Genomic DNA, 57671 nt, shown 5'->3' on the forward strand with positions numbered 1-57671 from the left:
TTATTACGTGATGAATTCCTGCTGACAAGCCCTGCCATACGCATCTGTCTTTTATATCTGGCAGTCGTATTTCTGTATCTGTTCATTCTTCCGATACTTATGCATGGCAGAACGCTGGGTAAGGCAGCTGTGAAAATCAAGCTTGTGACCCTGGATGGGCACCCACCGCACTGGTATCAGTATCTGCTTCTTTTTATGATTCTTTACGGTCTCATCCTGCCTGCACCGTTTTATATTTTTCATTGTGTGCTGGCCTTTCTAACGCAAAGCGCTGCAGCGTACTGGATGTACGGAGGAGCTGTACTCATTCTGGCTGTCTTATATATGGTGACCATGTATCAGTGTATCCTGTCTTTGTTCGATAAGGATGCCATTCCCTGGTATGACCGATTCCTGCCGATAAAAAATCAATCTGGCATACAAGGGCTTAAAAAGGAGGTGACAGGTTCAGATACTGCCTCAAACACAGAGGATGATACCAGCACAGCAACCAGCTGACTTGCTTCCTTGAGAATTGACCATAGGATCTAGAGGGAGGAATTCGCATTGGCACATATCAGAATGAATTCGTACGGAATTTGTGCACTTTCGCCAATACAGGGAGATTACCTTAGAATGCATACAAAAAATCCTGCATAGAGACCATACAGATTCTGGTAAAAACATAACACGTAAAAGCAAACAGCGCTGTTTTGACAGATGCTGTTTTTTTCACTGGCTGCCATATGTCTTCGACTTTGCGGCATCCCTATTCTCATGAACAAATTGAAAAATGTCCTCAGCTGTGCATAGGCATTGCAGGATTCTTTGCTTCCATATAAAAACAGGCAGACTACATCCGCTATGCTTCCTTTCATCATAAAAGCACAGCAGCCTTCTACACAACTGTCTGCTTTTGCGCCTCGCGAACAGTTTGTCAGCTTACCGTTGAAAAGATGCAGTCTGCTTCATACATCGACTGCATCCATATAGTGTGTCAGCTTCTGAATAAAGGAATCATAATCCTGACAGGTTACCAGCTCATTGAGAAAGGAGGGCTCACTTAAAATCTCAATCAAATGATCGAATATCTGCGCAAACAGCTTTCTGGAATCATCATGTACCCCCAGCAGTGTGACAATATGAACCTCATGCGTTCCCCATTCCATACCCTGCGGACACAAAACCACACTGATAAAGCTTTTCTTTGCATTGCTTGCCAGTGAATGCGGTACGGCGGCATCCTCAAAAGCTGTCGAAGACATATGCTCACGCGCAAAGACATCCGTTGTAAAAGAAGCATCGGCATAGTCTAGACGGATGGCATCATTGCACAGCGTCTGAATCAGCTGGGTGCGATCCATGTTCATATTTGTATAAAACAGTCTGGGATCAAACAGATCAAATAAAAACTCCTTCAGCTTATTCTTATTTTTTTCAGCCAGCATTTTGGTAATTGTGTTTTCAAGCTGATTCATGTCCTTTTCAATTAAAAAGGGATGAATGATGATGGATGGCTGAGGGAATGGTGTTTCTACAGTCGATATAATCAAATCCGCATGCAGAAGACTTGGCTGATATGAATGGATGGACATCGCATACTTGATCGTCACCTTGTCCTCAAAGCGGCGACTGATCTTTTCCAGCGTGTTTTGATGAAGACTATAGTAATCCGCATAGAGAAACAATACGGTCAGCTTATTTTTTGATTGTACATTATTTTCAAAATAGCTGCCGATATGGAAGGAGATAAAAGCAATTTCATCCTCATTCAAAATGATGTCATACATATCCTTAAACTGCTGTGCGATATAAACGGCAATATCATAGATCAGGGGATAGGTCGATTTTATCTTTGCCGTCAGCAGATTTTTAGCATAGTAATTATGCTCTACGCGATTAAACAGATTCTTGACATGAATCGTAAACTTTGCGATAAATTCCTCATCAAAGGGGTCCAGAAGATAGCATTCCTCCACATTGTGTATAACGGTATGGGCGATATCTATATACCTCTGTTCAATGAAGGAGGAAATGTTGGAGCCGTTAATGAAGGAATAATCGATCATCGTGGTGTTATTCATAATAATCAGGGTAAGATTATATAATTCCGCATCATTGATCTGTATCGCATATGCCTCTTCAATATATTCCCGGATTTCTCTTGCCACCGTATACTGCGGCGTTTCGAAAAACGGTGTGAGGTCCACCTGCTCATGCAGGATACAGCTGCTGCGGATGCGATCGATCATCACAATCAAATGCAGGGCTGTATTGTTCAGCGTATAGTCATTCGCAAACAGATTGTTGCGTGAAAAAATATCGGAAAGATTCTTCCGGAAATCCCAGAAGTGATAATGATAGGTCAGCAGCCGCACTTCATCCTTTAAAACAAAATTATCATAGGAATCACTGGTAATCAGCCGGCTCATCAGCTGGCGCTTTTCTTTTTCACTGCCATCGATAAATAGCACATCCTTTTCCTTGCGAATACCGATCTGATAGGCGGATATCATTTTGCGAATACTGCGGATATCGTTATCCACTGTAGATTCACTGACATAAAGCTCCTGTGCCAGATCAAAGATATCAATGCCGTTCTTGGAGGAAATCAGCTTCTGTATTATCAGATTCTGCCGTGTCTGCGGGGTTTCCAGATTATGCTTTCCGCTCTCCCGATAACGCAGATACTGCTCCGTGCTGCTTAGCTTATAGCCCTTGTTTGTGGAAATGACCAGTGGTTCTTCGACATGCTCTTCATTCAGGATACTGATGTATTTGCGAATCTGGCGGGTGGAAACGTGAAGCAGTTGGGAAAGCTCAGCTGCGGAAATCCAGCTTTCATAGTGATGCCATAAATAATCCAGCAATGTCGATATATTATCTTTCATATTCAATCACTCTCCTGCCTTATCCCCCTGTAAACAATGATAGTATTACATGATAAGTATACGTGAATTCGAAAATCCGCTCAACTTAAAAAAGTTCCGTGCGCTAGGAACTTTTAAAATTTGTCTGTTTCGGCTGCATTCGTTATACTGAGGGTGTCGATAAGAAAGGAGGGCAGTCACACTGATTGGTATAAGAAAAAGAGACATATCACACGCTGAATCACTTCAGCCAAGTACGGGAATACTTTGATACATCTCTTCTATATTCTAACACCAATCCAGAAAAATTTCATTCATTATTAAAAAAAGTCCGTGGAATGTTAAAAAGCTTACGGACACAAAGGAGATCATTATGAAAAACATTTTATTAGTTTGCGGTACAGGAGCCAGCAGCGGCTTTATGGCGAAGAACATCCGACAGGCCGCAAAAGCACGCAACATCGAAATCGGGGTAAAGGCACGAAGTGATTCTGTTGTAGAGGACTACATCGAGGATATCGACCTGCTGCTGGTAGGTCCGCATCTGAGCTATATGCTGCAGGATCTGGAGGACATCGCAGAGCCCCATGGCGTAGCTGTACAAATCATACCGAAGGATGCCTACGGCGAGTTAGACGGGGATGCCGTTCTTGATTTCGCATTACCCTTCCTTGAAGACTAATGCATCAAAAGCTTTCGCTTTTAAAGTAACTTAAACAAAATGAAAAAATGAGGAGAAACATATGAAAAAATTCATGGATTGGATGACGAACAAATTTGCTCCGAAAATGAACAAGCTTGCGCGTAATCCCTGGATTGCGTCTGTACAGGAAGCGATCCTAACTGCAATGCCAATGATCTTTATCGGATCATTTACAACAATACTAACAGCCTTTGGAGGTCTGATTGACGGGTTCCCGGATTTCAGTCCATTGTCAACCTTCTCTTTGGGTCTGCTGTCCCTGTACCTTGCCTATCTGGTGCCTTACCTGCTTATGGAAAAGAAACGGCACAATAAGACAAAGAAGGAAGCAGGTCTGGCAGGTATCGGTTTTTTCCTGATGCTGGTAGGCCCCACCTTTGATGAAGCGGGTAACATTCTGTTTCAAAGCTCCACGCTTGGTAACGGCGGTATGATTGCGGCCTTAATGGCAGGCTTGTTTGTAGGCTTTTTGATGAACGCATTCTCTACACATTCCTTCTTTAAAGAAGACAGCGCTATTCCGGATTTCATCACAGTCTAGTTTGATACACTGATTCCGATTCTCATTATCCTGTTCGTCGGATGGCTGTTTATCTTCCAGCTGCACATCAATATCTTTGACTGTATCTATACCTTATTCTCTCCGATCTTGAGTGCGGGTGACAGCTTTCTCGGCTTTGTGGTACTGTATTTCTTCGGCTATACCTTTCTGTACACCTTCGGTATTTCCACATGGGTCATCTATCCAATTGAATCAGCTTTGATTTTACAGGGGATTGCCGCAAATCAGGCGGCTGTCGCTGCCGGAAACGCAGCATCTGTCATAAATGCAGACGGAGTTTCCTATTATTTCACCCTCGGCGGAGGCGGCTGTACCTTGGCGCTTGGACTCATGATGCTGTTTATGGCAAAATCAAAGAAATGCAAGGTCATTGGCAAGGCTTCCCTGGTACCGAATTTATGCAATATCAATGAACCCCTTGTATTTGGTGCACCAATCGCATTTAATCCGATTCTAATGGTTCCTATGTGGATAGTCGGATTGCTTGCCCCTGCATTGACCTGGCTTGCCTTATACTTTGATATCCTGCCGAAAATAACGACCTTATTCTCCTTCTGGTATCTGCCTGGACCAATCTGCTCCTATGCAGTTGGCGGCATGATCGGTCTGTTGTTTACCTTCTTCATATTCGTCTTATCCTGGATTATTTATTATCCGTTCTTCAAGGTATATGACAGACAGTGTATGCAAAAGGAAGAAGAGGATGAAAAGAAAAAGGATCAGCTGGCAAAGCGCAAAGCAATGCGTGAGCGTACAGAAGAAGCATAGAAAGGAAGGGTGTTATGAAAAAAACTACGATCGAACAGCTTAACAGTGCCGCTATGCAAATCATCTTACATGCAGGTGATTGTCGCAATCTGTTGAATGAGGCAGTCAATGCCCTCCTGGAAGATAAAAGTGAGGAGGATATAAAGGCTAAAATAACCGCTGCAAAAAAAGAAATAACGAAGGCTCATGTGATTCAGACCGAAATGATACAAAGCTCCATCAATGAGGATGAACTGCAAACAACATTGCTTTTCACACATGCACAGGATACACTGATGACCATCAACAGCGAGGTCAACTTAACACAGAATATGATACGTCTGTATAGAAAGCTGAAGAAATAATATGTGGAAAACAGCAACCGGATTTCCGAAGGGCTTTTTATGGGGTGGTGCTATTGCCGCAAATCAGGCGGAGGGCGCATGGAATATCGATGGAAAAGGGCCGTCCATGGCTGATATTGAAATTCTTCCGGAACACTATGACCGCAAGCATGTCGTTGGATTTACACATACCGCTCAGCAAATCGAAGAAGCACTGCAGGATAAGGATGGCTATTATCCAAGAAGGCACGGCATTGATTTCTATCATACCTATAAGGAAGATCTTGCACTGATGAAGGAAATGGGATTCAGCTGCTTTCGTACATCCTTCAACTGGACCCGCATTTTCCCAAACGGGGATGAGGATCTGCCGAATGAAGAAGGACTGAGATATTACGATGCACTCCTTGATGAAATGTTGAAAAACGGGATTGAGCCTGTCATGACCGTTTCTCATTATGAAATGCCGGTTCATCTTATTACAAAATACAAGGGCTGGTATGCGCCTGAAATGATTGATTTCTTTGTCCGCTTCTGTGAGATACTGTTTAAACGGTATCATAAAAAAGTAAAATACTGGATACTATTGAATCAGATCAATTCCCTTGGCGGCTGGGGAGAATTCGCCAGTCTGGGTATGGTGGAAGACGGATATGAGGATTGGGAGAGCGCAAAATATCAGGCTACGCATCATCAGTTTGTCGCATGTGCAAAAGCCACAAAGCTGGCGCATGAAATCGATGCGGGAATGCAGATTGGTATGATGCTGGGAGATGATGCATTATATCCTGCCACCTGTCGCCCGGAGGATGTTTTTGCTAATACGCAACGGATGCAGATGAGCATCTATTTCTACAGTGATGTTTTACTGCGCAGGGAATATCCCGGTTATGCTCTTCGTTATTTCAAGGATCATCAGATACAGATCCATGCAAAGGAGGAAGAACTGAAGCTGTTAAAGGAACACCCTGCAGATTTTCTCTCCTTCTCTTATTACTTCACCCGAATCGTAGATGCGTCGCAGCCTCAGCCTAAAGAAAATCCGTATTTGGAAACCTCTATCTGGGGCTGGGCTACCGATCCTCTCGGATTCCGAAACTCTTTGAATCAGTACTGGGACCGTTATCATGTTCCTATCTTCATTGCGGAGAACGGACTTGGTGCGATTGATACGGTCATTGACGGACACATTCATGATGAGTACCGTATTGCTTATCTGCGTGAGCATATCAAGGCCATGAGGGAAGCCATCCTCGACGGGGTTCAGGTATTTGGGTATGCATCCTGGGGACCAATCGATATCGTCAGCTGCTCACAGGGAGAAATGAGCAAGCGCTATGGCTATATTTACGTGGATCGTGATGATCGCGGTAACGGCAGCAATGCACGAATTCGAAAGGATTCCTTTACCTGGTATCAGCATGTAATTCAAACAAACGGTGAAGAACTGTAAAGCAAAAAGGGATGCCGTATGCATCCCTTTATTATAAATGGAAAGGAGAAATTCTGCAAGAAACGCAGAATCAGACAGATATATGAAGCAATTAAAAAAAGGATTTCCAGCAGATTTTTTATGGGGAGGTGCCATTGCAGCGAATCAGGCAGAGGGTGCTTTTCTGGAAGGCGGGAGAGGATGGAGTGTTGCGGATATTCTCAAGGTGCAGGATAAGGGTGATCTTAAAAAGAAATCAAACAAGGAGACATCCATGAAGGATATCGAAGCTGCTCTGCAGGATACAAAAGGTTATTATCCTAAGCGCTATGGAATTGATTTTTATCACACTTACAAGGAAGATCTAAAGCTGCTGGCAGGCACCGGAATGAACTCCTTCCGCACCTCGATCAGCTGGTCAAGAATCTTTCCCAACGGAGATGAGACTACTCCAAACGAAGAAGGTCTACGCTTTTATGATAATCTGATCGATGAAATTATTAAAAACGGCATGGAGCCATTGATTACCTTATCACATTATGAAATGCCGCTGCATCTGGCAACTGCTTATAATGGATGGAATCATCGCAAAACCATCGATTTCTTTGTAAAATATGCTGATACGGTTATGCGAAGATATAAAGATAAGGTAAAGTACTGGATTGTCGTCAATCAGATCAACCTGATTCATCACGAATCCTTCAATCATCTGGGAATCCCCAGTGATCGCGTTTCTAACCTTATGGAAGCGAAATATCAGGGAATACACAATGAATGCACAGCAAGTGCTATCGTAACAAAAATAGGACATGAAATAAATCCGGATTTTCAGATTGGGATGATGGTATACGATGGTCTAAGCGAACCGCTGACATGTAAACCGGAGGATGTATTTGCGAATATGCAGCGTAATCAGCGTGAATATTTCTTCTCTGATCTTCTGCTGCGCGGAGAGTATCCGGGATATATGCTTCGCTATTTTCAGGAGCACGATATACGGCTGGATATCCGGGAGGAGGATGAGCGCATGTTAAAGGAAAACCCTGCAGATTTTCTGGCGATTTCCTATTATTACACGTGTGCATCTTCCAGCGAAAGCAATTCCTGTGCTGATGTAAATGATGATGGGGCGGTATCCAATCCTTATATAGAGGCTAGTGAATGGGGCTGGGGAATCGATCCGCTTGGTCTGCGAACGGTGTTGAATTATTATTATGATCGTTATCAAAAGCCGATTATCATTGCAGAAAATGGATTTGGGACCTTTGATGAAATCAGTTCGGACGGATGCATTCATGATGAGCGTAGAATTGCTTACCTTCGGGAACATATCCGAAACATGAAGGAAGCGATCATGGATGGAGTAGAGGTCATCGGCTATTATCCATGGGGTCCCATAGATATTATCAGCTGTTCCTCCTCCGAGATGAGTAAGCGTTACGGATTCATTTATGTCGATCAGGATGATTATGGAAATGGGACAAAGCGTCGGCTAAAAAAAGACAGCTACGACTGGTATCGAAGTGTGATTGATTCAAATGGTGAAAATCTGTGATAGGTGAATATCCGGAAGCATTCGTTCAATACGAGCAGCTGAGCTTAAAATATCGTCCGTTTTTACATGTATAAGGCGTTACGTTCATAGCTTCAGTGTATAGAAGAGACCTCCTGGTATAATATAAGCAAAAAAGAGAATTTAAACTACGAATAACGCGTAGGATTTCATTCTCTTTTCTTATTTTTCTTGCCAAACTCGGCTTAATTGAGGTTATTTAAAATCCGGAAATATCCATGTTAGGATATCTATGATTTTACCTATAACCCTACCTTGCTCATCACATTTCTTCTTTTCATTGGCCACATATGCAATTTGTTCTCGGGTAAAGCCTTCCTTCAGCAGATCTTCTACCTCTTTATCAGTCATCATTTCTTTAATAAGATTCTCCAGCTCTTCTTTCTCAACTAATGGCTTATTTCTATCAGGCACTTGTTTTTTGATTTTATTTCTCACTTACAAGTTAAGCGGAATACATACAATTAAAGTATTTACCACTTGGGGCTAAAACACATTGGTTGCCATTAGAAAGTTTTACAGACTGTAAATTCTGCTGTTCATCTGCATAAGCATCAGTCATGTTGCTGTATTTGTTCCATGCAAACTTAACTTTATTTATTAACTCTGCTTTTATTATTTTGTTTGTAGCCTGTTTTACCACACCACCTGCTGCCATCCATCCTATTAAAATTGGAATACCTTTAGATAAAATCCAAATTTTAATGGTCCAAATGATTCTTCCATTTACATATAATTCACCTTTAATTACTTCAACTTTTTGACCCTCAAAAGGAGTGTCTTTCAATTCCTTCTCTGAGAATACATAATTTGCGTTTTCAAGCTGCTCTTTTTGATTTTGGCTGTATGAGCCTGTTTCTACAATGTACTTTTCCGGTATTTCTTTTGAACTAACAGTATACTTTACATCTCCTAACACTCCAACACAAAGACATAATGATACGATGATAGCTGCTATTTTTTTCATATGATTCGCCTCCTTTAAATAGTACTTCTTTCACCTATATCATATCAAAATAATTTTTAAAATATAGAATTACATTATTCAACTTTTTATGGTATACTATTCTTAATAGCTACAGTATCTAACGGAATAAAGCTAAAATCGGTACTTATTTAAAGAAAGTCTAATCATTCACCTCTTTGATGTCAAATTGTTTGAAAAAAAGCAGGGATAATTTCCTACGAAAAGGGTAACTCATTATCTGTATATGCATAAACCGGCAGCTGTACTGACATATGTGACAGCTCATCATCTTCCTCATTTTCATACCCGTTTTTATAATCTACCTGAACTCTGGATATCCTTGACTCCCATTCAAACACACGGATATCCAAATCATTTACGCAGTCGCCCAGTTCCCTTCATCCGGTATAAATACAGGCGTGATCTTTTTCCAATGCAATCGTGTTACAGTGTCCCGGATCACTCTGAAAATATACACTTAGTGAAATGCTAATTCTGCGCCAAGGCCCGCTGTCAACGGTCTATAGAATTCCTTGCCATTATTGTTGATAGGGGTATATAAATTACTTTGTACAGGAAACCACTCAAGGGGAAACCCTCGCTCCTACTGCATTCGCCTTTCCTCTTTCCCGACAGACCTGGATAATCCAAACGGCAATGCTCTTCTGTGGTTTCTGATGTATCATAACATCTTTCAAATTTTTGATGAATGTGTCATATTCCATCTCGCAGTGATTCAGTCTTCTCGTCCTGCATAATGATACTTTATATCTGCTTCCTTATTGCGTATTAAGCTGCATCCAAGAGAATCATGATGAAAAGCTTCATTGTATCTAACGTACGCTCCTGTAGAAATACATGTGAATTTCTATGGAACACCTCGTGGCTTAGTCGCGAGGTGTTTCCTTTGGTTCCATCACCCTCTGCTATGCACACCGCCTTTCATCAACAGCTCCTCAATGTCACGATCATTTTCCAGATCATAGTCGCCAATCAACTGCCCTGTATGATGATACCGTATCCCCGCCTCTTCATTGCGTTTTAAACAACGCATGATTTCTGCCGGTCCGCTTTTTTGCAGGCATTGATTAAAAACACGCATTCTTCTTTTCTTCAGCATATCCTCATCGCAGGGAAACTCGTCACACACATAACAGCCGTCCATTCCTTTTCTCAGGCAGCAGGCCAAAATACCGCACATATCCTTATGCTCACAGCCCCTCGCATGACAGCCTGGGCAATCTGATTCCGAGCACACACAGCAGGCAAGACCGCAGTATGCCATTCCTCTATCCTCTCTCATAAAGCACCTCATTTCCTGCTTTATCATACCAAAAAAACTACGACAGCACTATGTCATAGTTTCCTGTTTATTTCTCATACTGCTTCAGCATTGCCCTGCAGTCTGCTTTTATGCGTTCCACCAGCTCCTCCGGCTCCAGCACCCGTACAGTATTTCCCATGCCGAGTAAGCTTGCATACCAGAAATGCTCCTGCTTTGGTACCTGCATGCAATACAGAAAGGATGTGTCCGCATATACCTCCATGATTGTTCCCTGAAAATATTCCAGCACTCTGCCTCTGGCCTCCGGTTGACAGTGCAGCTTGATCGTCCAGATAACCTGCGTATCCGTCTCATCCAGCTGCTTCAGAATTTCACGCAGACAGGGATGCTTACGATTTGTATGTTCAGCTTCCTGTAGCTGTTCCATCCGTACCAGCTTATACATCCGATAGGCCTGCTTATCCACATCCCAGCCGACCAGATACCAGGCATACCAGCGAAAAATCAGTGCCACCGCCTCGCAGAAGCGTTTTGTCTGCTTCCCCTGAGCGTCCGTATATTGAAAAGTAACGCTGTGCCTTGCGGCAATCACAGACTGTAATAGCCTGCGCTGTTCGATAGCCGTTTCATTCGCAACGGAAAAATCAAGCTGCACCCCCAAGGTGTCTTCCTCATGCTTTGGAAAAAGCAGCTTCGCGGTTTGTACCTCCTTATGCAGACCGGCACTCTCCATACTGTCCAGGGATGCCGCAATGATAGCGTGATCCTGTTCCTTTACCAGAGCCACAGGCAGCTTGTATCCCTCCTGCAGCTCATAGCCTCCATTCACGCCGCTATACGCAATGATGGGGACACCTGCCATGGACAGGGTATCCATATCCCGCTGAATACAGCGCAGGGACACCTCAAAGGTATCCGCAAGACAGCGTCCGCTTGCCCGTTTGTGATTCAAGAGATACAGGGTTATCGCGTACAGACGATCTGCCTTCATCCTAAGCTATCCTGCACACATCCACCCACGCTGCCTGCGGAAGCAGTGTCTCCAGCTCCGCAATGGTCAGCCTGATTGCGGAATTCGGTGTACCGCAGGCAGGATATACAAAATCAAACCGCTTTAACGAAACATCCAGATATATGCGGGTATCCGCAGGTACACCAAACGGGCATACACCGCCGATGGCATGATTCGTATAGGCTTCCACCTCATCCCCCTTCAGCATTTTCGCCTTACAGCCGAAGGTTTCCTTATATGCATGATTGTCCACCCTGCAATCACCGGCAGCAACCACGATAACGGCATGCTCCCTCACCATAAAGGAAAGCGATTTTGCAATGCGCTCCGGCTGTGTTCCAAGGGCCTGTGCCGCCTGTTCCACGGTCGCACTGGATGCGTTCAGCACCAGTATGTCCTGTTCCTTATGATACTGCTTCAGGTATGCTCTTGCCTGTTCCATTGCCATTTTCTTATCCTCCTGATTTTCTAATACTCCACACCCTTGCGTGCAGCTATGCCTTTTTGATAAGGATGCCTGTGTTCCACCATCTCCGTATGGTAGTCACATATATCCAGCAGCTCCTGCGAGGGATTGCGGCCGGTGAGGATGATTTCCAAATCCCGGTGCTCCTGTAAAAAATGCAGGAGTTCTTCCTCCTTCAGCAGCCCCAGCTGTACAGCATCCAGAACCTCATCAAGAAAGATGCATGTGCATTCCTTTGCCCTGTCCTTTACCCATGCGAACAGCTCCTGTATCCCCTGTCTGGTTTCCAGCTGCTCCTGCTCCTGCATTTGAAAATAAAACCCATGCGGCATTCGTGTCGCACGCACCTTTACGCAGGATAAAGCCTGCAAAGCACGCAGCTCTCCGCTTGTGCCATCCTTTAAAAACTGCGCTACCGCAACACGCCTTTCATATCCCGTCTGACGCAGAACCAGGCCGAAGCCGGCAGTCGTCTTTCCCTTTCCGTTTCCACTGTATATGTGCAGCATACCGTACATCCTCCTTATGCCATCTCATCCGCTATTATACCATAGCTGTGCATATTGTGTAACGGTTTCAGCTATAAATGCAAATTTGTGAAACTTCATGGTAAAAATGTGAAAGTTTTTCATGAAAATATTGATTTTATGTACAAAACAAGGTATCATCATAATATCATATAGAAAAGAGAGGTTAGTCTTATGAAGAAAAAATTATTGGGAGGACTTGCACTGGCACTGCTTCTTGCAGGATGTGGAAACAGTGGCGACAGCGGCAAAGAAAAAACGGATGATGGAAAGAAGACATATAAAATCGGCATCATCCAGCAGATGGAGCATCCTGCGCTCGATAGTGCCAGAGAGGGACTGGAGAAATATCTGAACGGCAAGAGTGATGCGAAGTTTGAGATTACGGTAAAAAATGCACAGGGGGATAACGGAACGGCAGATACGATTGCCAAGCAGTTCGTCTCCGATGATGTGGATCTGATTTATTCCATTGCGACCAACGCATCACAGGCTGCCGTAAATGCGACCGGTGGAACAGATATTCCGGTTGTATTCAATGCAGTAACGGATGGTGTGGAAGCAAAGCTGGTCACCAGCAATGAGAAGCCGGGCGGCAATGTTACCGGCGTCAGCGATGCCGCACCGCTGGAAAAGCAGCTGGAGATGATTCGTGAATTCCTGCCCGAAGCAAAGAAGATCGGTATGATCTACAATATCGGAGAAGTAAACGGTAAGCTTCAGGTGAAACAGGTGGAAAAGCTGGCTTCAAAATATAACTTTAAAATCGTCAAGAAAGGCGTCAGTGCTACTACAGAAATCGCAACCGCTGCAGAACAGCTGGCAGGCGATGTTGATTGTATTTATAATATTACCGACAATATGGTCGTTTCCGCTACTGCCTCCATTACAGATAAGGCAAATGCAAAGAATATTCCGGTATTTGCGGCTGAGGACGGGCAGATGAAGGCCGGGCTGCTGGCAAGTGATTCCATCAGCTATGAAAAGCTTGGAGAGCAGGCAGGCAGTGTTGCCTACGATATTCTTGTCAATGGTAAAAAAGCAGGCGATATCCCTGTGGAAACCGCAAAGGATACCACTCTGTATATCAACAAAAAGGTCGCAGAGCAGCTGGGTATTAAAATCCCGGATTCACTGGCAGAACGTGCAACGTTTGTAGAAGAATAAAGTAAGGTGTGAATACGTATGGATTTTATATTAGACGTTACGGCGCAGGGTCTGGCTTACAGTATCCTCGCCATCGGAGTCCTGCTGACCTATCAGGTTCTGGACTATGCAGATCTGACCGTTGAGGGCAGCTTTCCTCTCGGTGCTGCTGCGGGTGCCATGTGTGTAATGCATGGCATCAATCCGTTTCTTTCACTAATTGTGGCATTTATTGCAGGACTTGCGGCCGGTTATGCGACTGGCTTCCTGCATGTTAAATTCGGTATCTCCAGCCTTTTAAGCGGTATTCTCGTCATGACGGGGCTGTATTCAATCAATCTGATTGTAGCCGGAGATATGAGCAACATTCCATTGTTTACCTATGACACGATTTTCTCCTACGGGGCGCTGCTTGGCAATTCCGCAGGAGGATCACTGGGCACCTGGATCGTGAAGCTGTGGCCGATTTTCATCCTGCTGGTTCTCGTTTTATTCCTGAAGCTGCTGATGGACTGGTTTCTGGATACGAAATACGGCTTTCTTATGCGTATTGCAGGAGACAATCCGCAGTTGATTGCGACACTGGGAAAGGATATCGGACATATCAAAATGAACGGTCTTGCCATCTCCAACGGCTATGCCGCTGTGTCCGGTGCAGTGGTTTCTCAGTTTCTGAAATATTTTGATATCACGCTGGGTACCGGAATGATCGTTATGGGACTGGCTTCTGTCATCATGGGGCTGACGCTGTTCAAACGCTTTACATTCATCGGCTTCACAACAAGTGTAATTCTCGGTGCCATCACCTATCGGCTGACGATTGCGGCTGCCTTAAAGGTGGGTCTGCCGCCAAGCTTTCTGAAGCTGATTATGGCTGTCATCTTTATCGCGGTGCTTGTTCTCGGCAATGGTGTAATGGGGAAATTCTTCCATCGCAAGGTTCAGGAATCGTGAGGTGAGAGTATGCTGAAACTAGAACATGTAAAAAAGACCTTCAACAAGGGCAGTGCCAATGAGGTCATCCTGTACAGGGATTTGAATGTGGAAATCCACGACGGTGAATTTGTCACGATTATCGGTTCCAACGGCAGTGGAAAATCAACGTTTTTCAATGTTATCAGCGGAAATATCCGACAGGATGCAGGAAGTGTCTCCTTTAACGGAAAGGATGTTTCCCGTCTTCCTGAGCATAAACGCTCCCAGTTTATAGGACGTGTATTTCAGGACCCGCAGAAGGGAACCTCCCCTTCTCTGACAATATTGCAGAATATGGCAATGGCCTATCATAAGGGAAAAAGCTTTGGTCTTACTAAGGGAGTGGATAAGGCTTTGATTCCACTGTTTGAAAGAGAGCTTGCAGATATGCAGCTGGGGCTGGAAAACAAGCTGCATGTCAGTGTCGGTTCCCTGTCCGGCGGACAAAGGCAGGCATTATCGTTATTGATGGCAACCCTGATTACACCGCAGCTTCTGCTGCTGGATGAGCATACGGCTGCCCTTGATCCGAAAACAAGCGATCTGATTATCCAGCTGACCAAGAAAATTGTGGAAGAAAAGAAAATGACTACCATCATGATCACCCACAACCTGAAGCATGCCATCACCTACGGGGATCGTCTGCTGATGTTTCACAAGGGGGAAATTATTATGGATATACCAAAAGAGGAAAAGAAACAGCTGACAGTGGAAAAGCTGATTGAGAAGTTTAATTCCCTGAATATGCTGGATGCTCTCGATGATGAGCTGGCATTCAGTGCACAATAGAATACGATAGCGATAGACTTTTGCGGGAACGTATCCTGTGGAAGTCTTTTTCCTGTCCGAAGGGGAGAATACCGGCTACAAATGTCACACATAGCCGTGGAATGTGCACATGTTTCACTGCTTGCGCCAAGAAAAGAAAACGTGCAGCCCTATTGACCTCACGTTTTCCCTGCAGTATTCAGCCGTTCTGTATGGAATCAGTTTCCACCTCGTATATCCGCTTTTCGCTCCGGCTTCAGTGATACCTTTTCAAAGATAAAATCTCCGCCGTCTCCCAGCGGGCTCTGCGCCACCAGACCGACCTTTAATTCTTCTTCCATTTCCATGCGTAATATGCGATGCATCCTCCAGTGCAACCCATCCAGAGAATAATGAATCGCAAATATATGATCTTTGCGGCATAGCTGCAGCCATATGGAATCGCTGTCTGTTTCCACTCCATTGCAGTCATCTGAGGTTGTATCCGTTATAACAGATACAACAGCTCTGGTATGCAGATCGGTATACTCAAAGCAGGCCTTCACCCAGCGTGTTTCAGACTCCATTGCCATAAGAGCCGGTGCATCATAGGTGGAAAGAAAGCGCTGGGACACCTTTGCCTGCAGGACAAAATCCCCTTTCACCCGCTGAAACAGAAAGGCTGCACTGGCATGAGCCTTTCCAGTAATCGGACCCACTACAAAGTCGCTTTTCGCGCTGGCATGCAGGATAATCGCTCCATCCTCCTGCCTATAGGATGCATCATTCATTGTTTCAAATGTCATGTTTCCTCTCCTTTATTCGTTTCCATACGCTTCATCCCAGATTCCTCCTTCGCCTTCAGCCGGCATACATGATAGGCACGGTCTCTATGCTCGATATTTTTCTCATAATTCTTCTGGTAGATAACGGAATAAACAAGATCAAGCAGATATTGTGCAGATACATGAGAGGAAAAGGTTGTTATTTTCTGATAGGAGGATTCAAAGCCGCAAAGATACAGACGGCAGGTGGCAAAATAATGCAGTGTCTTATCGTGTCTGCTGGATAACAGCAGGACGGTTACCTTATTCTCATACAGCTGCTTTACACATTCCTGCACATGATCGGAGATTCCCGCGTAGGAAAGGATGATTGCCACATCCCCCTGCTTGGCGGAGGCACAGTACAGACGCTGCTGCAGCAATTCCCCCGCGACATGGATATGCATGCCGATTTCCTCCATCTTGCGTGCAAAATTCTCCGCTGCCTGCAGATTGGTATTCGTCGTAAGAATATAGGTGAAGCGTGCCTGATAAATATGCTCTGCGAACGTTTCCAGCTGTGTGATATCAAGCAGCCGTATGGTTTCATCAATCGAGGTTTTATACAGACTGCCCAGTGTCTGAATCAGCTGTGCGGTGGATTCCTTTTCCGTAAAGGGGTAATCGTAATTCACCTCACTGGGACTGCTCAGCTTCTCGTTCAGCTCACTTGCCAGCTGAATGCGAAAGGCGGAAAAGCCCTCAAAGCCGAGCTTATGGCAGAAGCGATAGACACAGGAGGTACTGACTGCAGCTGCCTGTGCCAGCTGTGTGCCATTCATACGTATGACCTCTATGCTGTTTTTTAGAATATAATCACACAGGGCCTGCTCGTTCGCACTCCAGCTGCGGGTATTCTGTAAGGTTTCCCGTATATGCATACACATCCGTCCTTTCCTCTTCATTATAGCGGTATGACAAAACTTTGTCATTCCTCTTTCGTGCTTTGACAATTTTTTTTCATATTTTCCGTTTTCCACAGCGAAACCGTGTCAACCTTTTTTCAACCGTTCCCTTGTCTGTTTACAGGATAGGAGTTTCTGCGTTACACTGCATATGTCAAAAGGAGGACAATCTTATGTATAAACTGATCGTCTGCAGTGTCGATGATACACTGCTAACCAACAATCACACACTGAGCGAGGATACAAAGGAAGCACTGCTGCAGGCCCAGCAGGCCGGTGCACGTCTGGCTCTGATCTCACGCCGTTCTCCGCAAAATCTGAAAAAGATCGCAGAAAAGCTACAGATGAATACGTATAAGGGTTATATCGCCGCCTGTCACGGAGCCTTTCTGCAGGAAATGGGCAGTGAACGCGTACTGCGGAAGAAAGAGGTTTCGCTGAAGCTGGTGGATAGAATCAAGGCACTTGCCGAAGGACAGGATGTCACACTGTCGATTGTGGAAAACGGCTGTCTGTATGCGAGTGGCATTGACCCTTATGTACAGCTGGAGGCTTTACTGAACGATATGCGGCTGTGTCCCTGGGAGGCATTTGAGGACATCAGTGATACGGTATTGAAGCTCTATGTTACCGGAGAAAGCAGCGCCTTAAACGGCTTTATCAGCTGGATGCCGAAAACCCTGGAGGAAGAAATCAAGCTGATTCGCAGCGGCAGAAATATGTGCAGCATTGTCCATGCCGATGTGGATAAGGGAACCGCATTACAGTGTATTATGCAGGATATGGACATTCAGAAGGAGGATGTGCTGTTGATTGCGGACAGTACCAATGACAAGGCGATGGCACCGTATGCAGGCTGTGTAAGCGTTATGGCGAATGCAGAGGATGAGGTGAGAAAGGATGCCGCCTTCCTTACGCACAGCAATGAAGGTGATGGTATCGTACGGACACTGGAGGTACTGACACAGGATGTGGAGGTCATATAACAGCGGCAGTATGTAACAGCAATTGATAACACCAGACATAGAAACGGGAATTCTTTCAAAAGCAGTTGGAAAAGTTCCCGTTTTGTTTTATACTGAAGGAGATGTAACCGTTAACAAGTTATGGAGGAATGCTATGAGCAGATTAACGATTATGACCGCTACCAATGCGCAGCGGATCATAGAAGATCTCTACAAGGATCTGGAACGAAGAATCATCGCCAGTCCGCCGGGCCTTTGTCCGGTTGATATGGCAAGTGCTTTTCTGAAGCTGTGTCATGCACAGACATGCGGGAAATGCGTACCCTGCCGTATCGGTCTGGCACAGCTGCAGATGCTGCTGGAGGATGTACTGGAGGGAAGAGCTGCGCTTTCCACGATTGATCTGATTGAAAAGACTGCACAGAATATCTCATGGAGTGCGGACTGTGCAATCGGACAGGAGGCTGCCGACATGGTGCTGAAGGGTGTGCAGGGATTTCGGGATGATTATGAGGAGCATATCCTGCACGGACGCTGTACGGCCAGTCTCAATCAGCCGGTTCCCTGTGTTTCCATGTGTCCGGCCGGTGTGGATATTCCCGGCTATATCGCATTGGTGAAGGAAGGAAGAAATGCCGATGCTGTCCGACTGATACGGAAGGATAATCCCTTCCCTGCCGTCTGTGCCTATATCTGTGAGCATCCGTGTGAAGCGCGATGCAGGAGAAACATGCTGGATGATTCCATCAATATCCGCGGTATCAAGCGCTATGCTGTCGATCATGCCGGCTATGTGCCGCCAGAGCCCTGTGCAAAATCCACCGGAAAGCGGATCGCCATTGTCGGTGGAGGACCCGGTGGTTTAAGCGCTGCATATTATCTGCAGCGAATGGGGCATCAGACAGTAGTTTATGAAAAACGAAAATCCCTGGGAGGCATGCTCCGCTATGGAATCCCCAACTACCGGCTGCCCAGAGCACGCCTGGATGAGGAAATCGAAGTAATAAAAGCCGCAGGTGTGGAAATTCATACCGGTGTGGATATCGGTAAGGATATCGCCATGTGTGATCTGGATAAGGAATTTGATGCTGTTTATCTCGCCATCGGTGCACAGACAGATAAAAAAGTGGGTATTCCGGGAGAGGATGGAGAAAATGTCATTTCAGCGGTTACGATGCTGCGGAAAATCGGTGATGACATCATGCCGGACTTCAAGGGAAAACGCGTGCTCGTCATCGGTGGCGGAAATGTTGCCATGGATGTTGCCAGAAGCAGTAAGCGGCTTGGTGCAGCCTATGTGGGAATCGCCTATCGCAGACGACAGGAGGATATGACTGCCCTGCCGCAGGAGGTTGAGGGTGCACTCGCGGAGGGCTGTGAGCTATTGCCTTTACAGGCACCAACGCGCATTGAACTGGATGAGGAACAGAAGGTCGCGGCTTTATGGGTACAGCCGCAGATGATTTCTTCCTATCGCAAAGGACGTCCTTCACCGAAGCAGGCGGATACAGAGGAAAAACGGATACCCTGTGATATCGTCGTTGTGGCCATCGGTCAGGGTATAGAATCTCAGCATTTTGCGGAAGAGGGTGTCCCGATCCGCCATGGTGCTATCGACGCGCTGGATCATTCCGGTGTGGAAAACATGGAAGGCATATTTGCCGGGGGAGACTGTGTAACCGGTCCGGCTACCGTGATCCGTGCCATTGCGGCAGGTAAGGTCGCGGCTGCCAATATTGATGAGTATCTCGGCTATCATCATGCGATTGAATGCGATGTGATCATTCCTGCGGCGAATTATGCAGATCGTCCAAAATGCGGCCGTATACAGCTGAAGGAGCGACAGACCACCATACGAAATGCTGATTTTGAGCCGATTGAATATGGTATGAGCAGTGAGGAGGCACAGCAGGAATGCGGACGATGCCTGCGCTGCGACCATTACGGCTTCGGTGTATTCAAAGGAGGAAGAACGACAAAATGGTAACGATAACGATTGATCATCAGCAGATTGCCGTCGATGAGCAGCTGACAATTCTAGAAGCCGCAAAAGAGGCACATATCGAAATTCCTCATCTTTGTTATCTCAGGGATATCAATGAAATTGGCGCATGCCGTGTCTGCGTAGTAGAGCTTCAGGGTAAGGATAAGCTGGTCACCGCATGCAACACCGTAGTCCAGGAGGGGATGGTCATTTATACCAATTCCCCAAAGGTACGCTATGCACGCAGATGTAATGTGGAGCTTCTGCTTTCTCAGCATGACTGCGAATGCGCCTACTGTTCACGAAGCGGAAATTGTTCACTGCAGAAGATAAGCAACGACCTGGGTATCACTTCCCTTCCGTATGAAAAAAAGGTGATGTATACCCCATGGAATCAAAGCTTTCCTTTGATTCGGGAAAGCAACAAATGCATCAAGTGCATGCGCTGTATTCAGATATGCGACAAGGTACAGAACCTGCAGGTATGGGATGTGCAGAATACCGGCTCCCGTACAACAGTGAATGTATCCCTGAACCGCAGTATTGAAGAGGCGGAATGCAGCTTATGCGGACAGTGTATCACACATTGTCCGGTGAATGCCCTGCATGTGCGCGAAGACAGCGAGCGTGCCTTTGCGGCATTTAACGATCCGGATAAAATTACCATTGTGCAGATTGCTCCGGCTGTCCGTGCCGCGTGGGGGGAATCGCTCGGGCTGCGTCGGGAAGAGGCAACGATTGAAAAGCTGGGAGATGCCTTTCGCAGAATGGGTGCTGATTATGTTTTCGATACGGATTTTGCAGCGGATCTTACCATCATGGAGGAGGCCAGTGAATTTCTGGAACGACTGCACCATAATAAGGAGCAGGAAATGCCGATGTTCACCTCCTGCTGTCCGGGCTGGGTACGTTTTCTGAAATCGCAGTATCCGGATATGGTTTCCCATTTATCCACATCAAAATCACCGCATCAGATGTTTGGTGCTGTTACGAAAACATGGTTTGCGGAAAAGCTTGGTGTTGATCCATCGAGCATTTATAATATTTCTGTCATGCCATGTGTTGCAAAGAAGCATGAAATTGATATTCCGGTCATGAATGATTCCGGTTACCGTGATGTGGATGTCGTTTTGACAACCCGTGAGGTAGTCCGTATGATCCATGCCGAGCATATCGATGTCGGCTATCTGCAGGATCATCCACTGGATGACCCGCTTGGAACGGCCAGTGGAGCCGGTGTGATTTTCGGAGCTACCGGCGGTGTCATGGAAGCTGCCCTGCGCAGTGCCTATTATTTTGTGACCGATGAAAATGCAGATGCGGATGCATTTGCGGATGTCCGCGGTATGGATGGCTGGAAGGAATCCACATTTGAAATACAGGGAATCCCGGTACGATGTGCTATCGTCAGCGGACTCGGAAATACCCGCAGACTCATCGAGGCCATGCGCAGGAAGGAAGTAGCCTATGATTTCATCGAGGTTATGGCTTGTCCGGGCGGCTGCAGCGGCGGAGGCGGACAGCCGATCCATGACGGGGAGGAGCTTGCGGCTGAGCGTGCCGATACGCTGTATCATCTGGATCGCAACGCCAAGCTTCGCTATTCGCATGAAAATCCCTCCATTCATGCTTTGTATGATGAATATCTAGGAAAGCCGCTTTCAGAGCTTGCGGAGAAGCTGCTGCATACCGATCATGAAGCCTGGCAGATGCCGCATACAGAACATTAAAAAACAGCTGTCCAAGCAGAAAGAGAATACAGCCTCTCATTGTGAAGTTCTCTTATAACAGCAGACAAAGCAACGTATAAAGGCATGGAATCCAGTGGATGATTCTGTGCCTTTCCATTTCATACACGTACCTTCGTACAGAGAAAGCTGCCCTGCCAGTAGGTCAATTGCAGGTGGTCATAGAGGAAGCATCATTGAAGTAATCCATCATCCTATGCAAAACCACGCATACTTCTTTCATTTTCCCCAAACCTTACGTATAATAAAGGTAACAAAACGGAGATGATACCATGACAGAAGTTCTTCAAAAGCAAGCAGCAACGCTCTATAAGCTTCCTCGCTTTCGCACTGCATTTCATAATGTTATTCTATACTCACTGCGCAGCAACGGATATTATGACTACCGCTATATCAGCAGAAGCATCACCCGCGCAGATGTTCTGGTTGCGGACACCCCTGCTTCACAGCTGCAATATCTTACCGAGATATCCGATCAGACACTGCTGCACTACACCTTAAAGCACGCGGCGGTGATGGAGAAACGCCATCTGCTGCTGCTGGAGCTGTTGAGACAGGCAGGGTATGAAAAAGACATAGCGGTTAAGGATGCTATTCTATATGAGAAGGATGCTGTGCAGCTAGTAGAAATCACCTCCCTTCCGCAATATATGGAAATCATCCTACTGTATCGTAGGGCGCATGTTTCCTTCTATTTCCGCGGACATCAGAATATGAATTATAAGATGACTCCCTCCCTGTTTCGCAGTCCTGACATGGCGGTGCGGGAGGATGCCATCTATAAGCAGACGCTGATTGAATATCCGATGGATTTTTATAACAGCAGAAGCCATTTTGAAAAGCTGGTGAAAATGCAGCACTATCAGGTGTGCACCCGTTTGCTCGACCTGACAACCAATCCTCTTGTGGCACTGTTTTTCGCCTGTGAGGATGCCACAAGGGATACCGGACAGGTTCTCGTATTTGAGAGCAGGGAAGCCCCGTTGTTTCCGGACAGTGATAAGGTCTGTATGCTTTCCAGTCTGGGCTTTTTGAAAGAGGATGTCCGAAAAGCATTACGTGAGGAAGACGCAGAAGCATTTTCCGGAAGCGTGAGTGCCGCAATGCTCCTGCATGAAATTCAGCGGGAATTACCGGCCTTTCAGCCCTATATAAAGCAGCGTGACCTACGACAGGTTTTGCTTGTGCAGGCAGCCATGGATAACATTCGCATACAGCGCCAAAACGGCTTGTTCTTCCTGTGTGGAAACTATGCCAGTGATGATGAGGAGCTGCAAAGCGTCCTGCGGAATAAGCTGCTGCACCATGAGGGGAAACAGATGGTCTTTTACATCAAAAAGAAGGAACAGCTGCTGGAGGAGCTGAAGCTGGTACGTATGTCACATAAAGACCTGTATGGAAATCTGCAGGAAGCTGCATGGGATATCATGCACAGCGCTCGGTAGAATTGGAGAAATTATGGAAACCTATAAAATTTCACAGATAGCAAAATTGCTTGGATTGAGCAGTGACACGATTCGCTTTTATGAAAAAAAGGGTCTGGTACACCCTTCAGTGAATCCGGACAACCAATATCGGGAATATGATCTGGATAATATTCTGGAGCTGCTGGATATCATATATTACCGGCATCTGGATATATCCTTACAGGATATTCAGTCCATCTGCACCAGCAGAAGCAGGGAAAATATGTATGAGCTGCTGTTGAAAAAGAAACAGGAAACGGAAGAAAAAATACGGTATGAGCAGCAGCTTCTGAAAAAGCTCACCTGCATATCCGAGACGTATCAAAGAGTGGAATCCAATCAGAACATCTGCAGTATCAAAGCCTTTCCGACATCTGTCATTCTATTTGAAAGTGAAAAAACAAGTGATTTTTTCACACAGCAGATTGCCCATCTGACACAGGATCAGTTTGTCTTCTGCTCCCTGTTTAAAACCTATCATATCGATAACTGTGACATACAGCCGAGAAAAACCATCATTGCACTGGAACAGGATATCATGGAGGAGTTGCACATGGACTACCCGCCGGCACAGCTGATAAAAGCGCATAAGCAGCCATGTGTGTTCCTTGTGATCCACATGCTCCACAGTCAGATTCACCCTGAGGATATTGCACCGCTGCTCACCTATGCCGCAAAGCAGAAGCTAACCCTGCAGAATACCCTGTATCTGCGGGAGATACCCCTTACCAGCTATCAGGATGATCAGAATTATTATGCAGAGCTGTATATTCCCATATGTGAGGACTAAATCCTCATTTTTTTATGATTTTTCCTTGACCTTGGAGCTGCTTCAGGGTTTATACTTACATCCGCACGGAGGTGAAGTCAAAATGAAAAAAGATTATATACACAAGCAGTTCTGGAACTATGTGCTTCCTTCCATGTTCACAATGCTGTTAAGCGGCTTCTATGCGATTGTGGATGGGTTGTTTGTAGGGAATGCAGTGGGGGATACTGCTCTGGGGGCTATCAACCTCGCTTATCCGATACAGGTAATATTAAATGCTACAGCAATCGGACTGGGGATTGGAGGATCTGTTGTCATGTCCCGCAGCCGTGGTGATGGAAAAGAGGACAAGGCACGCCATGCCATGGGATCGACACTGGCACTGCTGCTTGTCTGTGGAATCATTTTGTCTGTAGGACTGCTTGCACTGCACCCGATGCTGCTGCGTATGCTGGGAGCGAAGGGAGCCATGTATGCACAGGCCCGCTCCTATATCATAGTTGTACTTATGGGGGGACTGCTCCCTGTTCTTGGCAACGGATTGAATCCACTGCTGCGCAATTACGGGAAAACCTTTCTGGCAACGGCAATCATGAGCAGCGGACTGATGACGAATATCATCCTCGATTATTTATTTGTCTTCCGTTTTCATATGGGACTGGCAGGTGCGGCTTGGGCAACCATCACTGCACAGGGTGTCGTCGCTGTCCTTACGCTGCTCTATATGTATGCCAGAGAACTTAAAAGCTATTCCCGAAAGGATATTGTGCCGGACGTACCGCTTGTGCAATCCATCGTCCGCATCGGACTTTCCCCCTTCGGACAGACAATGGCACCTTCTCTTGTTATCGTATTAACCAACTGGATGTGTCTGCGTTATGGCGGTGATGCAGCGGTTACCATTTATTCGGTGGTTTCCTATGTACTGTGCAGTGCACAGCTGCTGCTTCAGGGAATCGGCGACGGTGTACAGCCTTTGATCAGCTTTTATTACGGTGCCAAAAAGGAGGATAAGATTCATATTCTGTATCGAAAAGCCTTTTTTGTAACGATTGCGGTTTCTCTGATTCTCTGCATAGCGGTAGTCCTCTTCCTGAATCCGCTGACCGCTCTGTTTGGAATCAGCGATGCCATCTTTGAAGGAGCGAAGACTGCTATTTTGATCACTACGCTGTCTTTTCCCTTTCTCGGTATTACCAGAGTTACATCAGCCATTTTTTATGCGACAGAAAAAACACGAAATTCCACTTTTCTGGTCTACATGGAGCCCTGCTTACTATTACCCTTAAGTTTGTTTGCTTTATCCTTCCTGTTTCAGCTGAACGGAATCTGGATGGCCTACCCTGCAGCACAGCTGATTCTTTGCGGAATCGCCCTGTTTATGAAAAATCCCCTGCACGCACCTGCCGCACTGCCGCAGACACAGGAACAGACGCTGTGTTAACGCGAACGACCCCAGAATTACAGACGACGGAATGCTATATTTGCGTGCTTTCTGTAATACAATTATTAAGATGCAGCACAATGTAATAAAGCACGGTATGACGCTGTTGTATCTAACTCGTATTACGACATGCAATACACAAATAAAATAGAAGAAGTAAATTCCAATGCGGTTCTTACTCATGGGGAAAATCAAAAAAGGAGAATTCAGCGCTATTATCTTTCATAGATAAGTTTGAATTCTCTTTTTGCAAACGCCCTGAAAATAACATGATGCTGAAGCTTTATTACTTTCCTCATTTTTTCAGGTTTTCCCTTATTTCTTTACTCGATTTTCTCAGGTTTAGCAGCTTCCCTTATTAGGGAAGAATTCAGCTGTGTATATCGGCTTTTTCTTTTATAAAATAATTGTCTCCATATTACGATTAACGCTTGATCGCAGCTATGAGCAGCATCATCGGTCTGCGCATTTCATCCCGCATGCCTTCAATATCCAGCATATGCTCCGGAGGCTGCGGCTCTATGATGTGCTGAAGCTCAAAGCCATTGCACAGCAGTGTATCGAGATAGGTGGTTAGCGTACGATGGTATTTAACCACTCTTTCCCCCAGAAAGTTCGCCTCCCGCTTTCCTTCGTAATAATAATTATCCACAGGAAAATGCAGGATTTCCCCATTCTCAGCATAATACCAGTCCTGCGTACCATAGGCTGTGAAAACCGGATGCTCAACCGAGAAGACAAAGCTTCCTTTCGGTGTCAGCCATGTGGAAATAGCGGCTGCAAGCTGTTTAAAATCCTTTACATAATGAAATGCCAGAGAGCTGATAACCACATCAAAGGATGCCTTGGGGAATTGCAGATCCTCCATTGCGCTGCATTGATAGGTGATAGCGTAATCTCTGCTTTTTTCTTCTGCAACTGCCAGCATTTTTTTTGAAATATCCACACCATGCACGGATGCAGCTTTCTGCTGTGCAGCATATATACAGTGCCAGCCATAGCCGCATCCAAGATCAAGAACGCGTTTTCCTTCAAAATCCGGAAGCAGTTGTTTCAGCTGTGACCATTCACCGGCTCCCTCCAGTCCCTGAACAGAACGGTTCATTTCCTTATATTTATTGAAAAATACATCGTCGTCATATTTATTTTCTTTCATATTCATGTCCTCCCATGCGAATTATGCATTGCTTATCTGATTGGAATTCACATGGGTCTATGCAATCTTCTGTCCAAGGATGCCTTTTCTCACAGGACAACACTCCTTCCTGAAACCATATATTTCTGTATTAAGTATAGCATACGGCATCAAATCCTGCCATCCTGTAAACGCTGTATTTCCATAAGAGAAAAGACAAAAGGGCCGCAGGCACCAGCCAAATTCTCATAAATCAGAAGCATTACACTGCTCATAGCACAGCATCTATTTGCAGCTTTATCAATGAATCACAGCGCAAAAAGAAAAAGCCTTCTGCAGACTGCAGAAAGCCGTATTCTTTCCTATCTCTCGTTGTTCAGACTGGAGAAGAAGGAAAGCTGATAAATACCACAGATACCTACCAGAATATAAACAGCTCTGGAAAGAATCGATCCGGTACCAAACAGCATATCTACCAGGTTGAAATCAAAGAGTCCAATCAGACCCCAGTTGACACAGCCGATAATACTGATAATCAAAACGATATAATTTATGACTTTCATATACATCCTCCTTGCTATTTAGTCTGGACATTTTCCTGTGGTTTATACCGTGATCTTTTCGACGAAAGACAGAAGAGATGTTATAATAAAAAGAGAGGAGTGTTATTTATGAATATCCCGCTATGTGTAAAGGACAGCTCCGTTCGAATATTGTTTACAGAGGGCAGAGACAGACGAATGATGGAGGCAGCGATACGGCTTTATAACGAACAGATTCTCACTCCGCTGTTGTATGGAGATACCCGGCAGCTATATGAGCAGGCAGAGGCATATGGTCTTTCTCTCACCGGAATTCAGATTGTAGATCCAAAGCGGTTTACACAGCGTGAGGACATGATTCGCCGCATGCTGGAGCTGCGTAAGGGAAAAACAGATGAACAAACATGCCGGGAATGGCTGAAAAAGGATACGTATTTCTGTACGATGTATGTTGAGCTGGGATATGCCGACGGACTGCTCGGTGGTTCTGCCAATTCTACTGCCGATACCCTACGTCCGATTATGCAGCTGATTAAAACACGCATGCCGCATACCATCGTCTCCAGCTGTTTTCTTATGAGCAGAAGGGATGAGCATTATATTTTCGCAGATTGCTCTTTAAACCGAAATCCCAACACGGATGAGCTGGTGGAAATCGCATTGCAGGCAGCGGAGAGTGCAAAGACCTTTCAGCTGGAGCCAAAGGTAGCCCTGCTTTCCTATTCCACACATGGAAGCGGGAGCGGAACAGATGTTGATACTGTACGTGAAGCCGCACAGCGATTACAGCGCATGCCGCTGGATTATGATGTGGATGGCGAGCTGCAGGTGGATTGTGCATTGTCCAGACGGGTAGCTGAGCTGAAGGCGATGGATTCCACAGTCGGAGGTAATGCCAATGTTTTGATCTTTCCGGACTTGAATGCAGGCAACATCGGATATAAGCTGGTCGCCAATCTGGGTGGATTTGAAGCACTTGGTCCGATTCTGCAGGGTGTACGGCTGCCGATGAATGATCTTTCACGCAGCGCAACAACAGAAGAGATTTATAAAATGGCAATCATTACCGCCATGCAGAAGGAAGCAGGAATCAAGATGAGGAGGCATGGAAATGCAGACAGCATCGATTTGGGAATTTAAGGGGTATACCATGCGCTCATCGCGGATTGAGGATAAAGACGCATATTATTTAGCCGGATTCACAGAATGTGACAGCGAGGTTGCACGTATGACCGGCAGTAAAATGCACTACAGCAAAGAGGAAGTGGATGCATATTTTGTGAATTGTCTCAACGATTCCACACGATATGATTTTCTGATATTTGATCCGCAGGGCAGCCTGATCGGTGAGAGCGTAATCAATGAAATTGATGAGCAGGCACGTTCTGCAAATTTCAGAATCTGTATTTTTAAAAGCAAAAACTGCGGAAAGGGAATCGGCAGCTGGGCGATTCAAACAACAAGAGATTTCGCCTTTTGCGAGCGAAAGCTGCACAGACTTTCACTGGATGTGTTCTCATTCAATATACGGGCCAAAAAAGCCTATGAGAAAGCAGGGTTCCGCGTGGAGGGCATTCTGCGGGATGCCATTTGGGATAACGGTGTATATGCCGATGATATCCTGATGTCCATATTGGAGGAGGAATGGAAACAAATCGCGTAAACAATCACTGGAATTGATAAAAGGTATCCGCAATATGCAGTGGAACTGTTTCCATCCACTGTTCTAATGCGAATACCTTCTTTTCTATGCCTTTATCAAATCATGTAAAATTTATGCGATAGCTGAAGGAATCCCTATGAATTCCCATTCCTCATCAGGCTGTAACGCTTTACCTCAATGCTTATGCATGTAATACTGAGCTACAAAGCTGCTGAATGATTGATAAACACCTTTTGCACAGGACGCTTTTCTTGAATTCCGGCTTATCCGTGCTTTCGCTGTAAAGCTCTGTGTATCCATTTTTCAATTTCCACGATTGGAATGATGGAGACAGACATGAGCAGCGCAACAGCAAATTCCGCAACGGAAATATGTTCAAACGCAAACAGCTCGGATAAAACAGGAATATAGATGACCGCAATCGTCAGGAAAAGTGCACACACGACAGAACCGATGAGATACAGGTTCTGTTTTTTCATATGCACAACGGACTGCTTCAGGGAACGCATATTGAATGCGTGAAACATTTCTGTCATCGACATGGTCAGAAATGCCATGGTCATACCGTCTGCACTCTGTGTGATTTCCCAGACACCGGCTTCCATAAAATGACCGACAATATAGGAAAAAAGGGTAATCAGTGTAATAGCACAGCCCTGAAATATGATTTGCATGTGCAGGCCGTTGGCAAACAGCCCTTCACTGCTAGGACGCGGAGGCCGCCGCATCAGATCCTCATCCCCCTCCTCCATGCCCAGCGCGAGAGCAGGAAAGGTATCCGTCAGCAGATTGACCCATAGAATATGCACAGGCTTTAATATTGTAAATCCCATCATCGTGGCAAGGAATATGGAAAGCACCTCACTAATATTGCTGGATAGCAGAAACTGAATGGCCTTACGGATATTATCATAAATCCTACGCCCTTCCTGAACTGCCGACACGATCGTCGCAAAATTATCATCCGCAAGCACCATATCTGCCACATTCTTTGTAACATCAGTTCCTGTGATTCCCATACCGACACCGATATTTGCACGCTTGATGGCGGGAGCATCGTTAACACCATCTCCGCTCATCGCAACAACATATCCCCTGGATTTCCATGCATCCACAATACGTACCTTATGCTCCGGCTTTACACGGGCATATACAAATGTCTGATCAATGCGGGCAGTCAGCTCCTCCTGTGACAGCGTATCCAGTGTACTGCCACTCATCGCCTGTGAGGTATCCGTTATGATAGTAAGCGATTTCGCAATTGCCACCGCAGTATCAATGTGATCACCGGTAATCATGACCGGACGGATGCCAGCCTTACGGCACTGGGCGATCGCCGGCTTTACCTCCTCACGTACCGGATCCATCATGCCGCACAGACCGAGAAATACCAGATTGGACTCTGCTGTTTCCATATCTGTTTCGATATGCTCATTCCATTTGCAGGCAGCACATAGTACACGCAAAGCACGATCTGCCATGCGTTTATTCATCCGGTTCAGCTCTTCGCGATCCTCTTCCCGCATCGGTTCTATTTTCTGATTGCGCCAAATGCCCGTACAGCGCTGTAAAACAACATCCGTCGCTCCTTTGGTGAATTGCAGAACAACACCGTCAGACTGCCTGTGCATCGTGGTCATCATCTTGCGCTGGGAATCAAACGGAAATTCATGAATACGCGGATACTTCTGCATTTCCTCATTGATATGAAACAGCGTTTCCCCATATGCGCTCAGCGCAACCTCTGTAGGCTCTCCCTGCATGGTTCCATCCGCATGTACCTGCGTATCATTGCACAGGCTCATTGCCAGTGCAAGCAGACGCTCATCATCACCGAAATGCTCCACCACCTGCATACGGTTCTGTGTCAGGGTACCGGTTTTATCCGAACAGATCACCTGTGTACAGCCCAGTGTTTCCACAGCGGTCAGCTGTCGTATGACTGCATTGCGCTTTGCCATGCGCGTCACACCGATTGCAAGCTGCACCGTTACTACCGCGGCAAGGCCCTCCGGAATAGCCGCAACAGCAAGGGAAACAGCCAGCATGAAGGTATCCAATAAAGATTCCGCACGCAAATCACCATTACGTAACAGCTCAAACAGAAACATAAAAGCACAGATTGCCAAAACCAGAAGACTCAGCAGTTTGGAAAGCCGGTTCAGCTTCTGCTGCAGAGGTGTTGCTTCCTCTCTGCTTACCAGAATCGCATCTGCAATCTTTCCCATTTCTGTATGCATACCGGTTGCAGTGATCACTGCACGTCCTCTGCCATATACCACACTGCTTCCCATATAGACCATATTTCTGCGATCACCCAGCGGTGGATTGTCTTCCTGCAAAGCCTCTGTTTGCTTTTCCACCGGAAGGGATTCACCACTCAGGGCAGACTCCTCCACCTTCAGGTTGGCACATTCCAGAATCCTGCCATCTGCCGGTACAGCATCTCCAGCCTCCAGTACGATTACATCCCCGGGAACAAGGTCTTCACTTGCAGTAACCCGTATCTCACCATTTCGCACGACCTTGCAGGCAGGCGCATTCATGTGCTTTAAAGCTTCTATCGCCGCCTCCGCTTTTCCCTCCTGATACAAGCCGAGCATCGCATTTACCATGACGACAAACAGGATGATAAAGGTATCCGCATAGGATTCATGTGCATATGCGGAGGTGATTCCGGAAATGAGCGCAGCCCCAAGCAGTACGATGATCATCGGATCGGAAAGCTGCCTGACCAGCCGTTTCAAAAGGGATGCTTTTTTTCCTGTAATTTATTCAGACCAAATACGCTGCTTCGTTCCTGTGCCTGTGCTTCACTCAATCCATGCATGCTGCTGTGCTGTTCCTGTAATGCTTCTTCCACTGTTCTCTGATAAGCTTCCATAGTACCGCCTCCATTGAAAAAAACTCCTATACAGCTGTGCTGTATAGGAATTGTACGTTTATTCAGCCAGCCTGTGACTTCATACGATGCAGACATCCGTAAATCGCGATTCCTTTCTGCATTTATTTTTCATGGTTATCTCTACCTGTATTGTAAAGCATACAGACCCTTCTGTAAACAGCCCCTTTTTGCAATTCGGACAAAGTCATGAAATTGTCTAGCGAAACAGCGTCCCCTCCTCGAAGATTCCCCACACAGCCTGTGGATCTGTCTGTGTTTTCTGTATGGAAAATACCACCTGTGCATCCTGAAAGGTAAAGCTTCCATTTCCCTGTGTTCCGTATCCGTCATCCGAAAAGCTGAATGATGCTGTATCACCGTTTCGCTGCGCAGTGCCGGAAATAGTGGCAACCTGCTGCGCATTCTCCGGATTCAGACTCGTCAGAGTATAGGAAAAGGTGGTATCTGTTACATCGGATATAACAAGTGTACTGTGATTTCCACTATACGTTCCAGCGATGTCCTCCTGCTTCTGCGGCTTTTCTTCCTGTTGCGGAGTCTGCACGTTGGCACCGCCACGGGTAAAGATGTCCTTATTATACGGACCACAGTTAATCGTTTGTCCCTCATACTTCAGCTGATTGCTGCTTCGAATTGCAAAGGTATAGGTCCCCTGTGTACTGGTTGCTTTGATGCTGTGATCCGAAATGCTCCACGTTCCACTCACATCCTGCATTCCCTCACAGCTGTTTTGTGTGAAAACAAAGGAACCATCGCTCCTGAGTACAATTGCAGATGCAGCACCGTTATGAGCATTTTCGTCCGTAAAGGTACCGGCCATATCCTCCATACGGTATTCCTGCTTCTGTGAAAAGAGCTCATCTCCGTATTTCCAGTAAAGGAATCCGCCTCCAGCCGCCAGACCAGCCACAAGCAGCAACAGGACCAGAGCCAGCGGCCATGTCCTTCGTTTTTTGACAACGGTTTGCTTCTTTGTTTTATGATCGGTTCTATGCTTTGTTTTCCGCTTGGTCTTTTTTCTGGTTTTGCCTTTTTTCGCCTTCTGTTTCTTATTCTTTTGATCAGAAGGCTTTGACTCCCTCTGCTTTTTCATGACTGATCGCTCCTTCGCATCAATCAGCTCGCTGCTGTCAACCTGAAAAAGCTGGGCAAGTCGCTCCAGCTGTTCCTCATCCGGAACACGGATGCCTGCCTCCCAATCGAGTAACTCCTCCTGCTCTATACGCATATATGCAGCAAGCCGCTGCACGCTGATTTCATATTCCATGCGCAGCTTTTTAATATTTTTACCAGACATATGGTTTCACTTCCTATCTTATGCTAGTATTATCCCCGACACGGAAGAAGAAAGTCAAGAAAACCGACAGAATCGTAAGAATCTGATAATAGAAAAAAAGACTCCTTCTATTGATAAATATAAGGAATCATGAGCATTTCAACAAGATTCGCATCCTTATGGTCTTCAAAGGTTCGATATACAAGCCGCTGGAAGACAGGACCTTTCTGAATGAGGTGTTCTCTTTGAAAAAAGGTGCGGATGCGCTCACGGGTTAAAGCTGAACGCTTGTCATTATGCTCAAACGCATAGATTACCACAGCACACCCCGGTAGATATGAGAAGCCGAATTCCTCACTCACTCCAATTTCAGCAGCGCAATCTTCATAAATGCCAAATCCGCTGATCCCTTTACGGTCATCGTCTTCTTCCTTTGAGATAAGGGCACATTGGAAAAACAAATCCGCATTTTTCTGAAACAGATTAAATTGGATGGAATCCTGCGCATCCTCCTTGATGTTCAAACAGTCCTCCTGTGAGATAAAGAAGATACCCGGTCTTTGGATATAAATGCAGTTGTACAGACAATAGGCCGTCATTTTCAATATGCTGATATAGTGGTCCAGGTTCATCAGCTTCTGCTGCAGCCGCTGTATCTCCTGCACATAATCATTGCGCTTCTGCTGTACCATTTCACGATGCGTCTGTACATTGCCGCGAAGAATATTTTCACGTATATTGGATAGCGAAATTCCCATATGAGAAAACCGCTGAATATATAGCAGCTGATCAATCTGTTCACTTGTATAATAGCGATAATTCGTTTCCGGATCTTTGAAGGGTACAATCAGCCCCAGTCGTTCATAGTGCCGAATCGCCTCCGGTGTCACCCCCATGATTTTTGCAATCTTTCCGATTTTATATTGCATATCATCACCCCGCCCTTTGTATTATACTATACAAAAGGAATTTGTAAACAGGGATTTTAAGAATACGAGAATGTCTGTCTCAATTTAGCCATACCACTTTTATAGAATCCGATTTTTCCTGTCTTTGGCTGCTTTAACGGCTGTTGATGAAATCGCATATATGAATTCAGATGATGCGTGAATGCCAAAGGTCCCATGTGGATGTAACCATATATTCAGCACAGTTTTAACCGGGTTCTATGATAGATAAATCTGCTATTCCGGATGGCCATGTATCTGACAGCTGTTTTATATTGCATTGGATACGTACACATTCCTTGGAAGGAGGGCAAAAATCTTTGTAAAATATAAGCAAAGGATATGCAAAGCAGAGGCTGTTCATCAGAATGAATAGAAATCAAAAGACCATATATACGCACGCCGTCATAAGGACGCTGTTATAATTTCCATATATTTCTATATTTTGATTACGATAAGTTATCCTGCAGGATTTATTTATTTTGTATATTTCATGTTTTATATATAATATGAATACGAAACATGTTATAATCAAAGTGCAGAGATCATAAAGAAAAACAGCATAGAGCATGTGTACAGCAGAAGGCAGGAAATCGATTGCCTGTAGCAGTTAGGATAAAGCATGTATGCCAATCAGAAAGATGTTCTGTCGTACAGCATGTCATCATACAATGCTAAATAGAGCGATTGCATAAGCGGATCATGCAAAATGAGAAATACTAGGAGGAAAAAACTATGGCAGAGGAATTTAGAAGAATATGGTCATTCATTGAAAAAGCGGAGCCGGCACAGGAGATGCTGTCTGTTCTGGTACCTGGCGAAGAGATTCTGCAGTGCTATAAGACAAATCGAGATATGTCAGCACTGACGAACAAAAGAATCATTATTTTTGACAGACAGGGTCTTACCGGAAAGAAAATCGAGATTTATTCCATTCCTTATCGTTCTATTGACATGTGGTCTACAGAGAATGCAGGGAAATTGTTTGATATCGATGCCGAGCTGGAGCTGTGGACAAAAGCCGGACATTTCAAAATCAATGTGGATAAAAAGTGTAACATCCGTGAATTTGATACCATATTGGGAAACGCGATACTGGATTAGTTCTTACTTATATCTTATGTTAGCATGAAAATATACCAAAGCTTTGATATCGTTTATATGACGATATCTTTTTTATCATGCTGTGTTCCTATGTTTAAAGAAATCGGGCAGGTAAAGGCTTTATCGTATGTAACGGATGGAAGACCATCCGCTGGTATCAGTCAAAGGCAGGGTTGCACTGATAATAGTTTTCCGTATCCAGCTGACTCTGAACATAGGCAAGTGCTTCTCCAAACCTCTGGAAGTGTACGATTTCACGTTCTCTTAAAAAACGCAGGGGGGCAATGACATCGGGGTCACTGGCAGCCCGTATCAGATTTTCATAGGTTGTCCGTGCTTTCTGTTCCGCAGCCATGTCCTCAAACAAATCAGTAAGCGGATCGCCTTTGGATTGGTAATATGCGGCAGTAAATGGTGCTCCGCTGGCTGCCTGTGTCCATATGCCGGTTGTATGGTCAACATAATATGCATCAAATCCACCTGCTTTTATTTCCTCGACGCTGAGATTTCTGGTCAGCTGATACAGGATTGCGGATACCATTTCCAGATGAGCAAGCTCTTCCGTTCCGATATCCGTTAACATCGCACGTACTCTGTCATACGGCATGGCATAGCGCTGATTCAGATAACGCATAGAGGCAGCCAGTTCCCCATCCGGACCGCCAATCTGCGAAATTACGATTTTTGCGAAAGCAGGATCCGGTTTTCTGATATTCACCGGAAACTGCAGCTTCTTTTCATATGTCCACATACATCAATCCTCCCTTTCCCATGGCCAGGGCCCTTTGCTATACTCCCAGCTATCCGAGTGATTCTGCCGATTTGTCAATGGTCCGCAAAGATGTTCATACTCCTTTACAGCCTTCTCGCGTTCCTTCACGGCAGACTGATAATACTGCATTGCCTGTCTGTCATCAGGGTGTGAGTTTAAAAACAGTGCTGTTTCCTGAATCGCAAAATCCAGCATTTGAAGCTTTCTCAGCAGTTGCTTTCTATTCATCATCAGCACGCCCCCTCATCACCGAGAAAGGGTTTATCAAGAGCATGAAAAATCGTTCCTCTTTGAAACCCAATCTCTCTTTCATACGGTTTTTTCCATACCTGCATCGGTACATATGCCATACCAGGCATCTGTGCCTGCTGCCGTTGATGTTTGAGCTGCTGCTCCACAAAGTCCACATCATCATAACAGTATTCATCATTAGTTTCCCGCTCCCTGGGAATCCATGGACAGCACGCACCATTCGCATACTTCATATAAGTTCCTCCTAACCTGAGGCTTTCACCTCACTGCATAATATGAAAATACTGATAACAGGCATAGGACAAGCATATAGAAGATGAAAAATTCATTTCTCTATGCATGGAAGCAGATGAAAAAAGACCTATCGGCCGCAAAGTAATCAGAACGTTTGCATCGCTTCGATAAGTCCTTTTCAGATTGCTTATAATATGTTCAAAGTATGCTGGTTTACATAAGCACTAATGAAACTGCGCCAGCAATGTCTTTTCAAAATGATCTTCACTGACACTTGTTTTCCAGCGATAAAACAGAATGGAAAGAACAGAGAAGACTACAAGCATACCTGCAAAGACAAGAATATCCGGTGTAATGGATCCGCCGATTGCCAACGTATTGCGGAATGCATGCACACTGTAGCTGAATGGCATAAACGGATGAATCGCATTATAAAATCCAGAGGATGTTTCAATCGGATAGGTACCTGCCGCTCCCCCCAGCTGCAATACCATGAATATCAGAACAATAAAGCTTCCGATCTTTCCACAGGTGATGTTAAAGAAAACAATCATGGACATAAAGCCTGCGGAAACCAGTACCGCCATGACAAAGGTAAGCAGCGTCTGATAGGGAGACAGACCGTTAATCAGCATCAGCACGCCGATCATAACGACTGCCATCAATGTGGAGACCGTATACATAACAGAAGCCTTGCAAGCCCACATACGCAAACCGGACGTCGTTTTACCTGTGTTTTTCAACAGCGGATACATAAGAGTAAAGGCCATGCAGGCAACATACAGCCCGACAGACATCATATAGGGCGCCATCGCTGTACCATTGTTTTCCACATTGCTCAATTCCTGATGAGTTGTGACCACCGGCTGTGCCAGCATTTCCTTTGTATTCTGTGTTGCTGATACCGAGCTTTCTTCAGCTCCCTTATGCAGCGAGCTTGTCAGCGTATGGGAACCGTCCTTCAGCTGTAACAGTCCGCCTCCCAGTGTATTGGAGCCCTGCGCAAGCTGCTGAGCACCACTGCTGATTTGAGAAGCGCCGCCCTGCAGCTGAGCAGAGCCGTTTAATAATGTCGGACTGCTGCTGTTTAATGCTGAGGCTCCCTGATATAGAGAATCACTACCCGTTAGCAGATGTGTGATTCCGCCCTGTAAAGCAGGAATTGCAGAGTTCAGCTGTGTCGTACCTGTTTGTAATTGAGCTGCACCGGCTGTTAAAGCCGTAGATTTCTGTGATAAGGTGGAAAGACCGTTTCTAATCGTATCTACGCCCTTTGTATAAGCATGAATCCCCGAAGCCAGTCCCTGTTCACCAGATAAGGCTTTATCAGCATCTGCAAGGCCGCTTTGAAGCTGCTGCATACCCTGTATCAGACCCATGGTTTCTGCAGTGGAGCCCTGTGCATCCAGTGAACGCTGTACAGTGGAAAGACCCTGCTGCAGCTGCGCCAATGCCTGATCGTTTCCGCTGAGAAGAGCTGTCATCTCCTCACTTCCTTTGGAAAGCTTAGAGAGCCCTGTCTTGAGCACAGCATATTGCTGATTTAAATCATTCATATCCGCTGCCGCTTCTGTTAGCTGATTCACAGTATCCTCATAAGCATGCAAATCCTTCAATTTCTGTGCGGCTGCATTCAATCTCTGACTCGCATCTGTATTCTTGTTTATGATTGTCTGCAGCTGAGCCTCCAATGCCGCCGCCCCTTGTGTAACCTGCTTCAGACTATCTGCACTGCCGGTATTTTTTTCGTGCAAATAAGCAAGTAGATCAGCATGACTGTCGATACTTGATTTTATTGCAGTGGATAGCTCCTGCATACCAGACAGAACACGAGAGCTGCCCTTATGCAAATCGGAGGTTCCCTGCGCCAGAGCATTCACCCCCTGATTTAAAACTGCAGAGCTTTGCATTAACTGCTCACTTCCCTGTTGCAGGGCAGCTACACCGGTTGTATACGCCTCTACCCCCTGCTGCAGCTCACCGCTTCCTGTGTGCAGCGAGGATGCGCCGTTAACAAGCTGTACGCTTTTTCCATTCATCGAGCGGATACCGCTTCGCAGCTGCCTGCTTCCCTGTTGCAGCTGTGCCACTCCATCGGTATAAGCCTGCAGTCCCTGCTTCAGTGTTTCACTTCCGTCTTGAAAGGTCAGTGTACTGGAGGCAAGAGTGTTCAGATTATCCGTGATGGTCTGATTCCCTGCAATACTGTCGGATAATCCGTTCTGAATTTTCTGACTGCCCTTACCCGCTGTTTTCAAGCCGCTGCTCAACACCTGAACGTTGGAGAATAATGTATCGGCATAGGTTTTTGTCACAGTAGCGGAAATCTGTTCCCGTATCTTTGCAATCGCTGTCTCGTCCATTTTCGAGGCGATATAATTGGTACCGGGATTCGTTGTATACCTGAGCTCCATTTTTTTCGGATGTTTATCCATGAGCGTTGTTGCATTTGATGAAAAATTTTCAGGTATCGTTATAATCATATAATAAGAGCCATCCTTTAAGCCTTGGCTGGCTTTTGCGGCATCGACAAAGCAGAAATCCATTTCCTTTGCCTTTTTCAGATTCGCAACCAGATCCTCCCCGATATGAAGGCTGGAACCGTTATAGGTAACCTTATTGTCTTCATTTACTACTGCAACCGGTATTTTATCCGCATTTCCGTAAGGATCCCACATAGAACCCAGAAAAATACCTGAATACAGCATGGGAATCACAATAATCGCTGCCAGCACAACCTTGATCCATGTACTGCCTGCTATATTTTTCCATTCTTCCTTCATTATATCCTCTTCTTTCTTTTCTATCCATAGATATACCATATCCACGGAATACTGGAATTATAGTACATTATATGCTTGTGTCAACGCTCTTTACAGAAAGTTTAGAATTGTTATGAAAAATTCACACGAAAAAGACGGCTTGATTTAAGGAAAAGGCTTGCAAAGATAAAGAAAAAACAGCTATACTATACATGATAGAAGGTGAGAGTATGAGAATACGCGGCAGTCTGGAGCAGGCAATCTGTATCGTGCTGCTGATAAGTACAAGCAGCCGGCCGGTAAAAAGCAGCGAACTCAGTAAAAAGCTGAACGTATCAGATTCCTATTTAAAAAAAATCATGCGGCAGCTGGTCAAAGCGAAGATCGTTTCTTCAATCGCCAGTAAAAACGGCGGCTTTGTATTATTGAAAACCCCCTCCCGCATCACCTTTCTGGACCTGTTTAATGCCATCGAGGGGCAGGAGCAATTTGCTGTGAGTACAAGCCTTGTCGATCGGGTGTTTGATTCCAGAAAGCAGGTAAAGGAAAAGGAAGAAAAAATCATGCATTATCTGCATGGTGCGGAATTGGAATATCGAAAGAAATTAAAAGAAATCACCATCCAGCAAATTTTATCCGATGTCTGATAATAACAGCCACAAGACATGTTCATGCTGCTGTATATCATATCAGAAATGATAATATTTCTTACATAAACTATTTTATAAGCTTGCTTTAAAAAGAAAATAAAAAAAGCTACAGCCGGGGCTTTAACACTGGCAGAGTCATTTGCACTTTACTCACCATGTAACAGCCATAGGTAATCCAGGCAGCTTTCTTTGATTGTTAAGCTGCTTTTCTTTTTTCCTTTACACGATGTCCTAACGTGATAAGAAAAAGACTGAATCTTCAGGTATAGAAGGCTCAGTCTTTCCTTTTTCTCAATTTCCGCCGGGACCGTCCTGACGATCTCTTTCATCCGGATAATACTTCAGGTTATTGTTCGTCCATTGATTGTTGCCGGCTGTTTTCTTTGCTTCCTCACCATGCAGCAGCTCTTCGCTGTCACAGCAGGATTTTTTCTTCTGTTCCATGTTCATCACACTCCATTCTTAGTATGTGTCCGGAAGGGATTGACTATACCGATTCTTTGCCTGAAGCATACGGCCCGGTTATTTCCAAGACATTTCCTTCGGGGTCTGTGATATTGAAATACCAGTAAGGCATCGAGATTGAAACATAATATAAGGGAGAGAGCGGACTGATTTGCAGATTTTTCAAACGCGTATATTCTGACTGCAAATCCTCACAAACATAATTCTGAACCATTATATCATTCCCTTGGTTCACCGTCTGTATGCAGTCTTCGACATATGCATTATTATAGTGTTCGTCCACATCCTGTTCTTTTTGTACGCATTGCGCATCATATTCCGCATGCAGCACGGCAAGCGTATGCCCGCAGGAAAACTCCACCCATCGCTGTGCAGTAACTTCCTTCCCTTTTTGCTGAAGCAGCTGCTCGTAGAAGCTTACCGTATCACGAAAATGCAGTGCATTGATATATATACAAGCCAGCTTCATCGTGGTTCCTCCTTCATCCAAATATCCTGTTCCTTCTCATGCTTTTTCATCCAGGCAAGTGCATAGGGACTAAATGCCATACATTTCCAGCACTTCTTCCTTATCACAGCTGCCGCCTCCTTCATCAGTGCGCCTCTTATCCCCTGTCCGCGCAGGGATACATCGGCAAATGTATGATTGATATCCACGACCTGCTTGTCCACAAAGGGGAATGTAAACTCTGCAGGCAGCTGTCCCTGTTCCTCTATAAATATACGGTGATCCTCTCTGCTTATCTCCATAACAGTCTCCTCCCCATGCCATACGCACGACGATTACAGCTTCATTGTACCATAAATCATTTCTGCATTACTGAAATTAAATACCATTTTTAACTACCGTTTTATACCCGTGTCTTAATACAGGAAGCAGATTTTATAAAACAGAGCTTTATCCGCTGTTATCAGTTATAAACAAAGGAATCAGACTCATCGCACGAAGCTGATAAGCCTGATTCCCAATCTCTCAAAGTGTTCTGGTCTCGCTGCTTCCAAGTAAGAAGCAGAGCGCCCATAGCCTGCTCCTTAAGTGATGAACAGCTGTCACTGTTGTTGTTATTACAAACTAAGCGCATTTAACTCGCCTTGTTTTTATGCAAACAGCGGTACAATCTCCTTCTTTAAAACGTCAATCAGTCCGAGATCGGACATTTTCGCCTCCGGGATAACCGGTAAAGCAAGGGTTACGATTCTCAGCAGCGGGTTTTCCATATCCACAAGACCGAGCGCACGATTCGCATCCTTCATCAGTGCATTGTCAACTGCCAGCTCCTCTGCAGGCTTCAGCGAAATCAGTCCTGCCAGCGGAAGCTGCAAGGTATGAAGCACAGCTCCGTCCTTTACCGCACACATGCCGCCTCCACAGGCAATCAGCTCATTTGCGGCAAGCAACGCGTTCTCTGCAGTATCGTATACAATCGTCAGATTGTGTGAATCATGAGAAACCGTTGAAGCAAGAGCTCCGGTTGTCGTACCAAAGCCGCGCACAACACCAAGTGCAACTGTATCGTGCCCCTCATGACGGTTTACGACAGCTACAAACTTCAAATCATCATCATTCAGCTTCAGATAACCGTTTTCCACAGGAAGCTCCTCACAGCTTACCAGTGTGCTGGACAACAGCAGATCCTTATACTCCATCAGATTCACCTTAACCGTCCCGTTTTCCACAGGAGCCTGGATACGGAAATCCTCAACGCTTAACTTCTTCACATGCATGGAATTGCGATGCTCAATAGCATAGCTTTCATCCTTAATGTCTGCCAGCAGCTTTCCATTTTCCGCTACCAGCTCACCATTGTAAAATACATGACTCGGCTTCAATTCCTCCAGGCTTTCCACCAGCAGCATATCTGCAACAAAGCCAGGTGCAATCGCTCCCAGGTTTTCGATTTTGATTTCACGTGCCGTATTATAGGTAGCACTCTTAATAGCTGTTACCGGATCCATACCGCATCGAATGGCATTGCGGACTACATCATTCATATGTCCGTTGTTCAGAATATCATCCGCTTCGCGATCATCCGTACAGAAGCACAGGTGATCGAAGAATTTCACCTGCTTAACACCCTCCCAGATATCCTTTACATTCTTTGTGATGGAGCTGTCTCTGGCATCCACATACATTGCACTGCGCAGCTTTTCCAAGCCCTCATCCGATGCCCGTGTTTCATGACAGGTATTCGGACCACCGCACAGATAGGCAGACAGCATCCGCCCGCTGACATACGGTGCATGTCCCTGCATATACAGTCCGCGATCCTCCGCAACCTTCAGAATATCCATCATACGGTCCTCACCATGGATAACGGCAAGGAAATCCATAACCTCCGCAAGTCCGATGACACGCTTTAAGCCGCAAAGCTCTTCAATCTGTTCTGCCAGAAAATCCGCTCCCGCATTCTCCAGACCGGGTACGGCAGGCACACAGCTTGGAATATCGATCAGCTGACGCATGGGAGATCTTCTCCGCTGTCATGCATATAACGCACGCCCTCCATGCCCCATACATTGGCAATTTCATGCGGGTCGGTAATCACGGTCGTTGTCCCGTGAGGAAGAACTGCCTTTGCGAAATTACGCGGCGTCATCATGGAGCTTTCGATATGCTCATGCGCATCCAGAAAGCCGGGAATCAGATAGTGTCCCTGTCCATCCACAACGGTCGCTGCCTTGTCCAGATCCGCATCCAGATTCTTATATTCCACATGTGCAATCATACCATCATAAACAAATACATTGGCCGGATAGATTTCTCCGGTAATCACGTTGACCAGCTGAACATGTTTGATCAGCAAATCGCTTGGAATTTCACCAAGAGCCGCCTTGAGCAGCTGTTTTTTATCCTTTGGCTGCAGCTTCATATACAACACTTCCTTTCTCAAAAAGATGCACTCTCATGCATCTTTTGCTTTACCCGTATATAAAATAACAAATCAGTGGTATCGCCATAACATACATGATCGGATGTACTTCTCTGAATTTACCGGTTGCTGTTTTGATGAGTACGAATGCCAGAATACCGGCAGAGATACCGCTGGCGATAGAGCCTGTAAACACAGTGAACATAATCATGACAAACGGCCCGAAGGATTCTGTGAAATCTGCGAAATCAATATCCTTAAAGCCGCTGATCATCAAAAAGCCAACGAAAATCAGAGCCGGTCCGGTTGCCGCATTGGGAATCATCAGCACCAGCGGGGAGAGAAATACCATAATCATAAAGATAACGGATACCACAACACTTGTAAATCCCGTACGTCCGCCTGCTTCCACACCAGCACTGGATTCCACAAAGGTGGTGATGACCGTATTACCGGTAAGCGCACCGACACAGGTACCGATGGCATCTACCAGAAACGGCTGCTGGATATTCGGTAAATCCCCGTTTTCATCCAGCATGCCGGCTTTTGCACTGACACCGAGAATTGTCCCCAGCGTAGAAAAGAAATCTCCGCAGAACGCCGTAAAGATCAGAATGACGGATGAGAAACTGAATACGGATTTAAAATCCAGATTAAACATGACATTGCCCAGCCCTGTGAAATCAGGAACCTTGGCAAAGGTAGACGGCACTGTGGTAACCCCTGCCGGTATTCCCAGAAGCGTAACGATAACGATACCGATCAGAATAGCACCGTTCACCTTATACGCTGTCAGAATAGCGATGATAACAAGTCCCAGAACGGCCAGCATAACAGCAGGATCAGTGAAATTCCCCATGCCCATTCCGCTTTCCGTAAAGGCTGCAATCCCTGTATTTTTGAATCCCAGATAGGCGATAAAGAAGCCGATTGCGGTACCAATCGATATTTTAATGTTTTTTGGTATCGCCTTAACAATCAAATCACGGATACCGAAGATTGTCAGCAACAGAAAAATAACACCTGAAATCAGAGTCATTGCCATAGCACCGCCAAAGGACAACTGCTGGCTCTGAATCAGTGCCCCGAACATGAAGTTGCTTCCCATACCGGTTGCCAGTGCAAACGGGAGGTTTGCATACAATGCCATCAGCAGCGTAATCAGCCCACTGATAATGGCACAGGTGACAACAATCGCCTCCTTCGTAATCATGACGCCGTTGGCATCGATGATAAATGCGGCATCCCCATAGCCGACGATTGCCCCGGGCTGTACAACCAGAACATATGCCATTGTCATAAACGTGGTGATACCGGCGATAAGCTCTTTTTTATAGCTGGTATTGCGTTCCCTAAATTTGAAAAAATCTGCGATTTTGCTCATATTTTCCTCCTTAACCATGTCCTCACCATATTCCATGATATCCATGAAAGAAGAAGCACCATAGTATCTCATTTACGGTGAGATGTAGAGACTGTCGGCCATATCCCGACATTATATGGTGAGCACAACAGTGTTCATTATACCAAAGAGGAAGCAAAACTGTAAACGTCTATGCATAGGTAATTGTTTCCTGAATGCTTACAAATACTTCCGGAATGCCTCCAGCAAAAGCTGACACCCGTCTGCACAGTCCTTTTGTGTACTGTATTCCTCTTTACAGTGGGAGGCTCCTTCATGCTGAGAGCGTACAAAGATCATCGCTGTGGGACAAATGCCCTGAAAGTTCATACAGTCATGACCGGCGCCGCTGGCAAGTCGCAGAATCGGCAGCTGCAGTGTTTTACAGCAGACCTCCAGCTCCTGCTTCAGGCCTTCATCACATATCGCCGCCGGCAGCTGCTGTTCCAGGCGGCGTTCAATCCGTACTCCCTGTTCCTGTTCGAGCATTTCTTCAAACTCCTGCATTACATCCAGTATTTGCTGTATGACAGCATCATCCAGAGAGCGCAGATCCAGAGAAAAGCTTACACGATCACAAATGATATTGCAGGCGCCGGGGTAGGTATGAATTTCCCCGATTGTAGCCACCGTATGCGGCTGCTGCTGCGCAAGCTTCGTCATGTGCAGAATCCAGCGGGACATGGCGGTTACCGGATCATGACGACGATGCATCGGTGTTGCCCCCGCATGTGCACTTCTGCCATATATTGTGACCGTATATCTCACCAGCCCGGCAATCCCCTCAACAATTCCCACGGAGAGATTCTGTGCTGCCAGAACATCAGCCTGCTCAATATGTACCTCATAAAATGCTTCCAGCGATGACAGCTGGCAGGTCGCATAACACGCAGGATGATAGCCTGCCTGTGTCATTGCCTGTGCAAGTGTAATTCCCTTATGATCCACAGACAGCAGTCCGTCTTTTTCCACTTTCCCGCAAATCGAGCGGCTGCCAATCATGCCATATCCGAAACGGTTTCCTTCTTCATCCCGAAAGCCAATGACCATGATGGAACGCTGCGGCTGTATTCCTGCTTCCCGTATGGTCTGCAATACTTCAATACCTGTCAGCACTCCCAGACAGCCATCGAATATTCCGCCTTCCTTTACCGTATCGAAATGGGAGCCGCAAACAACAGGAGGCAGGTTTGGTTCAGCTCCCTTCAGCGTACCTATGATATTACCACAGGCATCAATCGTTACGTGAAGACCGGCTTCCCGCATCCATTCCGTCAGCTGAAAAGCTGCCGCCTCATCCTCTTTTGTGAACGAAAGCCGTGTTACACTTCCATCTTCTGCTTTTCCAATCTGCCCCAGTGTCTGTATATGATTCCATAAACGCTTCTCATTGATTCTCATAGGCTACCTCCTGATTATGAACATTATAGCTGATTGCTTCAAAAAAGCCAAGACAGCAGAAAAGACACCATCAAACCGGTGTCTTGTTCTTTCGGTGCTAACGATGAGAGGAGTTGAAGGATTTGGTAATACTTATGAAATCAAGCGTCAGACGCACCTGTGATGTTTCATCCCGGATACTGCGCAGCTCCCGCATCAGATTCAGCTCTATCGGCATCAGCACCTGCTCAGTCTGAATACCGCAGATTCTGCTGATATCCATATTCAGATAATTCGCTATTTTCAAAGCGACATGCAGAGGCATCGTCCGTTCCTTTTTCAGATATTTTGTTACAGAGTTTTTATCCAGCCCGACACTTCTTGCGAGAGAAGACTTCGTCATATCCAGATCCTCAATTCTGTCATTCACATAATCTATAAATTTATCAGTCATCACGTCATTTTGCATACTATCACCACTTATATGTTCATTATAGTATAAGTGTTACCATAACATCTAAATTTAAACTTATATTATGCCATATGTAATATTTACACAGTATTTTAGAATCTTTTTAGTTACTACATTATAAATAAATGATTGCATTTTATGCAAAATTCGTTTATAATAACGATACCGTCATCAGAATACCTGACTTTTAACTTCATTCTCACAAATCAGTATCTGATGACGGCCTGCCTAGGTATCTGACAGTAAAAAGCTGTCGGATTTTTTTATTTCACTGGTAATATTTACATACAAAACCATACGATTTCCTGCACCAAACCGGATAAAACATGATATGATAAACAAAAGGAGGCGTTTTCTATGAAAAAGCTGTTATTTGTCTTACTTGCAGGAATGCTTATGCTTACCGGATGCGGTGGAGGAAATGATGATAAGAGCGGGGAAGCACCAAAAAGCAATGATGAAAGCTCAACAGAATTATCTACAAAGGAAGTGAGTGCCAAGCTGCGTGAAATCAATGACTGGTATGTTACAAATATCTGGAATGTCGGTTTATGTGATATCGGGTATTACACTTCCAGCGGTACTTCTGCGACAGGAGAGGAGCTGGACATCGAACTGACATTAAAGCAGTATAACGAAGCTGTTGCAAAGCTTGAGGAATACAACACCTTTGTGAACGGATTAAAGGATAAGAAGTACGATGATGTGAAATTTGCATGGGAAAAGCTGTATAAGGGCATCAAGGAATCCGATAAAATCGTTCAAAGCAATGAAATTAAGGCGAAATCCGATCTGGATTTAAAAACAGACAAGCTGAGCCAGTATCAGACAGCATTCCAGAAATATATCAATGCTCTGAGTGAAAGCTGACAGCCTATAAATTCAGCAGCATATAATGGTGTTTCAGCGAATTCCACAATCATTTTAGTATTGGCAAAACAAAGAGCCCATGTTCTGCCTTCCTTCAATACGTTGAAGGACGCATAAGGTAAGCCGGAAAATATCCATTGAGATTAGAAGATCAATCCCTTTCGTGTTTAACGACAAGGTGAAATCTTCTTTTTTTACCTTAACGCACCAGCACATCGCATTATCCTGTACACACAAAAAAGGGGTATTCACAACCATTGCACGGCAACGATCATTAGCACTCCTTTTGTATGCTTATGTTTTTACATCCACCGGCTGCGTTTCTTTTACAGCTTGGTGAATCCTTTACTAACATGAAAGTATAACAGGTTCATGAATTTATAAGTATGCCTGTACAGCATCACCGCCGAATAATCGGAATCCATATTTCCATGTGATAATCCTTTGCCTCACATGATCCTTCTCCATACAGCTCCACGGTCGGCATGCTTTCATTTCGGTCATAGCCACTCGCTGGCAGCACTTCTGCATAAATAGTTTTCCACAATGCAGGCAAGCCCTCAGCTACTGGTCCGGTGTTCTGAAATATCATCCAATCTGCCGCGGGAAGCGCAAAGGCCTCATACTCTTCTGACAGCATACCTTCCACCGCAATCATATAGCGGTTATTGCCGTACTTATCATATCCGAAGCACAGGCCGTAGGAAACTGCCGTAGCTGCTTCCTGCATCATACGCTGCAATGTGCCATCTGCCTTTACATCCGACCAAAATTTTATTGAACGATTTTCATTTTGTGTAGAAATCACGGAATGACCGGACAGATGCATACCGGCTTTCCTTTTTATTTCATATTTCATTTCTGTATTTCCGTGCACAGTGATAGCAAAGGATCTCGGCAGAAACAGCGGAAGCTGCAGATTCTGTTTTCTGGCCTGGCTCGGTGAACAGCCGAAGGCTCTGCGAAAAGCTGCCGCAAATACATCTGCGCTTTCATAGCCGTATTCCAATGCAATATCCAGTATGCGTTTCCTGCTATGAATAATTTCCACAGCAGCCTGCGATAGCCTTCTCGCTTTGACATATTCCAGATAACTCATATGATTCAGTAATGAGAATACTCTTTGAAAATCCGCATAGGAGCACCCGCTAAGCTGGGCAAGCTTAGCGCAATCCAAATCCTCCCTCAAATGTTGCTCCGTATAAGCCATGACCCTGTTGATTCCTGTAATCAGCTCCATCACCATCCTCCTTTCATTCAAAGTATAACCGGAATCGCATTAGAAAACCCGATGTTTAGAGAATTGATTTTATCGGGTTTATATTTTGTTTTTACAGCGCCTTTTCCATTAAATCAACCTGATCATCAACAGCCTGTAATTGTTCTTTAAGTGTATAAAATCCATTGTGTTTCCAAAAGGAAGCAGCTTCCGCATTACCGTGTATACAGCCAAGACGCACACTGGTGATTCCCTGATTTGTAAGCTGTTTAAAAACACCCTTCATGATATTGGAGCCTGTACCTTTTCCCTGCTCTGAAACATCCAACATAAACAGACCGATATATGCAACTTGTGGTTTCGGATAATCGAAGATCAGATCCAGAATCGCAATTAGTGTCTGATCCTTTTGAAAAAAGCCGAGGAAGTATTTATCGTCTGCAGTCTTTCCCGGTGGAGTGCGGGATAAGTCCTCCATGATATTTTCATGTGTTGGCGCTGTTTTGAAGTATTTGTATTAGGTTTTATTTGCCTTGCATAGCGCATATATGTTTTCCACATCCTCTGGACAGAGTCTGCGGACGTGAAATGTATCAGAAAAATCTGTGAGCTTCATAAGCATCCTCCTTATCGCATGGTATTTCGACAACCGCTGCAGCAGCTATATCACAGTCTGAGAAGAAACCATTTCGGTAGCCGGTATGCTAACTAGTCTTAATAAACTCCGATTTCAACAATATGTACCGGCTCTTGACCGGATTCTGTAAGGTAAAGCCGCAGGATAGCAATGTTTTTTCTGAAGCATGATTCTCCCTATCGATGTCAGCAGTAATTCTGTAGGCGTCTGGAAAAGAAAATATCCTGTTTACCAGCAATTTCAGCATATCTTTTCCAAGGCCTTTACCAATACAGTCTTCTTCACCGATAAGATAATCAATGCCATATGTTCCAATGCGTGGTAGTGTACCAAAATCTTCTTCACTATCTGTAGCCTTGTAATACTGACATAGACCAATCGGTTTTTCTTGCCACATAACAATGAGATGTGTGATCCATTGATATTTTCCGTTTCGCTCTTTATATTCCATCATCCAGTCTTCGAGCGTAACACCAAGCTGTGGAATTTCATACCATTTTCTTACATGAGCCTTATGCAGCCAAGCCTCGGCCAGTGCAAGGTCACTTTCTGTGAATTCTCGTAATTGCAACATGGTTTTCCTCCTTTTTTCTGCTATCTATATATATGTAATAGATAATAACCCCATGATCTCTTGTGAAATGCATGCTGTTTTTAGCCTTTTGATAAGGAAGGCACAGAAATATCCCGTCCTTTTCTCTTATCATCCTGATAAAAATATCATAGCATACTCTGCGCTTATCTACAATGAAAGATGGATGTATCAAATCCTGCTTCGTTTTCTATCGGGGAAGAGAAGTATAAAATGCGGATTCCAATCAAAAAAGTTGGACAAATCATCAAATAAGCCTTTATTTATCGGCTTTTTTCGATGACATCCAACTTGGCACTTTTATTTGGTGGAGGTGAGGAGATTTTATATTTTGTGTTTTTTCAAGTTTTTTTATATTCATTTGCGTATATTCATACTTACTCTTCCTTATATATTATCACCTATCTTCACTTGTCGTCAGTTGTCAATTACTATAATCGTAATTTTTGTGTACATTTGTGGTATGATTTTATTGAGGTGATAGTATGCAAAGAATGTACAAAAAATATATAGAAGTAGAAATGCTCGTCGATAAAATGGGCGATATCACTCCCCTGGCGTTGATATGGGATGGTGAGCGTTATGAGGTGGACAAGATTATACGTCATAAGCCACAAGCCCATAGCCAAAACTGCGGTGGTGGTGGTGAAATGTTTGTTGTGCAGGTTGGAGCAGCGACCAGAACTATATACTACGAGTATATGGGTCCCGGAAAATTCAGGTGGTTTATTGAGAGCTTAAGACCATAAAAACTCCTGCGCATAGACAGGAGCTGGCAGCGCTCGGAAGATATGATACGGACTTGGGGGAGAGTAAGATATCTATGCTGCCGTGCACATTATCTCACATAAAAATTTAAAAAAGGAAATAAATCATCAAATACGGGATTTCTTGTTAAAAATCCCGTACTTTTTATTACTTAGTCAACAGTCTTACAATGTCCATGATAGCCAGTAACGCTTTTTCATTCAGCATTTCTAGGCGTTCAATGATATACTGTATCATTTCTTCTCTTTTCATGCGATACCCCTCCGTTTATATAGGCTCTCCCCATCCACCTATATAAAATAATAAAAAACCACCCTTAGGTGGTCAATACCGCAAAGTTAGATACTGCCTAGGTATCATCCTTAGTGTGTGGCGCGGTATAACGATATTATAGTATAGTTAACGATTTTTCGCAATAAAAAAAAGCCACCCATCCCCGAAGGAATGAGTGGTTATTTTCTTATTCCAGATCAGATTTACGTACCCAGCTCATGATTTCTTTCAGTAGTACCTTATCCCCGCTGATCTGCTTGACTGTGTAAGTCGTACCTTTTACAAACGCCGGAATACTCTGCCCTGTTGCGTATGTCTTGGCCGTCTTTTTAACTTTGACCTTTTTGCCGACTGCAATCACCGCAGCTGCGCCGGTTACCTGTAAATCGGATGTTTTAACCCATGATACAAGCTCTTTGATCAGCGCCTTACTGCCGGATACCTGCTGTACGGTGTATGTCTTGCCTTTAGCCCATGCAGGGATCGTCTGGCCAGTAGCGTACTTTTTAGCGCTGGACTTGATTTTGACCTTATTGCCCGCCTTAATGCCGGTAGTAGCAGGCTTACTGGTTGATGGTTTACTTACTTCTGCTTTTGGCAGCTTTTCATGTACCAGATATCCTAAAAATTTCATTCCTTTGTAGCCATTCGGATTTCCTTTGATATATTCAAATGCTGCACCTCCATAGTTGGACTGGCTCCATGCTATCGTGTCGGTGTCGATAAGCTCCTCACAGACTGCCACATGCCCCCACTGTCCGGACTGCCAGATCATGAGTGCACCCTCCACAGCGTATTTAGACCGCTTAAACCCGTTTGAGTAGTTATCCCATAGCTCCTGTGCGCCGTTTACCCGTGGGCTATCCAAATACTCCTCACGTCCTAAAATCTCGCTGATACGAGCTGTAGCATAGGTAAAGCAGTTTGGCATTGCCACTCCTGTACGTCGCAGCGCCCAATCCATCCAATTACTGCCTGTCAATCCGGACAGGCTTGTTCTTTTCTTAAATGCCATTTTGTTTCCTCCTATTTATCCATAAGGTCATCGATTCTATGATGAGCTGATTTGATACTGTTTTCTGCAACCGCCATACGCTCTACAACATTGTTGTGTTTTTCCACTTTTTTTGTAAGGTCGTCTATTTTATACTGCATGACAGCTGTCGATTTGTTGTTGATCACTACCGTTGCTATCAATGAAGGTATGGCTGTGCATATGCCTCCAATCAGAGCCACAATAATTACATCCGACATGTCTTACTCCTTTGTATCCACCGCAGCTGCGACCTCAGAGGGCTTACCGTTTAAAATATTGATAAACGTACTGTATGCATCCTTGATATAGCGCCATGCTGCTACGCCGATTGTGGCAGCAATCATAGCCACAGTAATGAGGTCATGCACCTGCTCATTGATATCCGGCACATACTGTGTAAGCAGCGTTGTGGCTGCATCTACGGCGGTAACCATCAGCATAGTACCAATGACCAGCACCAAGGCTTTTTTAACTCCCTGCCACAGCCGTTTAGCGTCAAAGTGCTCTCCTGTGATGTTAATGTTGTGGTAAAGGCTCAGCACCACGTTAGATGCAAAAGCCAGTAGTAAAATAGCGTAGCAGACCAGCACCATGCTGAGGTCTGCCAGTAAAACAGTGTAAAGCATATCCATGTTCCTTCTCCTTTCGCCTGTTAAGGCATATTTAAAGAGAGCCTATGAGCGGCTCTCTAATTGCTGTATTCTATATTGTAATTGCGATATCTCGAAGTCTCGTTTTTGCAGCTCCTGCTGTAGCTCTTGTGCATCCTGCTGTCGGCTGGCCTTTATGCTCAGCAGCTCATCGTCAATGGCGTCTACTCGCTTTATGGTCTTTTGTACCATGTGCATGTTCAGGGATGTCAACTGTTCGTAGGAAATGGAATAGGAATCTTCACGTATATCATGCTCATATAAAGCAAATTCATTTTCACTGATTCCATTTTTATCCATTGCCTCTTTTACCCATTGTGCAATTAGTCCACACTGAGTCTTACCAGGTGTACTGATAAGCTCATACGTTACAGGTTTTAAATCCATATACATGCTTTCATATCGTACATCATATTTTTTCACATTCGTTTTAAGCCGTATATCAGACGATGTACTGCACGTATTGGCGGCATATAATCGGTACCATCTATATGATGCCCCACTGCCACCTAATGCTGTTCCAGCTTGCAGTGGCCTGAAAAACCCAGAGCTCCAGTTTGCGTCATAGTATTTACCATAATGCTCTAGGCGCCCGTTGCCATAGCTGGAAAAAATAATACTTGCAGCCGCTGAAATACCTGCTTCACCCGTATTACCGTACGCATAAACACTTGTGCTCCCTGACATCAAAGCACAACGATAATTTGAGTTTACTGTGATATAGTTATAGCTATTGGTATATAGGTTACGAATGTAGTTTGATGAATTGAAATAGATATACTTTGTGGTATTTACGTTCTGGTTCAAGTAAATGTTATTGCCGACAGTCAAGTTAGTTGAGACGCTAATCGTCGTATTAGACGTAAGGCTACCAGCCGTTACCGTGCCCAGATTTGCGGTTAGAGCGCTCAGTGATGTTACGCTGATTTTATCTGCTGTTATAGTCTTAGAGGCTATCTTTGCACCTGTGATAGTGTTAGCTGCAATCTGAGTGGCTGTAATAGTGCCTGATGCGATTTTTGCAGCTGTAATAGTTCTGGTTTTGATATTTCCGCCATCTATACTCGTTTGTCCGCTTGTAGACAAATTTGTCATCGTAACATATCCCGTAAGCTCCAACTTGCTTGCCTGTATCTTTATCGCCTCCGCAGACTGGTTGATAGTAGATATAATTGCCCCCTTGTCGGTCTTGTTTGCTACTGTCGTACTCAGTCCGTTTACCGTGGCGGTTATCTCAGTTACTTTGCTGCTGGCGCTGTTTGCTGTAGTCTCAACCGATGATATTCTGCCACTGAATCCATTGACTGTCTGCTCCAACGTTGTTGTTTTATCGGATACTGTTTTTATGGATGCGTCTATATCCTCCGGAGCTGGCACCCATGTTGGAGCCTTATCACCCTCAACTAAGATAAGGCTGTGGTACCAGACTATATCACCAACCGCCCAAGGGTCTGCGGCATTAGCTGTATAAAATATAAATTGATAATGTGTGTTACTATTAGCTGTAAACGTGTGTGTAAACTTATTCCACTCAGTTGTGATATCACAATAGAGTATGCCGTTCTGTTCACTACCAAGGCCAAGTCGTACGGCCTTTGATGCTTTAACGAACACCATCCATGTATATTTTTTTCCAGTTTCTAATTTGCGTGAACCGCCATGATAAATGCCGCCAGTTCCTGCCGCTGTACAAGTCGCCTGCATCGCCTTACCGCTGATTGCTGTAGCCTCATCAACAATTTGTACAGACCATTTGCTAGTTACATAGTTAACCGCAGCCTTATCCGGTCTTGTATTAGTGATGAGATTCCGTCCACCTATCTCCATGTTATTGAGATTATCTATGCTAGTAGAGTGACTAGACACCGTACTGTTAATGCCGTTTACAGTCTGTATGAGGCTGCTGTAATTGGTCTGCAAGGTTGACACATCACCTTTAGCTTGTGACACATCGGTAATTAGTGACGAGATTTTACCCTGCTCAACAGACAATGCCGTGCTCAGCGTGCTTATGTCTCCTTTGATGGTATTATACACGACGGACAAAGATTGATTTGCACCATCCACCAAAATATGGCTAGACTTTATCACCTCTGTACCGTCGTTAATCTCTTTTACCAATGATGTGATGTTGATTTTATCTCCCGATATGTTGGCATTATCGGCCACCATGCTATCCACGATAATTGGTCGTTGAATACCAGATGCAGTTATGCCGGCTGCATCAAACATCAGCTTCCCGGCGGCATCCCAGACATACATGTTGTAGTCTCCGGATGCATCTTTGCCAATTTGTACTCTTGGCCTTGTGATATCTTTTATCTGGAGGGTTTCGCCGTATATATCTAACCGTCCGGACTGTGATTTAAAGTGTATACTGCTAGCATCAATCGTACCGGCAGTTACTTTATCAGCTGCTACGCTGTCAATCATGGCCGACTTTATCAACGCGTTGGATATCGTTGTGTTGTCAGCATTTAAGACTATAGTCTGTGTGCTGCCTGCCGTTACACTGCCTGCGAGCAGGGTGTTGACACGCTCCAAATCAACATCCAGTACGTGCACCTCGGCTTTGGTGGCATATAGGTCCTGCACGTACTCTTTAGATACGTAGGATGTCTCTATGATTGCTACCTTTGCAGTAAGCTCTGTGACGTCCAGGTTTTCAATTTCTGCGTCCAGAGCAATGAGCTTTTTATTGACCTCCAGGTAGTTTGTGTTGATGGTCTCAAACTCGCCCTCAAAGGCCGTAATCTTATCGGTGATGACTTGCTTTGTGCTTACGAGGTCTGAGTAAGTCCTATCCACTTTTGTTTGTAGAGGGCCTTTATAGCCTGTATCCTGCTCCTGCTCGGTCTTGCCTTTTGACTCTACGGTCCCGTAAAATCCACCGTCACAGCTAAACTCATAGTCCATGAGAGGGATAACATAAGCATTACCTGCATTATCCATTACACGCACGAGGTCACCTGCCTCAACGTCAGGTTGAGCCATGCGCCAGTTAAGCTTAGCAGCTCTGTACGTAAAGCCCTTAATCCGGTTGTATAAGACAGTGATGCGCTCCTGAGTCATCCCGGGGCAACTAAAATAGATACCAACGCCGGTTCCCGCAGACACAGAGTGCTCCTCGTCGATTGTACAATCCAACCGGTTAATAAAGGTGTCTTCCTCATCCATTTCCAGCGGATCAGCAAATCGGCTCGGGGATATAGTAAGACCTGCGTCGGTATACCATACCAGCCTGAGCTTACCGTCTTTATCCATGACAGCATTTTTGCCACAGTACGCAGCGAGTACACTTACAGCCTCAATGATAGTAAGCCCCTGCAGGCTATCGACTTTGTAGGTAACATCATCAGCTCCGCCTGCATACTCAATACCTATTTTTTTGCATTGCTCCTGCAGGATAGCGTCTATCTTTTGATTACCGGACAAGCCAGTAAAAAACCCTTTATAGCAAAGGGCAAAGTTATCATATGCGGTAAGCTTTATAAACTCCCCAGAGCGTACCGGCTTTTCAAGGTTATAGACACCTTTTTTTATCCACTCGACTGTACCGTCATCCAGCTCCAAGCCGATGTATGGTATTGCTTGACGTCCTTTAAGGATAGTGTTTTTAGGCACGTCTGTGAGGATAAACTCAATATAAGATGACACAGCATCCCCAAACGTGATTTGTTCGGATGAGTTTGTGCCGCCTTTAAGCTTAAAGCTCTTTATGCCAGTATACGCAGTACCTGCAATGTCGATTTTCAGCCGGAAGTGGCGGCCAGATTTGGATATCGCTGTTTTATACTTATCGGATGTGGTTATCATTGTACCACCTCCTTGTGCTAATCTTCGATTTTAAGCATAAATTCCACTGATTCAAGCTCATTCGCTGTCAGCTCCACGCGATCCAATTCGTCGAGGGTAAGCTGGCGCACGTCAATTTCTTCCTCTAATTCCAAGAGCTCCTTATATTCATCAAAATACTTCTTGCGAGCTGTTAAGTCATCATCTGGTATAGAGTAATTGCCGTTTTTCTCGACACCATATTTTTTGATTAAATCCGTGCGCTGCTCCTCTAAAAATACAGCCTGCTTTTTCACGGATTCCAGCGTCTTTTTGATATGGTATGACTGCTTTACAGGTAAAGCAGTGTTGAGCATCTTACCAAGCGCTGACTGTGCGTCTACAATCTGTTTGTTTTTAAGCTGCATTTTTGTTACCTCCTGCCAGTTCCTCAATGATTGCATCCTGCTCCGTATAAATCTCATCCTCTGCTGCAGCTTCTGCCGCTCTTATCTCTGTGCGATTAGCCTTATAGATAGTCTGATTACTAATATAATGCGTCAAGTTTGCATTTTCCGGATTGCCGGTATTGATTGTAGCTCTTACCTGCTCGACCTGTACATTGTCCACCATAATGTCTTTTGTAATCTCGATATTTTTATTTGATTTTGTAGTTACTGCCATAATATCCTCCTTATTGCTGTATTATTTTTACAGTCGCTTTTTTGTACCAATAGATGCCATCACCTAAGAACCCTATGTGCTCCTCGTTGATCGTACCCCGATATGATGTGATAGAGAGATTTGCACCTCCGCCGCCGTTAAAAACAAAAGGGAAGAATCCTGCAATCAGATTTTTTCTGATTTTAGCCATTTCTGATTCTTGGAGTACTCCCCACTCAATCGTTACCGTTTTTTTCTCGGCCACGACGTCACCAGCCATAGCGCCGCTTGACGTACGTCCGGTGTTACTCGACCATATGATCTCGTTGTCAATTTTTATTACGGTAGGCGCAGGTAGCGCCACACCGTTTGCCGTGAGTATTGCCATACCCGCACCTCCTACATATCTATAGGACACTTACCATTTTTGCGAGTATCCTTGTTTACATTATCAACGACTTTTTTCGTTACTTTTTGATCGTCAATATAAACATCAGTATCTTTATTCCTGATTTCTTCCTTAACCTCATCAAATTTCTGCTTCAAACCTCTCACTTCTTCAATGAGGTCCTTCATGGTTGTTTTATCTGTATCACTTTGAGACTCCTTCCATTCATGCTGCACATTCAAGCTACGCTCGCCTGCAAACGCGATCGTCGGCTCCTGTAGTGCTGCCTGCATAGCTCCTGACATGGATTGAGATAAGCTCTTGACCTGTCCTATAAACCTTGGTGTGCTTGCTGCCAGAGTCTTACCGAGCCCCTCCATCATATGTGGCATCCATTGCTCATACTCTCGCAGAGGTCCAGTATCTGGTCGTGTAAAGTGTAGCCATGATGCAACGATATCTGCAGCATTTTTCACTTGACCGGCCACTTTCCACATATTCTCTGATATTCCGTTTGCAAAACCTGAAAT

General features: G+C 45.1%; 59 protein-coding genes, 1 pseudogene and 1 riboswitch (2 of these 61 cut by a window edge). Of the genes and pseudogenes, 22 read left to right on the forward strand and 38 right to left on the reverse strand.

Features of this window, described 5'->3' with window-relative positions; genetic code table 11:
• Window positions 1-498: the 3' portion of a VanZ family protein gene (locus tag ACG3M1_RS19550; RefSeq protein WP_395814460.1), read on the forward strand. It extends 720 nt beyond the left edge of the window; 498 of the gene's 1218 nt are visible here — the last part of the coding sequence; the start codon falls outside the window, past its left edge; the stop codon is at window positions 496-498.
• Window positions 499-947: 449 nt separating this feature from the next.
• Here ACG3M1_RS19550 and ACG3M1_RS19555 read toward each other — a convergent pair whose 3' ends face one another.
• On the reverse strand, window positions 948-2870 hold the full coding sequence (locus ACG3M1_RS19555) for a BglG family transcription antiterminator (protein WP_395814463.1): 1923 nt from the start codon (window positions 2868-2870) through the stop codon (window positions 948-950).
• Between the two features lie 352 nt (window positions 2871-3222).
• Between ACG3M1_RS19555 and ACG3M1_RS19560 the strand changes: the two genes are divergently transcribed.
• From ACG3M1_RS19560 to ACG3M1_RS19585, 6 genes are all read left to right on the forward strand, one after another.
• Window positions 3223-3531, forward strand: a complete 309-nt coding sequence (locus ACG3M1_RS19560) for a PTS sugar transporter subunit IIB (protein ID WP_002605869.1) — start codon at window positions 3223-3225, stop codon at window positions 3529-3531.
• Between the two features lie 61 nt (window positions 3532-3592).
• Window positions 3593-4093, forward strand: coding sequence for a hypothetical protein (locus ACG3M1_RS19565; protein ID WP_395814466.1), 501 nt, complete (start codon window positions 3593-3595; stop codon window positions 4091-4093).
• Window positions 4094-4105: 12 nt separating this feature from the next.
• A complete protein-coding gene (locus ACG3M1_RS19570; protein ID WP_395815473.1) occupies window positions 4106-4882 on the forward strand; it encodes a PTS transporter subunit EIIC in 777 nt (258 codons plus the stop codon).
• Between the two features lie 14 nt (window positions 4883-4896).
• Window positions 4897-5226, forward strand: a complete 330-nt coding sequence (locus ACG3M1_RS19575; RefSeq protein ID WP_002605871.1) for a PTS lactose/cellobiose transporter subunit IIA — start codon at window positions 4897-4899, stop codon at window positions 5224-5226.
• Between the two features lies 1 nt (window position 5227).
• Window positions 5228-6658: a glycoside hydrolase family 1 protein gene (locus ACG3M1_RS19580; RefSeq protein WP_395814469.1), complete on the forward strand. Its 1431-nt coding sequence runs from the start codon at window positions 5228-5230 to the stop codon at window positions 6656-6658.
• Window positions 6659-6740: 82 nt separating this feature from the next.
• Complete coding sequence (locus tag ACG3M1_RS19585) at window positions 6741-8192, forward strand: glycoside hydrolase family 1 protein (RefSeq protein ID WP_008816643.1); 1452 nt, start codon at window positions 6741-6743, stop codon at window positions 8190-8192.
• A 213-nt stretch (window positions 8193-8405) separates the two neighbouring features.
• Here the strand turns inward: ACG3M1_RS19585 and ACG3M1_RS19590 are convergent, their stop codons facing one another.
• The 7 genes from ACG3M1_RS19590 to ACG3M1_RS19620 form a co-directional block, all read right to left on the reverse strand.
• Window positions 8406-8648, reverse strand: coding sequence for a hypothetical protein (locus ACG3M1_RS19590; RefSeq protein ID WP_002605874.1), 243 nt, complete (start codon window positions 8646-8648; stop codon window positions 8406-8408).
• 7 nt (window positions 8649-8655) lie between these two features.
• Window positions 8656-9177 carry a hypothetical protein gene (locus tag ACG3M1_RS19595; protein WP_002605875.1) on the reverse strand — a complete coding sequence of 174 codons (522 nt, stop codon included), beginning with the start codon at window positions 9175-9177 and terminating at the stop codon, window positions 8656-8658.
• Between the two features lie 215 nt (window positions 9178-9392).
• Window positions 9393-9536 carry a hypothetical protein gene (locus tag ACG3M1_RS19600; RefSeq protein WP_181392516.1) on the reverse strand — a complete coding sequence of 48 codons (144 nt, stop codon included), beginning with the start codon at window positions 9534-9536 and terminating at the stop codon, window positions 9393-9395.
• Between the two features lie 557 nt (window positions 9537-10093).
• Window positions 10094-10480 (reverse strand): DUF3795 domain-containing protein, encoded by a 387-nt coding sequence (locus ACG3M1_RS19605; protein WP_395814472.1) that lies wholly within the window; start codon window positions 10478-10480, stop codon window positions 10094-10096.
• A gap of 67 nt (window positions 10481-10547) precedes the next feature.
• Window positions 10548-11453 (reverse strand): helix-turn-helix transcriptional regulator, encoded by a 906-nt coding sequence (locus tag ACG3M1_RS19610; protein WP_002605877.1) that lies wholly within the window; start codon window positions 11451-11453, stop codon window positions 10548-10550.
• A gap of 1 nt (window position 11454) precedes the next feature.
• Window positions 11455-11922, reverse strand: a complete 468-nt coding sequence (locus tag ACG3M1_RS19615) for a YbaK/EbsC family protein (RefSeq protein WP_395814475.1) — start codon at window positions 11920-11922, stop codon at window positions 11455-11457.
• Between the two features lie 20 nt (window positions 11923-11942).
• Entirely contained in the window at window positions 11943-12449 is a 507-nt protein-coding gene (locus ACG3M1_RS19620) for a cob(I)yrinic acid a,c-diamide adenosyltransferase (RefSeq protein WP_002605879.1), read from the reverse strand.
• A gap of 192 nt (window positions 12450-12641) precedes the next feature.
• On the opposite strand from ACG3M1_RS19620, the gene ACG3M1_RS19625 reads away from it, so the two are divergent.
• From ACG3M1_RS19625 to ACG3M1_RS19635, 3 genes are read left to right on the forward strand one after another with little or no spacing between them, the layout of a single operon-like run.
• The gene (locus tag ACG3M1_RS19625; protein WP_109769746.1) at window positions 12642-13634 is read left to right on the forward strand and encodes an ABC transporter substrate-binding protein; all 993 of its coding nucleotides are present in this window, start codon (window positions 12642-12644) and stop codon (window positions 13632-13634) included.
• A gap of 18 nt (window positions 13635-13652) precedes the next feature.
• The gene (locus ACG3M1_RS19630) at window positions 13653-14567 is read left to right on the forward strand and encodes an ABC transporter permease (RefSeq protein WP_395814477.1); all 915 of its coding nucleotides are present in this window, start codon (window positions 13653-13655) and stop codon (window positions 14565-14567) included.
• A 9-nt stretch (window positions 14568-14576) separates the two neighbouring features.
• Window positions 14577-15377, forward strand: a complete 801-nt coding sequence (locus tag ACG3M1_RS19635) for an ABC transporter ATP-binding protein (protein ID WP_002605882.1) — start codon at window positions 14577-14579, stop codon at window positions 15375-15377.
• A gap of 197 nt (window positions 15378-15574) precedes the next feature.
• Here the strand turns inward: ACG3M1_RS19635 and ACG3M1_RS19640 are convergent, their stop codons facing one another.
• Together ACG3M1_RS19640 and ACG3M1_RS19645 are read right to left on the reverse strand one after the other, a co-directional pair.
• Window positions 15575-16141, reverse strand: a complete 567-nt coding sequence (locus tag ACG3M1_RS19640) for a DUF1349 domain-containing protein (protein WP_002605883.1) — start codon at window positions 16139-16141, stop codon at window positions 15575-15577.
• Window positions 16138-17040 (reverse strand): MurR/RpiR family transcriptional regulator, encoded by a 903-nt coding sequence (locus ACG3M1_RS19645; protein ID WP_233105299.1) that lies wholly within the window; start codon window positions 17038-17040, stop codon window positions 16138-16140. The genes ACG3M1_RS19640 and ACG3M1_RS19645 overlap by 4 nt, the downstream gene beginning before the upstream one ends.
• A gap of 197 nt (window positions 17041-17237) precedes the next feature.
• Between ACG3M1_RS19645 and ACG3M1_RS19650 the strand changes: the two genes are divergently transcribed.
• The 6 genes from ACG3M1_RS19650 (at window position 17238) to ACG3M1_RS19675 (ending at window position 25440) form a co-directional block, all read left to right on the forward strand.
• Window positions 17238-18050 (forward strand): HAD hydrolase family protein, encoded by an 813-nt coding sequence (locus ACG3M1_RS19650; RefSeq protein WP_002605885.1) that lies wholly within the window; start codon window positions 17238-17240, stop codon window positions 18048-18050.
• Between the two features lie 133 nt (window positions 18051-18183).
• A complete protein-coding gene (locus ACG3M1_RS19655; RefSeq protein WP_395814480.1) occupies window positions 18184-20016 on the forward strand; it encodes an NAD(P)-binding protein in 1833 nt (610 codons plus the stop codon).
• The gene (locus ACG3M1_RS19660) at window positions 20010-21743 is read left to right on the forward strand and encodes a [FeFe] hydrogenase, group A (protein ID WP_109769750.1); all 1734 of its coding nucleotides are present in this window, start codon (window positions 20010-20012) and stop codon (window positions 21741-21743) included. The genes ACG3M1_RS19655 and ACG3M1_RS19660 overlap by 7 nt, the downstream gene beginning before the upstream one ends.
• A gap of 290 nt (window positions 21744-22033) precedes the next feature.
• Entirely contained in the window at window positions 22034-23206 is a 1173-nt protein-coding gene (locus tag ACG3M1_RS19665; protein WP_002605888.1) for an FRG domain-containing protein, read from the forward strand.
• Window positions 23207-23219: 13 nt separating this feature from the next.
• A complete protein-coding gene (locus ACG3M1_RS19670) occupies window positions 23220-24017 on the forward strand; it encodes a MerR family transcriptional regulator (protein ID WP_002605889.1) in 798 nt (265 codons plus the stop codon).
• Between the two features lie 82 nt (window positions 24018-24099).
• Entirely contained in the window at window positions 24100-25440 is a 1341-nt protein-coding gene (locus ACG3M1_RS19675; protein ID WP_065532510.1) for an MATE family efflux transporter, read from the forward strand.
• A 424-nt stretch (window positions 25441-25864) separates the two neighbouring features.
• Here the strand turns inward: ACG3M1_RS19675 and ACG3M1_RS19680 are convergent, their stop codons facing one another.
• Together ACG3M1_RS19680 and ACG3M1_RS19685 are read right to left on the reverse strand one after the other, a co-directional pair.
• Window positions 25865-26596 carry a class I SAM-dependent methyltransferase gene (locus ACG3M1_RS19680; RefSeq protein ID WP_002605891.1) on the reverse strand — a complete coding sequence of 244 codons (732 nt, stop codon included), beginning with the start codon at window positions 26594-26596 and terminating at the stop codon, window positions 25865-25867.
• Window positions 26597-26937: 341 nt separating this feature from the next.
• Window positions 26938-27138, reverse strand: a complete 201-nt coding sequence (locus tag ACG3M1_RS19685) for a DUF378 domain-containing protein (protein WP_002605892.1) — start codon at window positions 27136-27138, stop codon at window positions 26938-26940.
• A gap of 108 nt (window positions 27139-27246) precedes the next feature.
• On the opposite strand from ACG3M1_RS19685, the gene pta reads away from it, so the two are divergent.
• Together pta and ACG3M1_RS19695 are read left to right on the forward strand one after the other, a co-directional pair.
• Window positions 27247-28257, forward strand: coding sequence for a phosphate acetyltransferase (pta, locus tag ACG3M1_RS19690; RefSeq protein ID WP_002605893.1), 1011 nt, complete (start codon window positions 27247-27249; stop codon window positions 28255-28257).
• Window positions 28229-28780, forward strand: a complete 552-nt coding sequence (locus tag ACG3M1_RS19695) for a GNAT family N-acetyltransferase (RefSeq protein WP_002605894.1) — start codon at window positions 28229-28231, stop codon at window positions 28778-28780. The genes pta and ACG3M1_RS19695 overlap by 29 nt, the downstream gene beginning before the upstream one ends.
• Window positions 28781-29043: 263 nt before the next feature.
• Here the strand turns inward: ACG3M1_RS19695 and ACG3M1_RS19700 are convergent.
• From ACG3M1_RS19700 to ACG3M1_RS19710, 3 genes and pseudogenes are all read right to left on the reverse strand, one after another.
• Window positions 29044-31664 (reverse strand): annotated as a pseudogene (locus ACG3M1_RS19700) (cation-translocating P-type ATPase).
• A 217-nt stretch (window positions 31665-31881) separates the two neighbouring features.
• Entirely contained in the window at window positions 31882-32982 is a 1101-nt protein-coding gene (locus tag ACG3M1_RS19705) for a helix-turn-helix domain-containing protein (RefSeq protein WP_002605896.1), read from the reverse strand.
• 107 nt (window positions 32983-33089) lie between these two features.
• Window positions 33090-33890, reverse strand: coding sequence for a MerR family transcriptional regulator (locus ACG3M1_RS19710; RefSeq protein WP_109769755.1), 801 nt, complete (start codon window positions 33888-33890; stop codon window positions 33090-33092).
• 753 nt (window positions 33891-34643) lie between these two features.
• Between ACG3M1_RS19710 and ACG3M1_RS19715 the strand changes: the two genes are divergently transcribed.
• Window positions 34644-35012, forward strand: coding sequence for a PH domain-containing protein (locus tag ACG3M1_RS19715; RefSeq protein ID WP_002605898.1), 369 nt, complete (start codon window positions 34644-34646; stop codon window positions 35010-35012).
• 157 nt (window positions 35013-35169) lie between these two features.
• Here ACG3M1_RS19715 and ACG3M1_RS19720 read toward each other — a convergent pair whose 3' ends face one another.
• From ACG3M1_RS19720 to ACG3M1_RS19735, 4 genes are all read right to left on the reverse strand, one after another.
• Window positions 35170-35763, reverse strand: coding sequence for a manganese catalase family protein (locus tag ACG3M1_RS19720; protein WP_395814483.1), 594 nt, complete (start codon window positions 35761-35763; stop codon window positions 35170-35172).
• 3 nt (window positions 35764-35766) lie between these two features.
• Window positions 35767-36015: a spore coat protein CotJB gene (locus ACG3M1_RS19725; protein WP_118002228.1), complete on the reverse strand. Its 249-nt coding sequence runs from the start codon at window positions 36013-36015 to the stop codon at window positions 35767-35769.
• Window positions 36015-36269: a spore coat associated protein CotJA gene (locus ACG3M1_RS19730; protein ID WP_257335198.1), complete on the reverse strand. Its 255-nt coding sequence runs from the start codon at window positions 36267-36269 to the stop codon at window positions 36015-36017. Before ACG3M1_RS19730 ends, ACG3M1_RS19725 begins: the two co-directional genes overlap by 1 nt.
• A gap of 225 nt (window positions 36270-36494) precedes the next feature.
• A complete protein-coding gene (locus ACG3M1_RS19735) occupies window positions 36495-39053 on the reverse strand; it encodes a YhgE/Pip family protein (RefSeq protein ID WP_395814486.1) in 2559 nt (852 codons plus the stop codon).
• Between the two features lie 209 nt (window positions 39054-39262).
• Here ACG3M1_RS19735 and ACG3M1_RS19740 point away from each other — a divergent pair, with 209 nt between their 5' ends.
• Complete coding sequence (locus tag ACG3M1_RS19740) at window positions 39263-39679, forward strand: RrF2 family transcriptional regulator (protein ID WP_002605955.1); 417 nt, start codon at window positions 39263-39265, stop codon at window positions 39677-39679.
• A 294-nt stretch (window positions 39680-39973) separates the two neighbouring features.
• On the opposite strand, the gene ACG3M1_RS19745 is transcribed toward ACG3M1_RS19740, so the two are convergent.
• The 8 genes from ACG3M1_RS19745 to ACG3M1_RS19780 form a co-directional block, all read right to left on the reverse strand.
• Complete coding sequence (locus tag ACG3M1_RS19745; protein ID WP_002605956.1) at window positions 39974-40126, reverse strand: hypothetical protein; 153 nt, start codon at window positions 40124-40126, stop codon at window positions 39974-39976.
• Between the two features lie 43 nt (window positions 40127-40169).
• The gene (locus ACG3M1_RS19750; RefSeq protein WP_002605957.1) at window positions 40170-40616 is read right to left on the reverse strand and encodes a hypothetical protein; all 447 of its coding nucleotides are present in this window, start codon (window positions 40614-40616) and stop codon (window positions 40170-40172) included.
• Complete coding sequence (locus tag ACG3M1_RS19755) at window positions 40613-40897, reverse strand: GNAT family N-acetyltransferase (protein ID WP_002605958.1); 285 nt, start codon at window positions 40895-40897, stop codon at window positions 40613-40615. Before ACG3M1_RS19755 ends, ACG3M1_RS19750 begins: the two co-directional genes overlap by 4 nt.
• Before the next feature lie 348 nt (window positions 40898-41245).
• Complete coding sequence (locus ACG3M1_RS19760; RefSeq protein ID WP_395814489.1) at window positions 41246-42610, reverse strand: adenine deaminase C-terminal domain-containing protein; 1365 nt, start codon at window positions 42608-42610, stop codon at window positions 41246-41248.
• Window positions 42598-43017 (reverse strand): amidohydrolase family protein, encoded by a 420-nt coding sequence (locus ACG3M1_RS19765; RefSeq protein ID WP_395814493.1) that lies wholly within the window; start codon window positions 43015-43017, stop codon window positions 42598-42600. The genes ACG3M1_RS19760 and ACG3M1_RS19765 overlap by 13 nt, the downstream gene beginning before the upstream one ends.
• Before the next feature lie 49 nt (window positions 43018-43066).
• Window positions 43067-44401, reverse strand: a complete 1335-nt coding sequence (locus ACG3M1_RS19770; protein ID WP_008816610.1) for an NCS2 family permease — start codon at window positions 44399-44401, stop codon at window positions 43067-43069.
• Window positions 44402-44442: 41 nt separating this feature from the next.
• Window positions 44443-44540, reverse strand: a riboswitch (purine riboswitch).
• Between the two features lie 59 nt (window positions 44541-44599).
• Entirely contained in the window at window positions 44600-45820 is a 1221-nt protein-coding gene (locus ACG3M1_RS19775; RefSeq protein WP_002605961.1) for a Zn-dependent hydrolase, read from the reverse strand.
• A 97-nt stretch (window positions 45821-45917) separates the two neighbouring features.
• Window positions 45918-46268, reverse strand: a complete 351-nt coding sequence (locus ACG3M1_RS19780; protein ID WP_008728285.1) for a helix-turn-helix domain-containing protein — start codon at window positions 46266-46268, stop codon at window positions 45918-45920.
• 360 nt (window positions 46269-46628) lie between these two features.
• Between ACG3M1_RS19780 and ACG3M1_RS19785 the strand changes: the two genes are divergently transcribed.
• Window positions 46629-47141, forward strand: coding sequence for a hypothetical protein (locus ACG3M1_RS19785; protein ID WP_002605963.1), 513 nt, complete (start codon window positions 46629-46631; stop codon window positions 47139-47141).
• Between the two features lie 400 nt (window positions 47142-47541).
• Here the strand turns inward: ACG3M1_RS19785 and ACG3M1_RS19790 are convergent, their stop codons facing one another.
• The 3 genes from ACG3M1_RS19790 to ACG3M1_RS19800 all read right to left on the reverse strand — a co-directional run bounded on the left by ACG3M1_RS19790 (window position 47542) and on the right by ACG3M1_RS19800 (window position 49571).
• Window positions 47542-48381, reverse strand: coding sequence for an AraC family transcriptional regulator (locus ACG3M1_RS19790; RefSeq protein WP_257335202.1), 840 nt, complete (start codon window positions 48379-48381; stop codon window positions 47542-47544).
• 91 nt (window positions 48382-48472) lie between these two features.
• Window positions 48473-48838, reverse strand: coding sequence for a GNAT family N-acetyltransferase (locus ACG3M1_RS19795; RefSeq protein ID WP_395814496.1), 366 nt, complete (start codon window positions 48836-48838; stop codon window positions 48473-48475).
• A gap of 226 nt (window positions 48839-49064) precedes the next feature.
• Window positions 49065-49571: a GNAT family N-acetyltransferase gene (locus ACG3M1_RS19800; RefSeq protein WP_002605966.1), complete on the reverse strand. Its 507-nt coding sequence runs from the start codon at window positions 49569-49571 to the stop codon at window positions 49065-49067.
• Window positions 49572-50074: 503 nt separating this feature from the next.
• Between ACG3M1_RS19800 and ACG3M1_RS19805 the strand changes: the two genes are divergently transcribed.
• Window positions 50075-50338, forward strand: a complete 264-nt coding sequence (locus ACG3M1_RS19805) for a hypothetical protein (RefSeq protein WP_395814499.1) — start codon at window positions 50075-50077, stop codon at window positions 50336-50338.
• A gap of 479 nt (window positions 50339-50817) precedes the next feature.
• On the opposite strand, the gene ACG3M1_RS19810 is transcribed toward ACG3M1_RS19805, so the two are convergent.
• The 8 genes in view from ACG3M1_RS19810 to ACG3M1_RS19845 are tightly spaced (at most 42 nt apart) and all read right to left on the reverse strand, a layout consistent with a single transcriptional unit that may run on beyond the window.
• Entirely contained in the window at window positions 50818-51645 is an 828-nt protein-coding gene (locus tag ACG3M1_RS19810) for a CHAP domain-containing protein (protein WP_257322957.1), read from the reverse strand.
• 11 nt (window positions 51646-51656) lie between these two features.
• On the reverse strand, window positions 51657-51884 hold the full coding sequence (locus tag ACG3M1_RS19815) for a hypothetical protein (RefSeq protein ID WP_257322958.1): 228 nt from the start codon (window positions 51882-51884) through the stop codon (window positions 51657-51659).
• 3 nt (window positions 51885-51887) lie between these two features.
• Window positions 51888-52298 carry a hypothetical protein gene (locus ACG3M1_RS19820; protein WP_008728273.1) on the reverse strand — a complete coding sequence of 137 codons (411 nt, stop codon included), beginning with the start codon at window positions 52296-52298 and terminating at the stop codon, window positions 51888-51890.
• A gap of 42 nt (window positions 52299-52340) precedes the next feature.
• Window positions 52341-56132, reverse strand: coding sequence for a tail fiber domain-containing protein (locus ACG3M1_RS19825; RefSeq protein ID WP_395814502.1), 3792 nt, complete (start codon window positions 56130-56132; stop codon window positions 52341-52343).
• A 17-nt stretch (window positions 56133-56149) separates the two neighbouring features.
• The gene (locus ACG3M1_RS19830) at window positions 56150-56518 is read right to left on the reverse strand and encodes a hypothetical protein (RefSeq protein ID WP_008728269.1); all 369 of its coding nucleotides are present in this window, start codon (window positions 56516-56518) and stop codon (window positions 56150-56152) included.
• Window positions 56508-56774 (reverse strand): hypothetical protein, encoded by a 267-nt coding sequence (locus ACG3M1_RS19835; RefSeq protein ID WP_008728267.1) that lies wholly within the window; start codon window positions 56772-56774, stop codon window positions 56508-56510. Before ACG3M1_RS19835 ends, ACG3M1_RS19830 begins: the two co-directional genes overlap by 11 nt.
• A 10-nt stretch (window positions 56775-56784) precedes the next feature.
• Window positions 56785-57141: a hypothetical protein gene (locus ACG3M1_RS19840; protein WP_008728266.1), complete on the reverse strand. Its 357-nt coding sequence runs from the start codon at window positions 57139-57141 to the stop codon at window positions 56785-56787.
• Window positions 57142-57152: 11 nt separating this feature from the next.
• Window positions 57153-57671, reverse strand: the 3' end of a protein-coding gene (locus ACG3M1_RS19845) for a phage tail protein (RefSeq protein ID WP_242410823.1). Its footprint extends 3249 nt past the window's final position; only the last 519 of its 3768 coding nucleotides appear in the window; its start codon lies beyond the right edge, outside the window; the stop codon is at window positions 57153-57155.

This window comes from Clostridium sp. 10cd* (assembly GCF_044336395.1).
Lineage (GTDB): Bacteria > Bacillota_I > Bacilli_A > Erysipelotrichales > Erysipelotrichaceae > Clostridium_AQ > Clostridium_AQ innocuum.

Coding starts and splice junctions, on each gene's coding strand:
- ACG3M1_RS19580 (WP_395814469.1), top strand. CDS start 5,228: ATGTGGAAAACAGCAACCGGATTTCCGAAGGGCTTTTTATGGGGTGGT.
- ACG3M1_RS19640 (WP_002605883.1), bottom strand. CDS start 16,141: ATGACATTTGAAACAATGAATGATGCATCCTATAGGCAGGAGGATGGA.
- ACG3M1_RS19825 (WP_395814502.1), bottom strand. CDS start 56,132: ATGATAACCACATCCGATAAGTATAAAACAGCGATATCCAAATCTGGC.
- ACG3M1_RS19625 (WP_109769746.1), top strand. CDS start 12,642: ATGAAGAAAAAATTATTGGGAGGACTTGCACTGGCACTGCTTCTTGCA.
- ACG3M1_RS19565 (WP_395814466.1), top strand. CDS start 3,593: ATGAAAAAATTCATGGATTGGATGACGAACAAATTTGCTCCGAAAATG.
- ACG3M1_RS19660 (WP_109769750.1), top strand. CDS start 20,010: ATGGTAACGATAACGATTGATCATCAGCAGATTGCCGTCGATGAGCAG.
- ACG3M1_RS19630 (WP_395814477.1), top strand. CDS start 13,653: ATGGATTTTATATTAGACGTTACGGCGCAGGGTCTGGCTTACAGTATC.
- ACG3M1_RS19705 (WP_002605896.1), bottom strand. CDS start 32,982: ATGTCTGGTAAAAATATTAAAAAGCTGCGCATGGAATATGAAATCAGC.
- ACG3M1_RS19740 (WP_002605955.1), top strand. CDS start 39,263: ATGAGAATACGCGGCAGTCTGGAGCAGGCAATCTGTATCGTGCTGCTG.
- ACG3M1_RS19680 (WP_002605891.1), bottom strand. CDS start 26,596: ATGAAAGAAAATAAATATGACGACGATGTATTTTTCAATAAATATAAG.
- ACG3M1_RS19605 (WP_395814472.1), bottom strand. CDS start 10,480: ATGAGAGAGGATAGAGGAATGGCATACTGCGGTCTTGCCTGCTGTGTG.
- ACG3M1_RS19715 (WP_002605898.1), top strand. CDS start 34,644: ATGGCAGAGGAATTTAGAAGAATATGGTCATTCATTGAAAAAGCGGAG.
- ACG3M1_RS19755 (WP_002605958.1), bottom strand. CDS start 40,897: ATGGAGATAAGCAGAGAGGATCACCGTATATTTATAGAGGAACAGGGA.
- ACG3M1_RS19785 (WP_002605963.1), top strand. CDS start 46,629: ATGAAAAAGCTGTTATTTGTCTTACTTGCAGGAATGCTTATGCTTACC.
- ACG3M1_RS19745 (WP_002605956.1), bottom strand. CDS start 40,126: ATGGAACAGAAGAAAAAATCCTGCTGTGACAGCGAAGAGCTGCTGCAT.
- ACG3M1_RS19615 (WP_395814475.1), bottom strand. CDS start 11,922: ATGGCAATGGAACAGGCAAGAGCATACCTGAAGCAGTATCATAAGGAA.
- ACG3M1_RS19645 (WP_233105299.1), bottom strand. CDS start 17,040: ATGCATATACGGGAAACCTTACAGAATACCCGCAGCTGGAGTGCGAAC.
- ACG3M1_RS19750 (WP_002605957.1), bottom strand. CDS start 40,616: ATGAAGCTGGCTTGTATATATATCAATGCACTGCATTTTCGTGATACG.
- ACG3M1_RS19820 (WP_008728273.1), bottom strand. CDS start 52,298: ATGGATATGCTTTACACTGTTTTACTGGCAGACCTCAGCATGGTGCTG.
- ACG3M1_RS19710 (WP_109769755.1), bottom strand. CDS start 33,890: ATGCAATATAAAATCGGAAAGATTGCAAAAATCATGGGGGTGACACCG.
- ACG3M1_RS19800 (WP_002605966.1), bottom strand. CDS start 49,571: ATGTTGCAATTACGAGAATTCACAGAAAGTGACCTTGCACTGGCCGAG.
- ACG3M1_RS19595 (WP_002605875.1), bottom strand. CDS start 9,177: ATGAAAAAAATAGCAGCTATCATCGTATCATTATGTCTTTGTGTTGGA.
- ACG3M1_RS19725 (WP_118002228.1), bottom strand. CDS start 36,015: ATGATGAATAGAAAGCAACTGCTGAGAAAGCTTCAAATGCTGGATTTT.
- ACG3M1_RS19695 (WP_002605894.1), top strand. CDS start 28,229: ATGCAGACAGCATCGATTTGGGAATTTAAGGGGTATACCATGCGCTCA.
- ACG3M1_RS19810 (WP_257322957.1), bottom strand. CDS start 51,645: ATGGCATTTAAGAAAAGAACAAGCCTGTCCGGATTGACAGGCAGTAAT.
- ACG3M1_RS19675 (WP_065532510.1), top strand. CDS start 24,100: ATGAAAAAAGATTATATACACAAGCAGTTCTGGAACTATGTGCTTCCT.
- ACG3M1_RS19635 (WP_002605882.1), top strand. CDS start 14,577: ATGCTGAAACTAGAACATGTAAAAAAGACCTTCAACAAGGGCAGTGCC.
- ACG3M1_RS19770 (WP_008816610.1), bottom strand. CDS start 44,401: ATGAGCAAAATCGCAGATTTTTTCAAATTTAGGGAACGCAATACCAGC.
- ACG3M1_RS19775 (WP_002605961.1), bottom strand. CDS start 45,820: ATGAGAATCAATGAGAAGCGTTTATGGAATCATATACAGACACTGGGG.
- ACG3M1_RS19655 (WP_395814480.1), top strand. CDS start 18,184: ATGAGCAGATTAACGATTATGACCGCTACCAATGCGCAGCGGATCATA.
- ACG3M1_RS19765 (WP_395814493.1), bottom strand. CDS start 43,017: ATGAAGCTGCAGCCAAAGGATAAAAAACAGCTGCTCAAGGCGGCTCTT.
- ACG3M1_RS19685 (WP_002605892.1), bottom strand. CDS start 27,138: ATGAAAGTCATAAATTATATCGTTTTGATTATCAGTATTATCGGCTGT.
- ACG3M1_RS19760 (WP_395814489.1), bottom strand. CDS start 42,610: ATGCGTCAGCTGATCGATATTCCAAGCTGTGTGCCTGCCGTACCCGGT.
- ACG3M1_RS19670 (WP_002605889.1), top strand. CDS start 23,220: ATGGAAACCTATAAAATTTCACAGATAGCAAAATTGCTTGGATTGAGC.
- ACG3M1_RS19840 (WP_008728266.1), bottom strand. CDS start 57,141: ATGGCAATACTCACGGCAAACGGTGTGGCGCTACCTGCGCCTACCGTA.
- ACG3M1_RS19560 (WP_002605869.1), top strand. CDS start 3,223: ATGAAAAACATTTTATTAGTTTGCGGTACAGGAGCCAGCAGCGGCTTT.
- ACG3M1_RS19805 (WP_395814499.1), top strand. CDS start 50,075: ATGCAAAGAATGTACAAAAAATATATAGAAGTAGAAATGCTCGTCGAT.
- ACG3M1_RS19665 (WP_002605888.1), top strand. CDS start 22,034: ATGACAGAAGTTCTTCAAAAGCAAGCAGCAACGCTCTATAAGCTTCCT.
- ACG3M1_RS19735 (WP_395814486.1), bottom strand. CDS start 39,053: ATGAAGGAAGAATGGAAAAATATAGCAGGCAGTACATGGATCAAGGTT.
- ACG3M1_RS19795 (WP_395814496.1), bottom strand. CDS start 48,838: ATGGAGGACTTATCCCGCACTCCACCGGGAAAGACTGCAGACGATAAA.
- ACG3M1_RS19650 (WP_002605885.1), top strand. CDS start 17,238: ATGTATAAACTGATCGTCTGCAGTGTCGATGATACACTGCTAACCAAC.
- ACG3M1_RS19610 (WP_002605877.1), bottom strand. CDS start 11,453: ATGAAGGCAGATCGTCTGTACGCGATAACCCTGTATCTCTTGAATCAC.
- ACG3M1_RS19830 (WP_008728269.1), bottom strand. CDS start 56,518: ATGCAGCTTAAAAACAAACAGATTGTAGACGCACAGTCAGCGCTTGGT.
- ACG3M1_RS19575 (WP_002605871.1), top strand. CDS start 4,897: ATGAAAAAAACTACGATCGAACAGCTTAACAGTGCCGCTATGCAAATC.
- pta (WP_002605893.1), top strand. CDS start 27,247: ATGAATATCCCGCTATGTGTAAAGGACAGCTCCGTTCGAATATTGTTT.
- ACG3M1_RS19620 (WP_002605879.1), bottom strand. CDS start 12,449: ATGCTGCACATATACAGTGGAAACGGAAAGGGAAAGACGACTGCCGGC.
- ACG3M1_RS19730 (WP_257335198.1), bottom strand. CDS start 36,269: ATGAAGTATGCGAATGGTGCGTGCTGTCCATGGATTCCCAGGGAGCGG.
- ACG3M1_RS19720 (WP_395814483.1), bottom strand. CDS start 35,763: ATGTGGACATATGAAAAGAAGCTGCAGTTTCCGGTGAATATCAGAAAA.
- ACG3M1_RS19585 (WP_008816643.1), top strand. CDS start 6,741: ATGAAGCAATTAAAAAAAGGATTTCCAGCAGATTTTTTATGGGGAGGT.
- ACG3M1_RS19780 (WP_008728285.1), bottom strand. CDS start 46,268: ATGCAAAATGACGTGATGACTGATAAATTTATAGATTATGTGAATGAC.
- ACG3M1_RS19555 (WP_395814463.1), bottom strand. CDS start 2,870: ATGAAAGATAATATATCGACATTGCTGGATTATTTATGGCATCACTAT.
- ACG3M1_RS19815 (WP_257322958.1), bottom strand. CDS start 51,884: ATGTCGGATGTAATTATTGTGGCTCTGATTGGAGGCATATGCACAGCC.
- ACG3M1_RS19835 (WP_008728267.1), bottom strand. CDS start 56,774: ATGGCAGTAACTACAAAATCAAATAAAAATATCGAGATTACAAAAGAC.
- ACG3M1_RS19790 (WP_257335202.1), bottom strand. CDS start 48,381: ATGGAGCTGATTACAGGAATCAACAGGGTCATGGCTTATACGGAGCAA.